The organism is Ruminococcus sp. D54t1_190329_F1, from assembly GCF_015551645.1.
In the GTDB taxonomy this organism is placed as follows: domain Bacteria; phylum Bacillota; class Clostridia; order Lachnospirales; family Lachnospiraceae; genus Blautia_A; species Blautia_A faecis.
Window position 1 is genome coordinate 1 of record NZ_JADNDC010000029.1, and the last position, 55,651, is coordinate 55,651.

A 55,651-nucleotide genomic window follows, 5' to 3' on the forward strand; every position below is an offset into this window, starting at 1 on the left:
GTTCACGACAGCTGATGCCAGAATTAAACTGGCAAAGCTATATCCAACAACACTTTAAAAACTAGATGGATGTACTACTAGATCCGGAATAATTCTGCATGCTCTTCTTTATACAGCTCTATATTTAAGTACTCTCCAAAGTGCACTTCATCCGGTCTTCCGTATTCATAAGAAACCTTCACAGATTTTCCTGGCCATGGGTTTTCCACTCTGCATGGGTGTCCTTTGTGACTGAGTATGGTAACTCGCTCTACCTCACCGTCTTTCAAAACAGCGCTTACTTCAAAGCCACCCCAGGCACGGAAATTCCGGAAAGAGGCATTGGGATGCTCTGCGCTCGGCCATACCGGGAAAATACGGATCACACCCTCGCAGCTTTGCAGCATCATCTCCTGGATGGCATCCGGGATGGTGTTCAGCTGCTCGATTCCGTGAGGATTTTCTTTCAGGAATCCATTTGGGATTCCCCTGTTAAGAATCATGTCGCGCATTTCTTTCCAGATGATTTCCGGATCGTAGCCTACACGTACTGCGGCGGTGAAAAACAGACAGCTTAAGTTGGATGCGTTAAAAGCGCCAGCTTTGTAGAAATGAGGATTTTTCACGCCTTCTGCTTCTTCAAGTGCCTTCTTATATTCCAGCTCTCCCAGCGCATTTTCCACCAGCGCATGAATCTGCACCGTATTTCGCGCCACTTCCAGCTCTTCCGGTTCACTTCCAAGCCCAATTGCATTACCCGGGTAAATCTGCATTACATTTCCCGGAAAATGGAAAGACCATTTGCCACCGATACCTTCATCATAATAAATCTCTTTGTCCAGCATTTCTTCCGGAAGCAGATCCTCCAGCTTCACATCCACCTCTTTCCAAAGAGTTGGATTCTCCTGAATCTCCCGAATTGTCCCCTTTGGATAAGGTGCCAGGTTCTCTGCGATTTCCAGCCATTTTTCCCTCTTTTTCTCATCCAGATCAAGTGCCTCACTGATTCTCGGCATCCAGGTAAAGAAGGTTTTCAGATAACCTAATGTATTCACCGGATCTTCCGGAACGCCATTGTCACGGATGTTCCCATCTGTGCGCTCGTGCATACCATCTCCAACTACATGGTAAACGCCATCCCTGCACACCAGATCCTTTTCCCAGAAATCTGCCACACCGCGAAGATAGGGGTAAACCTTCTGTGCATACGTCTCATCCTCCGTGATTCCATAACGATAGATCATATTCAAAGCACCGTGAATGGCTGGGGATTTCATATGCAAAAGTAGGGCCTCACTTACCAGGCCGTGAGGTCCCAGGCCCAGAGGATAATAAAGTCCCTCATGGTGAAGCAGCCGCTTACACATCTCATCTGAAATTTCCATCAGTTTCAGATAAGGCGCATCGTGAGGATCGGACTGCTGGAAATGTCCGGAAACCATCAGATTCAGATAGGGAGACTGATGGTTATAATTAATCTTATAATTTCCATTCCATGCCGGACGGTCAAAAGTACTGATTCCCAGAATATTGGGCGGATATTCCGGATCCCGTGATACACTTGCCAGCATATATTTTGACAGATAATATCTCTGCTCGATCACCGGATCATCCAGAGAAATTTCGGAAACACTCCAAAACTTTTTCCACCATACCAGGTGCCGTTCATGAAGAGTTTCCACATCTTCTTCCGTTATCCACCTTGCCCTGGAAAAGGCATACTCATAAGGTCTGCTGCACTTCGCCCAGGAGCGCACTGGCAGAACGAAGGTTGCCCGCTCACCGGCTTTTATTTTTCTGTGAGTGCTTCTGTCACTTAGCTTCCCTGTATTTCCAAATGCTTTAACTGCCTCAACATTCTTTAAAATACCGTTTCCCGCCGAAGGTTCTGTAAATACCGCTTTATTTGATTTATTCCCACTTTCCTCAGTGGATATAATAGATTCTTTCTTTAAAGAACCCAAACTTTCAACGCCGCCAATTACTTTCGTTTCCTTCAGAAAGCCCCCAGCAAAACCAACCTTAGTTGGAATATCCACATGATCTGAAAACTGCCGGTATCCACTTACAATCCCACCGCCGGTTTTCTTTACCTGCAGCGGACGTCCCGTCACCAGTCCAGCGAACATTCCGTTCTGGATATTCTCCAACTCACCGCTTCCCCAGACATCCACAGCTTTTTCGCAGCCTTTTCCTATTTCGTCCGGAAAATAAAAATCAAATTCCACATCCAGATCTGTCTCACTCTCAAACTCTACCACAAGAATGTTCTCATCTGCAGCCACCCAGCTTTTCAGAGAACATTTCTCTCCGGCGGAATTTGTCAATATTGTTATAGTTTCTCCCGTGGCAAACTTCTGCTCCGTATACCACCTGGCACCCTCCATAGCAGGAATATCAAACACCATACGCCCTACCGGTCTGGGGCTTCCGCCGCTTACCGCCGGATCACATTTGGCAGAACTGTTATCATGAAAGAATTCCCAGTTCGCCGCACTTTCCATTTGCCAGAAGTCATTGGTCGTAAACCAGAACTGTGGATACCTCCCATCCCCGGCCACTGCCGCCAGCAAATCTCCATTTCCCAAAATCGGCGCGTCAATCTTCGTCCCCGCATTCTGCCAGATTTTCCATCGTCCGCCCCCTGAAACATCCACATTTCCATCTGGCACAGCCGTCGGAGCCTCAGTAAATACAGCCCTATTTCTCTCTACAACCATATATCTTTCCTTCTCTCCACTTTCGCTTCCCGCACCGCAGTATCCTACTTTATAATCACCGTCTCATAAACCGCTTCCCTCATTCCCGGGAAGCTGCCCTCTCTACGCCCATTCACCAGCTGTCCTGCCGCATCCTTCCACTGGAATCTGGTCGTCGCATACGCCCCATTCTCAAAGTTATAGTTATTTCCTTCATCCTCATACAGCACAAACTCTCCGTCTGCCCCAGGATAAACGATAATCTGTACCGGCTTCTCTGGCTCCTGCTCTGCATAAACCAGCCCATCAGCCACCGGAATGATCGCACCCGTCTTCACGAAAATCGGGATCCGGTCAATAGGTGTCTCCACCTTCACATACTGGCCGCCCTCATATTTCTCATTTGTCCAGTAATCGTACCAGATCGTACCAGCCGGCAGATAACACTCCCATGTCTTTTCCCTGTTAAGCACGGTACTTTCCGGACCATAATACATAGGCTCCGTAACTGCACAGATCAGCAGGGATGGTCCAAACATAAACTCATTCTCCACCTTTCGCGCCTCCCTGTCCTCCGGGAAATCAAACAACAGGCTTCGCATAATGGTATAATCCTCAAAATGTACCGCCCCTGCCAGCGAATAAATATAAGGCATAAAATGATATCTCAGCTTGATAAATTTCTCGATAGCATCATAGAACATAGTGCCCTTTTCCCCGAAATTCCAGATTTCTCTCGGCGTATCTGTACCATGAGACCGGAACATAGGAAGAAATGTTCCCATCTGAAGCCAGCGTGTATAAAGCTCACAATATCCCTTATCTTTCACACCCTCATTATATTTTCCCTGCCAGAACCACTTGGGCTCCGGATCCGTGTTGCATCCGCATCCACGGTTCTGCCACTTATCTGCAACTGTGAAAAAGGCTCCGATATCCAAGGTCCAATAGGGATAACCGCTCAGTCCCATATTCAAACCTTCTACGATCTGGATCTTCAGATTCTTCCAGTCCGCGCAGGTATCTCCAGACCACAGCATAGCTGCATACTTCTGACCAGATGCATAACCGGAACGTGTCAAATTCAGTACACGCATATCCTCCCGATCCTTTCTCTGGTTCTCATAAATTCCCTTTGCATGCTCCAGGGCAAAAGCGTTGGCCACAGCAGGATCCAGGTATTTCTTGTGCTCGCCTCCAACCAGCTGGAAACGCTCCCAGGGCTCTCTTTTCACCGCACCGCCCCAGTCCGGACCGGAAAACGGCTCTGTGGAGTCACACCACCAGGAATCAAAGCCCTGGTCAAACAGCCCCTCCTTCGCCTGTTTCCAGTACATTTCTCTTGCTTTTTCATTAAAAGCATCATAGGTTGCATAATCATACAGAAGATATCCGGCATCAAAAAATTCCTGATGATTTTTTCCTCCGGCATTCATATTCGGCCATACAGAGACCATGCTGTGGGCATGCATCTCATGAATCCGCTCCATGCACTCCTTGTTATCCCCATAACGGGACTGATCCAGAATCTTCTCCCCCCAGTTGCCCGGATCCCAGGTATTCCAGTCCTGAACCACACAATCCAGCGGAACCCCGATTTCTCTGTAATGGCGTACAATTTCCTCTAATTCTTTGGAAGTATAATATTGCTCCTTGGACTGGATATAACCATAAGCCCACTTCGGCAGCATCTGCGCCTTGCCTGTCAAATAGCGATAAGCATGGATAATTCCATCCATGGTATTGCCGCCCATGAAATAATAATCGATCTGATCCACTGTATCCAAAAACAGGTAAGACTCCCTTCCCTCATCATTAAAAGTCATCAAAGAACAGCAGTCAAACAGCACTCCATATCCTTCTGTAGAAACAAACAGAGGCATTGGGATCCTCATATTGTGCTGGTAAAGATACTGATTGTGTCCGCGATAATTGTAAATTCCTTCCTCCGCCTGGCCAAGACCGTGAATCTCTTCCTCCTCTTTCCAGTCGAAAAATACCCTTGCACGATAACCGTCGCGCACCTTCTCCGGCTTCAGATTCTGAATAAAGTTACGCTCACCGTCAACTGTTTTTACACGGTTGATAACCGGCTTCTCACCTCCAGTTGTATAGCGTACTACGTCAATTTTTGTTAAATCTGCCTTATCCTGTATGCACCACCTGGTTCCGTCCGCGTGCTTCCACTCTATTCTTCCAGATGAAAGTTCCAGAGAGGCCAGAACTTTTCCAGTCTTTAGTTCCAGCTTTTCTTCGTTTTCCTCTGCTGCAAACTCAACTGCCGGATATTCCTTTTTTTCAATAATAAGAGAGTCGTTTCCCTTAATCTCCTCTTTTCCAATTACACAGCGGATAATTTCCTCTGTAACCGGAATCAGCCGGTATAACATTCCTGCCGCTTCCGTCTGTACATACCTGTCTGTTTTTATCATTTTCCATTCCCTCCGTTTTTCAATCCCCTTTTTTTTACGTTGTCTGTCTGAAAGAGCCTCTTGCGTGATAATAAATTCCAACGAAATTTTCCATTACATAAAAAGCTGGCACATCAGGACAAAGCTTCCTGCTTTTATCCTAACATGCCAGCCTGAAAAAGGTCTATGTCTTATCTGCTCCTGAATTTTAATTATTTTTACTCTTCTCATATCCGGGAGTTTTTCCCATATGCTTCTTATATAATCTGTAAAAATTGGAAATATTATTGAACCCACATGCCAAGGCAATCTCAGTCACATTTGCCCCATCCTCCCGAAGCAGCTCCCGGGCCCGGTTCACACGCAGACGTGTCACATAATCACTGAAGCTGATGTTGGTGAACTTACGGAAATAGGAGGAGAAATAGTTGGAGCTCATATAAACAGACGCTGCAACCTCCTCCAGCGTAATCTTCTCACAATAATGAGCGTTTATGTAAGTAAAAGCCTGCTCCAGACGTTTCATGGCATTTTTCTTTTCCCGAAGCATTTCACCGGACTTGGTCTCATCCTGATAAGCCCGGATCAGCATGGTCAGAATCCGCAGAACATTCGCCTTAATCATAAGCGGATAGCCCTCCTTGCGCTCCTGCCATTCCTGATAAATCTCCTGTATGCTGGTACGGATCTCCGTATTCACAGTTTCTTCATGGCCCACTCTGTTCTTAAAATTAGTTCCACGCTCAACGAAGGGCCGCAGATATTCCGTGTCAAAGGTACTGATCTTCTCTGCTACAAACTCCGGCGAAAAAATCATAACCAAAAGCTTCATTCTGCCTCCCAGAAGTTTCCAGCCATGCGGCTCTACATTATTGAAAATGATAATATCATTCTCTTTCATGGTATATTCCTGTCCATTAACGAAATAGTTTCCCTTTCCTTCCAGAACCCAGGTGATCTCAAAATAGCTGTGCCAGTGCCAGGTTCCCGGATGACTGTTGGAAGGGTTAAGCTCCACTTCTGATATCTGAAAAGGAAATTCTTTATCAAGAGGAATGCTGTCTCGTTCCAGTCTCATACTCTGCCCCCTGTAATAATCTCATGAGCACAGTATAGCAGACTTGTGTTCTGCATGCAATCAGCCTTAAAGATTATGTTATTGTTCATTCCGTGAACAGGAACACGGAGTAAGCAGTAACTTATTCTTTTTTTTGACCGGAATACAAAAATTCTTCTAACCTTTGCAGCTCATCCTCATGCTTCCCATGAACTGCAATTCTGAAATAATCTTTTCCCTGCACTCCCTTTATCATATAATAATCATTTTCTATTTTGAAAAAAGGCTCTTTCAGCATATCCAGATACACAAAACTTCCCAGAGGTCTCAGACTTAATATAAAAGCTTTGTCTATAGGCGCATCCAGAAGGTAATCCGTTGCGAACCAGCCTGATTCTGCACACTTTTCTCTTGACGGCTGTTTTCCAAGAATTTTCATTTAATCGGCTCCTCTCAATGATGCTGCAATCTGGCCTGCTGCCTCCAGAAATGCAAGGATTTCCTCTTCTTTCGTAAACCAGGAAACGCTCACTCTCACAGTTCCACTGTTTTTTGTTCCCATTGCCTCATGAATCAGGGGGGAACAATGAAGTCCGGCGCGCACTGTAATTTCATAACCGTTTTCCAGGATATATGCCACATCCGAAGCTTTCAGCCCCTGAAAATTCAGGCTCATAACAGGTCCCTTACATTCTGCAAAGCTGCCATATATCTGTACCCCCGGAATTTTCCCAAGCCCTTCATACAAAAGCTTCATCATTCTTTCTTCTTTTTCCTGTATCCTGTCCACGCCGGTTTCCAGCACGAATTCCACACCGGCAAGAAGTGCCCTGATCCCCGGCAGATTCTGAGTGCCGACCTCATACTCATAATCACCGTCTTCATAAGTAAGCTGTTGACTGTTCCGCCCTGTGCCGCCATACTTCAATGGCTTCAGCTCCAGCCCCTTTCTTATGAAAAAGCCCCCGGTGCCTTGTATTCCCAAAAGACTTTTATGCCCTGTAAAAATAACCCCATCTGCCCTCCAGCTGTCTGCATCCACCGGAATACAACCTGCACTTTGCGATACATCAACAAGCAGAAGCAGATTATTTTCTCTTACAAAATTTCCAATCAGCTTCATATCCTGCACATATCCGGTCACATTGGAACAGTGGTTTACAATAAGAGCTGACGGATTTTTCCCTGTGTTTTCCAGAGCTTCTTCCAAACCTTTTTCCAGTGCCTTCCGGGTAACTGCTCCATTTTCCAGGCAGGAAATGATTGTTACCGGATGCTTCTTGAATACCGGCTGATTCATAAGCGGGCGCAATACACTATTGTGCTCTGTCTGGGTTGCCAGGATCCCACGTCCCTCTTCTCCGTAATCCAGTCCACACAGCACGGTGTTCAGGCTTTCCGTAGCACCTGAGGTAAAAAAGATCCGGTCATGAGCATGGATGCCAAGCAGCTTTCCAAGCTTTTCCCTGCACCTTTCTTCTGTATCTTTTTTCAAAATTGCGCTTCCTCCCCGAAATTGCGAAGCAGGCGTGCCCATAAGACACGCCTGTACAGCTTCACACACAGAGGAAGGCTTGGGCCAGGAAGTGGCCGCATTGTTCAGATAGATCATCTAACTCATCCTTCCAGGATATTGAAATTCATAACCTTTGCAATTTTTTTGATCAGCTTGGTGTAATCACCAAAAATCAGAACCTGATGATGTCCAAAGCCAGCCAGATTGTGCATAAACTCCCTTGCATCATCCATCTGGATATAGTAATATGGGCTGCAATAGGTCTCGGCATATTCCGAACGGATTACTTTTCCCTTCTTAATGCACATGGTATCACCTGCCGGATTGAAACGGCCAAGTGTAATATAATCGTCTTCATTCTGTGTAAAATCAACCTGAAGCTTGCCGCCGAAGCCCTGTCCGGTAAATGCCCACAGCTTGTATTCCAGCGGTTTTGTTCCATATCCGTTCATACAAAGGGCCGGAACTGCATGATGGATCCTGAGCAGCTCATCTGTCTCATGATTTGGATTTCCCATAAAGGCCGGACGATTTGCAGCGTATTGCATGATCAGCATTGCCATAAGTGCATTCAGGTCTTCCTCGCATCCGCTTGGAATTCCCTCATCCTTCATAATTGAATGACACATACATGGTGTAAATTTACGGTTCTGTGGAATTTCCGTCGTACAAAGCTCATGACAGGCTGTGGAAAATGCATTGCAGTCATAAATATCCATCATTTTCTTTGCTGCAAGATAGTATTTGATATCATTGATAAACCAGTCTGTATTTACCTGGGTATCTGTGGAGCCTGCAATCAGCTTCTCAGCAATCGGCTTAGCCTCTTCATCGGTAATCTGATCCATATATTTGAAAATAGAAGTAAATGGAAGCTTGATCACCTCGAATCCATAGCGCTGACGAAGGACCTCCGGATCACGGATAAGGCTCTGGATTCCAAATGTAGGCTGTGATCCTGCTGTCAGAACAAGTGCTCTTGTATTGCGAACTGCTTTTCTTACCCAGAGAATATGTGCGATCTCGTTTACATCTTGAAGATCCATTGCCACATATGCTTCCACACCAATTGAGCGGCAATATGCTGCAAAATCAATGCCCTCATTTCCATTCTGCCAGATAATGACCGGTTTTCTGTAGCGTTCCAGCTTCGGAATTCTCCATCCCATGCAAAGGAAGCAGTCAATTTCATCTACATCTTCACCGATCTTGTCGAACATTTCTTTTTCTACAACAAAGGATTCATTATATCTTACATCCAATGCCTCTTTAAATTCAACCTCGCTGATCACGTCCTTCAGGGCCTCTACAGAGCTTTTGAAGGTTTCATCAGCAACCTTTGTCTCTGCCTCTACAGTCATATCCTCTTTTCGTCCGGCACGGCACGGGCCTTCCCAGAAATGCGTGTGTGTCAGACAACCGATCAATGGTCTTACAACAAGTTTTACATCCATAGCTTTCTGTTTCATAGTTTGAAATACCTCTTTTCCCCATTCAATTTTTGTGTTTCCCCCGCGTATTAATTTCAATTATATCTTTTAAAAAAACTTTTTCTTCTATTTTCTTCCTGTTACTTTATACTTTCTTATTGTTTTTTGTACTAATTGCACAAATATTATAATTATTCCTATTAGTTTTATATGAATTATTGCACGTTGTATATCTCATACAGACAACGCAAAGCGCCGACAGATTTACCTGCCGGCGCTTTGTGGTTTTTATTATGGAGTTAACAAAACAAACTTAATTTGAATATGGGTTGCTTCCATCAATAGGATTGCATATGTTTCAGCGTCCCAGAGACTCTACAAAAGTACCCTTCACATCGCTCCAGTTGCGGTCTGCATAATCAAGAAGATATGCAGCCTGCTCCATGGACATTTCCGGGAAAAGAAGGAAAAGACTGTGGGAGCCGTATTTCTTTACAATACGGTCTACGTTGCGGATCCAGTCTTCGAATTCTCCGGAATAAACCTTTACCCAGATAGATTTTCCTGCTGCGATAGCTTTGTCGTAGATCACATCCCAATCCGGAAGTGTTCCGTCCGGGCCGGCATCGCCGCTGGTCCACTGAAGAGCATCGATTCCATCAATTTCCATAAGGGCGTCCATATGCTTGATTGCAGCCGGTCCATCCAGATGGTAAAGTACATGGTCTACATTTTCAGACTGGGTACGTAAGGACGGCTGAATGTATTTCCGGAAGTCTTCCGGTGACATCATTGCGGAGAAGTCGCACTGGAGCTTCACAGTTCTGCCTGGTCCCCAGATCTGGAATACGGTGTATGCATTTCCGCCTTCTTCATCTTTAATGATATCATAGAAGCGGTCGTAATATTCATAGTAAATATCCGTTACCTCCTGGATTCTTTCTCCGATCATTTCCGGCTCATCCAGAAGGTCGAAGAGAATGTCCTGGGCTCCGCGAAGAGAAGCAAGAACGTCAATATTTTCCATAAGGTCAGGCATATCCACATAGAAGTCATCTCCGGCAAGTGCCTGGCAGTCTTTTGCAAGCTGAATGTGTTTCTTAAACCATTTATTCTCCGGATCAAAGGTCAGCTTCGGAACACCGTCCCAGCTGTCCAGACACTTATTGAACCATACAGTGTCTTCTTTGAATCCAATCTCAGATCCAAGATAAGAAGCAAGGGAACCTGGTCCAAAGTCGATATTCAGGTTCGGGAAGCTCTCACCAAGGAACGCATGGGTCTCACAGAAGTAACGGTAACGGTCAACGATTCTCTGAGGATTCTGGTATTTATCCTCCATGTCTTTCCATTTCAGTTCTTCCGGCATATTGTAATATTTGCCCTGGCAGATCTGATCCAGATAGCCACCCTCTACAGGAGTTCCATCGGAATACTGCTCTACCTCCGGTCTTCTTGCGATTACGCACATAAGCGGTCTTCCTGTGTTCTTATGTGCCCAGTAATTGCGGAATTTCTCTTTGGCAGCTTCCATGTTTACCTTGTAGCCTTCGCCTGGCTTCGGAAGCTGGATTTTGCTTAAATCTACTTCTTCTTTTACAAAATGCGGCTCAACCTGTATGGGCTTTCGAAGCCAGGAACCATTTTCTGTAAAAGTTTCCTCAGTTGCAATATTTTCCGCTGGTTTCGCGGTTTTTCCTGTCTCAGTAACTTCTTCACTATCCTTTGCAGGTGCCGGATCAAATTCTCCAGCCGCTGCCTTTGCACAGAAACCGGATTCTGCATATTTCTTCGCCTGCTCTGCCGCAGAGGCTGCATCCTCTGTGTATGCGTCTGCTCCGATCTCATCTGCAAACTCCTGACTGATCGGCGCACCGCCAACCATGATCTTAATCCTGCTTCTGAATGGCTGTTCCAGAAGTGCCGCCACAGTGTCACGAAGGGACGGCATTGTAGTGGTAAGAAGCGCAGAAAGTGCAACAATACTTGCTTCTTTGTGCTTATTTACCTCATCAATAAAAGTCTGGATCGGCACATCAACGCCAAGATCGATCACTTCGAAGCCGGCACTTTCAAACATCATTCCAACCAGATTTTTACCGATATCATGAAGATCTCCGGCAACAGTTCCAAGGATAATCGTTCCTGCACTTCCAGCCTCGCCAGTTGCAAGATATGGCTTCAGAACTTCCACACCAGCCTTCATAGCCCTGGCTGCTGCCAGCATCTGTGGTACGAAAATAATCTCTTTCTTAAAGTTCTCGCCAACCACTGCCATGGCGCCGATCATAGCGTCATTGAGGATTGCAGTCGGGTCGCAGCCTGCATCAAGTGCTTCCTGAACAGCCTGTCCGATTTCTTTATTTTTTCCATCCTGAGTTAATTTGAAAACCTTCTGCATTTTCTCATCAAGTGGAGAAGCAGGAACTGGCTGTGCAGCTTCTTCTGTGGCTTTATTTCCAAATTTACCAATGTAACCCAGGCAGTATTCATCACGCTCTAACAGTGCATTTGTGGCATAGATCATACCGATCATGTTCTTGTTGGTAGGATCTACGATGGCACTGTCCATACCGGCATTCATAGCGAGAACCATAAATGCCTGGTTAATATTTTTTCTCACCGGAAGTCCGAAGGAAATGTTGGAAAGTCCACTGGTGATATGGATTTCCGGATATTCGTATTTGATTCTTCTGCAGCAGTCTGCAAATACAGTCAGCGCAGTCTGGTCTGTTCCCAGGGTTACAACCAGTGGGTCAATATGTAAACGGCTTGGTGCAATGCCGTACTGTTTCGCTTTTTCCATAATTCCGAAGAAAATTTTCATACGACGCTCTACGGAATCCGGAATTCCATCATTGTCGCAGAGAAGGGCTACGCACTCCCAGTCTGTATCTGCGATCACTGGAAAAATCGTGTCAATTTTGTCTCCTTCAAGGGAAACAGAGTTAATAAGTCCCGGTCTTTTACAAAATGGAATGGCTGCAACACAGGATCTGGCACTTGGACTGTCCACACAGATTGGTGTATCTGTCACTTCCTGTACAAGGTCGATCATCCATTTCAAGGTTTCTACTTCTACAGCCTCTTCTACTGAGGCACATACGTCCAGAAATGTGGCTCCCGCTTCTGCCTGCATTCTGGCTCTTTCTCTGATCAGGTCCGCATCCTTCTCAGCGATGGCTTTTGCAACTGACGGAATGGATCCGTTCAGCTTCTCACCAATAATAATCATGGCATTTTCCCTCCAATATGAAATTGTAATTGCTACTGTTCACTCCGTGACCAGTAACTTGTAATTTTCCGTCACAATCTTCTCCGCAAGCTGTAACAGTTTCGTTCTCTCCGCTGCAAGTCCTCCGCTAAATGGACTTGCTTTTACAAATTCATTTTATATCAATTGGGGGAAATTCCTCTTCTGTTATTTTCTCATTCGATTATACTATCTTACTGTGAATAATTTCACAACTAAATGCATATGCAGGATTTCAGCGCAAAGCATCGTAAAATACTCACATATACAACTTTTCTTTGCGAAATATCTAACCACCTGCATTTCATCTTCCCAGTTTCACTTTAATAAATAACAGCTGGTATACGCAATCTTTCCAGGACCATAATAATAGTCAAGGTGGTTTGCCTGACAAACCTGCATGACCAGCATTCCATAGGCTTCCATTGAGGAAAAGGCCTGGTCCGGAAATCGGCAGGGGGCCTCCGGGCAGGTGCAGGTTTTGCATTTTGTGCAGCAGCCTGCGCCCATTGGAAGCATGTTCGGGTAAAATTTCCGCAGATCTTTTTCCAGGCTGTAAAAGGAGGCTTTGTGCGTAGCTTCTGTGCGCATCATGCCTTCCCCATCCATGGAATCCTCCAGCTGTCCCACTGTCTGTACCAGGATTCCAAGTTTATACTTTCTTACTCTTTGTTCGCATTCCTCCAGGGTTCCGCAGCCGGGCGGACAACTCCAGCATTTGTTGTATTTGTGACAGGAATCGGAGGCGCACATCTGGCGTACTTCTGGCTTTAGTTCAATGGTATCGCAGGCCAACGGAGCCACGTTGGTAAAACCGTGGGACAGGCATAGTTGTTTTAAGTCTTTGAAATTCATGTCTCTAATCCTTTTTAAATCATTATTATCCACAGATAATAATATACAAAAACATTTTATAATTCTCAGTCTTCTATTTTTATAAAATCAGCACTAAAATTTCCTGTAATAAACACGGAAATCGTTACTGTTCACTCCGTGACCAGTAACGCGCTTCGCGATGCACAGAAATCATGCATTCGCATGATTTCGCGCCGCAATTCTCGGGTTTTCTGTGAACTTTGTTCACAAAAAACACCTCGCGGAATATTACCAGTGAACAGTAACCGGAAATCTCTTTACCTTTCAAATCCCAGCTCATCTACGAAACAATCCTGAAATTCCGGGCAGGCCGCCAGTTCCAGAAATTCAATGCTCTGTACCGCTCTTTCGATCTCATGGCGCTCATTCTTATTTAGCAATGCAATCTTAGCACCTTCCCCAGCGATATTTCCCACACACTGTACTTTCTTCACAAAGCTCTCCGGGATCAGACCAATCCGGGCCGCATTTTCTGCATTCATATAATTGCCGAATCCACCAGCCAGATATACAGTCTGGATCTGGGATTCTTCTATGTTTCTTTTCTTTAATAAGAGTTGGATTCCAGCGGCAATGGCTGCTTTGGCAAGTTGAACCTCGCCAATGTCTTTCTGGGTAAGATAGACTCCGCAATCATTCTCGAAACGCGACTGCCCACTCCCATTTTTTTCGTTTCTCTGTAAACACTCCGTTTTCTCACTTTGCTCATCCTCTGACATATTCTGCCCACATTGGGAAAAACCAGTTTCTTGTGGTGGCACAAGCATAAACGTGTCTGCTCTTTCCTGCCCGCTGTGAAGAATTCCATTCTCATCCAGCAAACCAACTCGCAGAAGTTCTGCCACCAGATCAATCAGCCCGGAACCGCATAGGCCTGCAGGCTTCTCACCGCCAATTGTGGTATACTGCCATTTTCCATCTTCATATTTTACATGATCAATAGCTCCCGGAAGCCCCCGCATTCCGCACTGGATCTTCGCCCCTTCAAAGGCTGGGCCAGATGCCGCGGAGCAGGCTGCCAGGCCATATTTATTTCCAAGGATCATCTCTGTGTTAGTTCCGATATCCAGCATTAAAGTTATTTCATCCTTCAAATCCTGTCGAAGAGCCAGAAGACAGCCACTGGTGTCTGCGCCTATGTATCCGGCGATATTCGGAAGAAGGAGCAACTGGCCTTTTGGGTGGATGTGAATACCATAATCAGCTGCGCGCAAAGTAAGGGACTGACTGATTGCAGGCGTATATGGCGCATGTGCCAAAGAAGCCGGGTAAATTCCAAGAAACAGGTGGTGCATACAGGTGTTTCCAACAAGACTTACCTGATAGATATCTTCCACTCCAGGCATCCATTCAGCGCTTTTCGTCTTGCCATTGACAGTTTGATCATTCACTTTTTTCCTTCCACTTGCTATTTTGGGAGCTTTTTGAGTTTTTACAATAAGACTTTCCAGTATTTTATTTATTGTCTTCTGCACGCACTTGCTCAGCGTTTCTGTGCCATGTTCCAGCGCATAATTGGCTCTTTGAATTACGTCTCCGCCATACTGCATCTGAGGATTCATTCTACTTTCTACTGCCAAGTTTTCCCCAGTTCTACCATCCAGAAGATACCCCACAATTGTAGTCGTTCCAAGGTCGATTGCCGCAGTAAAAATCTCATCACCTTTTTCACCACTACTATTCACTCCATGGACAGAATCTTCATGGACGCCAACAATTGGTCTTAAATCAAGGATTTCTTCATCTGTATAGGCTACTTGCCACTCTGGATTGAAGCTTCGTTTTTCATAGAGACTTCCGGCAAGTTTTACATCTGTTTTTATACACCCATAATCTACATCTGACGTTCTTTTATTGTCTGAGATTCCATATACGTCTTCCACCAGCCGCTCCCACTCTGACTTTTTTTCCCCAGTCTCCGGCTTCTCCAGCCACACTGTTTTCACCTGCAATTCCGGCTGGAAATTCACCTTTCTGGAAAATCCTTCGCTCAAAATTTTACCTCTATTTTTCTTCCCGGGAATCTCCACCTGACAGTCCTTTTCCACCTTCGTCTGACACGCCAGCACCGGCTTTCCATCCACCTTCACCAGACATTTCCCGCAGGTTCCCTGCCCCCCACAAGGCGCATCCGGCGCAAGCCCCGCCCGAATCTCTGCCTCCAGCACGCTGATTCCCACCGGAACCTCTATACTAATCTCTTCCCTCACAAAATACACCTTAGCCATAACCCAAACTCCCTAAAAACAACCGACCGGGCATGCCCCGGTCGATGTATTATTCTTTCAGCAATTTTTCAACAGCCTTTTTGAAATCATATAATTTATCAATATACACATGAACAATTGTCCCGCAATGTTCTTTCACAATCACTCCATCATAGTCGTGTGCAAGCTGATTTCTTACTTTCAGCATATCCATCCACTCATCACCAGTAATCAGATTCGCCTGAAATGATTCTCTGAGAACTTCTCTTGGTGAGCCAGTGACAAATCCAGTTATTGCATAATACTGTACCAGAATATCTTTCATAACCTTCCACGCCAAGTCAAATGTAATACTGAATTTAGCACTGGTTCCACTAAGTACAAAAGAATCTGACAAATCACGCTGTTTCGCCTCCGCCAGAGAGTCCAGTGAATTTCTAAACGACTCAAATCTTCTTATAAATTTCTCGTCCATATTGTTTTATATCCTCCAACAACAGCTGATTCTGACAAGTATCAAGATCAACCAGATCAATTGTGTACAATGTTGGAATCTCTTCTAAATTCTCCTGCAAATCAAGAATTTCGTGTGAAGCGACTCCAGACACTGCAATGTCAATATCGCTCCGCTCTGTCGCAGTTCCCTTTGCCCGGGATCCATACAGAATTATCTTCTGTGCCCCATACAATCTGCACCGTTGTATAATTTCTGTCATGACCTCATCAACGCGCATAGTTTCCCCCATTTCACTCATAAAACTAATTTCATTATAGGTTAAATCCCACGCAACGTCAATTTGCAAAATCTATCTAATTTATTGCCATCAACATCCAGTATCAAATTATCTCTATCATTTTTTCCATTTTCTCACTCATTTCCTAACTGCTTATCACTGATATTTTTTCAAGTTTTTAAAATGTATTTTTAAAACTTTTGTATTTTACATTTTTTTAATTTTATGTGCTGTAGCAGATTATTTTATACACACATAAAAAGAATCCGGCACAAAGCATTTTTATACACTTTGTACCGGATTTCTCTTATTTTTCTTGTACAAATTTTCTCACAAACTCTTCATACCCACAAGGCTTCCCCCAGAAATATCCCTGTGTGAATTCCGGGCACAGCTTTCGGATTTTGAGCCATTCCTGGGCACTTTCTATACCTTCGATACAAATCTTCATATCCAGATTATGAATCATGGTGCAAAACTGATTCAGAAGATAATATTCCTGCTCATCTGCAACTGCTTTCGCAGTGAAAGAACGGTCGATCTTAATGATCTCTGGTTTCAGCTCGCTGAGATAATGGAAGTTCGAGTAGCCGGTTCCAAAGTCATCCAGCGCCAGACTGATTCCCATTCGCTTCAGTTCTGTGAGAAAATGCTTCTCATTTATATTTTGTTCCAGAAGATCGCTCTCTGTCAATTCCACGATCACCGCTTCCAGCGGCAGCCCTGTCCTTTTCATTTCTGCACTGATATCCTGAATCACATCAGACTTAGAGGCCTGTACCTGGGAAATATTAATACTCATCCGGAACCCTGAAAGTATCTTCCTGATCTCACTGCATTTTCCCATAGCCTCTTTCATCATCCAGCGGCCAGCAGGAATAATCAGACCTGTTTCTTCCAGAATGGGAATGAACTCCGCCGGTGAAATCATTCCGAATTTTTCAGAGGTAAAACGCATTAAAGCTTCTGCTCCATAAGGCACTTTTTTGTCTTCAGCAAATACAGGCTGGTAAAAAGCTGTAAAGCCCTGAAATCCATTGATCACAGCTTCCCGCAGTTCCTGGGTGATCTCCCTTTTCCGAAGAAATTTTCTGTAGGTTTCCCCATTAAATATATAACAACGGTTTCTTCCCAGCTTCTTCGCCTCATTCAGGGCAAAATCCGTCAGCTTCAATGCTTCTGAACACTGATTTCCCTTTAATGCCGCAAATGGTACAATTCCTCCTGAAACCGTATACATGACTTTAAATTCATTGGTTTCAATAAATCTGTCTATTGCCTCTCTCACTTTATCATAAAGCTTATCCGCATCCTTCGCTTCGTCAGAAGCAACATCCAGAATCAGAAATTCATCTGCCACAAGCTTGTACACCTTCTGTCCTTCTGATGTACAGCCTGAAATACACTCCGCCGTTTTCTTAAGTACAAAGTCACCGTACTCCTGTCCGAAGTTATCATTGATTTCCTTAAAATGATCGATTCCTATACGAAGCAGATATCCTGTCTCCAAAGGAGTATCCAGCTGGTTCATATACTCCCGGAAACCAGACTCTCCCAATAGTCCGCTTACATTATCTGCCTTCTGTCTCTTTCCAATTTCGTTCACACAACCAATCATATAAAGAGGTTTCATGTTATCGTCACGGACCAGATACCCTTTGCAATGAATCCAGATCGGCTTTTTTTTCAGATCCAGCCAACGATATTCCATGCTATGGGTGCAGCGGTCTGTTTCCAGAAGATCATCAAATTCCGCTTTCAGTTTTTCATAATCCGGTGCATATACAAATTCCTTATGCTTCGAAATTACATTATGAAAACCATTTTTGGGAATACAGAAGCGTTCAAGAGCCTGATTTGCTATGTAATAAAAATCCGACCGAAAGTCAACCACATATGGGTAATTATCTGTAGTCGGACTAAGAAGATCGATCACACTGCAAAGCTCATCCACAGACATGCTCTGAAACTTTTTCTCCTGCAGGATCACCTCATCTGTGATCTCCTCTGTCGACTGCTTACTCATACGGGAGAGCAGATTGTCCAGACCTGCTGACCGTGCCACCTTCTTTCTGCGCTTCTGACGGTACAGCATGGTATCACTTCGTCTTACAATATCCTTAAAGTCAAAATCTATATCAGGCTGATAATAAGCATATCCGGCTGACATGCTGAGTGGATACTCCAGCTTGTTCGTTTCCGCTGTTTTTTTCAAAATCAGCTCCAGCGCCTTCAGCCGTTCCGGAATCATATCCTTCTCATCGCTATGATATACATATGCAAACTCATCGCCGCCAATCCGAAAACAGTTCTTTACATTCTGAAATGCCTGACTGATACACTGATAGCATAGCTTCAGCGCTTCGTCTCCCTTTTCATGCCCAAAATTGTCATTGATCACTTTCAGATTATCCAGATCAAACAGAACTACACCTGTTGTACGAAGTTTAATATCACTTTCCTCCAGATATTTCACCATGTCCTCGTAAGCGTTTCGGTTCATGGCCTCTGTGAGCATATCCATGTTGGCTATTTTCTGCAGATAGATCACCTTTTGTTTCTGGATGTATTGATCGTAATATTGGGAAACCTGGATCCAGATCAGCATAATGATAAACAGCAGGGTTCCTATGGGAAGCAAAATGGATGTCTGTTGAAATTTTCTCAAATAATAAAGGAACATTTCTACCATTCCGAATACTATGAGCACACACATAGGATACTGGAATTTCTTGGCTTCATCGTTGCCTTCTTTTCTGGCCTCGTAAAGAATGAGGGCAACTGTGTAAACTGCATTGGCAACCATAATAACATGGGTTGCGGGAAGCAGCCGGAATATATCAATAATTCCCGTACACTGAAGCAGAACGTCAGCTGCCATATTCGCAAGATAAAGAATGGGAAAAATCAATGCACCTTTGTGGTATCTGCTTTTGCAGATATCATATAGCAGAAAATTAAAGGGTACCGGGAAAAGGAAGAATGAAAAATAATCTACAAAATACAAAGTTCTTCCATCCGGAATCAAAAACTGCAGGAATCCACATTGTGCCAGTGTCCATACTGCAATCAGCAATGAGAAAAATCCAAGGTTTAAAAAGACCTCTATCTTCGTTTCTGTCTTGTCTCTTCTTTTTCTTCGCACTGCTCCCAAATAAAGCAGCAGGCAGATGATGCTTGCAAACAGGATCCCGCAGCTGAGCAACAGGGTTTTAAAGCTGTCCATTAAAATTTTCAGAACGCAATTGCCCCGTGTTCCGTATACAATGCTGACTTCATTTCCATAATAGTTGTCATATACTGGAATAATTCTGACCTCAAGACTTTTACCAGCGCTGTCTTCCGGAATATTCACAATGTGCCAGCAGCTTCCCGGTGACTTCATAAAGCTGGGAGCATCTTCTTCATTTCCGTATTCGTATATTTTTTCTCCGTCCAGCCACACTTCTGCAATGGTGTGTGTGGTTTTAAATAAGATTGATCTGGGATCATCGAAGTCTTCGGGCAGAGCAATATTCTCTGATTTGATTTCTCCATCTGTCAGTTTTTTTGTTTCAAACCTAATCGTATTATCCCAGAGCAATTTTTCCCTGGCTGTACTCTGACTGAATATCCAACCTGAAAAACCAATTGCAAACAATCCAAATACGAACAGAGTGATCCATAGTTTTTTTTCTATTTTCATAGTTTCTCCCTACTATATAAAATAGCACTGCTCACTAAGTGCACAATGATCACCTTGTGCTGCAATTCTGTGCAAAATTTACCCGCACAGAATATTACCTGTAAACAATGACTTACAACTCATCAAAAGATATATATAGACAGCATATCAAACCCATTTAGCTTTTTCAAGGTTTTGACAGATTTTGTTAAAACCTTTTTATTTGAGGGCAAAAAAATATCTGACGGGGCAATTCTGCCCTGTGCCAGATATTTTCTTCGTTTCTGTCAGCTTATGTGTCTGCCGATTCTCCGGTAATCACGCTCATATTAATGTATGCGACTTCCCTTATGCAAATTTCTCATCCAGATATTCTTTCAGGATTCCCAGATTTTCATCACTGTACAGCTGATCTGCCGCATGCTTATAATTATGAAAAAGCTTAAATTCCACCTTATCTGTCCCAACAATTCTTGTAAGCAGTGCATTCAGTCTCTCAGACTGCAGATACGGAACATCTAAATCCGCATCACCATGCCAGATCAATATATCCGGGCTGTTTTTCTCCGTAAGATTTTTCTCAATATAATATAATGGACTATAATTGTTTTTCTCATCCTCAGTAAGAGTTTTTACATCCTTGCGCATCCAATAAGATTCTACATCTTCGTAGCCGGTATCTTTAATTGCTCCCTGAAGCCACAGGCTGGCCGCCCAGCGGACAATTTTTGGAATCCTCAGCTCCCTGTAATCATCTTCCATAGTTCCGAATTCCATACAGCCGTAATAGTCCAGAATCACCTGAACTTCACTGGAAACAGGATGGTTCTTATCTTCTCCGATAAATGGAACACTATTAAATTCCTCATCATTAGAAGCGCCACAGATCACTGATAAATACCCCCCAGCTGACTCTCCCCAGATTGCAAAACGCTCCGGATCATATCCATATTTCTCTGCATTTGCACGAAGAAAACGGATTGCCGATTTCACATCTTCCACTCCGGCCGGAAAGGCTGCTTCCTGGGCAAGACGATAGTTAACGGATGCACATGCATATCCATGATCGCGGAAATAGCGGTACATCAGCTGCGCCTGACGGGACTGGCTGTCATTGTATACGAAGCCGCCCCCATGTACCAATATGATCAACGGCATAGGTTCTTCACTGTCCGGCACATACAGATCCAGATAATCATTTTCGGAAGTCTCAGAATATGGCAGCTTCTCATAAGCTTTTCCACCATTCCATTTGGAAGAATCATCCAATTTCACTGATGGAGAGTATACATTATGAAAAACCACACGAACAGCTTCATGATTGTAACCTAGAATACCAACTATAGCAGCAAGACAGATTCCACCTATGATAAAACCTTTTTTCTTCATTTGTTCAACCTCTTTTCCACCTTAAATCATAAGTCTTTCACTTCATTCACATGGAATTTCCACCACATAAAACCGTTCTTCATCTGCCACGGTAACCTTCACCGGTCCGTTTCCATCTGCCTGTACAACTGCCATTGCCTCACCATAATAAGTCGCCACAGTATGGTCAGTATAATTCCCTTTTACATAAGGAGCCGGGCTTCCGAGTCCCTTCAGGACACCATTTTCTACTGTTACTTTTATGTTATGTTTCTCCATTGGTTTCCAGATTCCCTTGCTATCTGTGTATTGCAGTTGAATAAATGCAAGGCCCTCCGGTTTTACGGTTTTCTCCTCTGGGCGCACCTGAAGAACCGTTTCTTTTCCTGCTGTATGTAATGAATAACGGTTGATTTCTCTTCCGTTTTCATCGTAAGAAACCGCCGTTATCTCCCCATTCTGATAGGTGATATTAAAGTTTGCACGGCATTTTTTCACTTTCTTTTTACCAGCACTTTTGCCATTGATAAACAGCTCAACCTGTGCAGCCCTTGCATAAACTTCTACCTTCGCCGGTTCTCCGTTACAGCCATCCCATGCCCAGCTTTCCAGAGCCTTTGTCAGCTGCCAGCCGGTAAGACGAAGCTTTTCTTTCTGGTAAACAGGATCAACTGCAATAAACGGACCTGTCTCTCTTTCAAAAGCAACTCGAGTATATGCAGCCTCTGCACGCGGCTTTCCATTCAGGTCAATTCGACCATTTCCACCTGTCATTCTCGTGGCTGGATCTTCAAATTTATAGTCAGAATACTCTGCTGCACCATCACCGACTTCTCCGATATAATCCCATCCTGCCCACACAAAATCACCGATAATTCTTTTATTTTTTTTGGCAATTTCCCAGAAACTATATGCATCCTTACAGAAGGTTTCACTTCCCAGAATCAGACGGTTCGGGTACTTTTTCAGGTCATGTTTGTAGCGGAAAATACCGTAATTATAACCTGCGATATCCATGTTTGCGTAGGCATCCTTCGTCCTTAAATCGCATGGATAAAGGGTGGCACCGCACTTCATAAAGTAGTCTCCGACCAGACAGGCAAGAGTATTATAGAACTCGCTTCCTACCGGCTTTTTCTTCTTTTCCGGCTTGGTGCTGCCTAATCCTTTTTTTCCATTTTCTGTGGCTTTATTTACTGTCTTTTCACCACTTTTAACTACTTTTTTCTCATTCTTTCCAGCTGCCTGAGCGGCATTTTTCTCTGCATTTCCAGCGCTCTTTTCTGCCTTGTCATCACTGTAAACGCCAAGTCCTATGGAGCTTAAGAAATTGAAGAAAATATTGATTCCGCAGGTAACAGGACGGGTGGAATCCAGGCTGTGAAGATAGTTTGTCATATCACCGGTAAGGGCAATTCCCTTCTTCTGGGCAGTCTCTGCAACCTCATTTCCTGTGGAGTACATAATCACACTTGGATGGTTGTAATCCTTATCAACCATGTCTTTTAAATCCTGTTTCCACCAGTCCGCAAGCTGTCCGGCATAATCATATTTAGTCTTATGAATGTACCATACATCTACATATTCATCCATCATCAGCATTCCCACACGGTCACAGGCGTCCAGAAGTGCCTTGGAACATGGATAGTGTGCGGAACGGACTGCATTATATCCATTCTCCTTAAAAATTCGCATTTTACGTTCTTCTGCTTCCGGATAAGTACATGCTCCAAGCACACCATTGTCATGATGGAAGCAGGCTCCGCGAAGGATCACACGCTCTCCGTTAATAGTCATTCCTACCTGCGGATTCCAGATCAGCTCACGGATTCCGAAGGTTTCGGTTACTTCGTCTTCGCCGAAAACTGCTTTACAGGTATAGAGATTCGGGTGCTCTGTATCCCAGAGTTTTGCGTTTGGAACATCCAGTTGAAAGATGGCCTGGTATGCTGCTGCCTGATTATTTTTTTCCGCTTCCACCTGCGCCAATTCACTCTTCTGACCATTTTTTCCAGTCTGTACTGATTCATTTGGCTGCATGTTTTTATTATCTGATGATATTATTTTGTCATTGTTTACATTTCCTATTTTTGTACTTTCACCAATTACTCTAAGTACTTTAGAGCCCTCAAACTCAATCTTCAGGGAAACCTCTCCCGGCTCAGAAGTTTTCACAACAACCTCAATTCTCGCAGGATCATAGCTTAAAGTACGGATTTTCACACCGTTTACCGGAATATGTTTCTCTTCCCCAACATACAGATAAGCCGGACGGTAAATACCGGTTCCTGAATACCAGCGGCTGTTTGGCTGGTCAGCATTGCGCGCAATGACTTTGATCTCATTCTCTTTTCCATACTGGAAAAAGCCCTCTGTATCCACATAAAAATTGGTATAACCATAAGGACGGTAAGCCGCCTTTTTCCCATTTATGTAAACTTCACCATTGTGGTAAATACCCTCAAATTCAATGAGGACTTTCTTACCTTTATACTCCTCTGGCACAAAGAAATTCTTGGTATATTCGTAATCCCCACCAATATACCATCCAATATTTCCCTCGCCGGTACTCTCCTGAGTACGCGGCTCACTCAACATGGCGTCATGTGGCAAAGTCACCGGATAAGCTTCCTCATCCCTGGTAAGACACCTGCACATCCAATCCTTGTTAAAATCAATTTTCTGCATACAGTAAACTGCTCCTTTCTGAAATCTCTGTCCTTAAACCAACTACCTTTTCGGCATTCTCGTTCTGTTGACAGTTTACTGCTTTTTCCTATCTCTGTGGAAGAATTAGCGTGAACAGTCCTTTTTTTTACGCTAATAACAGCCCACAGAACTTTATAAATCAAGTCTGTGAGCTGTCTTCTCTACCTTCAGCTCGTTCCCATCCCACACAATATGTACCTGTCCCTCAGCAACAGGCAATGTACAATCAAAGCTGTCGAAAAACTCAGTATGCGGTTCTACCACAAATTCTTTTCCGCCGACTCCAGTAAATTTCAGCCCCATGAAATACTTCGCCAGGAAATAGATCGGGCTTGCAGCCCAGGCATGGCAGAGACTTTTTCCAAAGCGGTCGCCGTACATATCGTACTGAGTTTCTACTGGTGCCTCCGGGTCAAACTCTTCCCAGAAGGTAACTGCACCGCGGTCCAGCATACCGCCCCAGTAATTGCGAATCTTATTTAGTACAAATTCCAGATTTCCGGTCTGGCAGAGCATATCCAGTTCAAAGAAGTTGAAATACGGAGTTGTAATTGCCGGAATTGCATCATTCTTAATTACATTTGCCAGAATTTTCTCCTGCTCTTCTTGTGTTGCAATGTGAAAAAGAATTGCAAAAATATTGGCATGACGGGTCACATTTCTCTTACCGGATTCAAAGGAATCAATAAATGCGCCTTTCTCCTGATCCCAGTATAATTTACGGATCTGCCCGATCAGTTTCTCATATTTCTCCATGTATTCCGGATTTTCTTCTCCAAGAGCCGCACTCACTTTCGCCATGGTCTGCCAGCATGCTGCGAACAGCATCTGCTCTGCACAAAGGGCACCAGTCTTATCCATGTCAGCCCAGTCAATGTAGATCCAGTCATTTTCACGACCTACAAGAAATCCGTTTTCATCCAGCTGACCCTCACAGAACTCCATAAGGGAGCACATTTTCGGATAAACCTGGCGGACAAATTCCAGGTCACCATATGCCTCATAATGATAAAGCACGCCCAGGATCCAGAACAGGGAATAGTCCATGATGGTATTGATATGTCTTGTCATAGGATCATTTCCACGTAGTGCTAAAAGAGTTCTCTGGTCAATATCAGGATCTGCCAGCAGATACTGATTTACAAAAAAGCTCTGGTAGGCGTCTCCAGACCAGATCCATTTGTCACGTTTCACCCCATCCAGGAAAAAGATACCGCTGCAAAGACGGAAGGTATGCTCCGCCACCTCCCAGATTTTATTTAGTTTCTCATCATTACACTTAAAGGAAGCGCGTTTCGGGAAATCTACATACTGATAGAATGCTGTGATTTCCACATCTTCGGCTTTGCAATTCGGAATGAATGCAAAACGGACTGCACAGCATGGGCATCGATTTGTAACCGGATTCGGCTGCCAGCTGTAGTAGCAGTGCTCAAGGTCAAGAGCTTCGTCCTCAGATTCACCGCAAAAAACCTCTAAATCCTCATCTTCGCTTGTACTGTCAACACAATTACTGCGTTTACTTTTCACATAAACCGCCGCCGTCAGTTCCGTCTCAAACTCTGCCAGCACGCCACCGTTTATCTCGCTGATTTTCACCGGCTTGCACTCTTTTTCTGTATATTCCCACACAGTAGGATTCTGTCCCGGCTTGGTAAAATACTTACACACTCCAACCGGCACTAATGGCTGGGAATAATCCTCTGCCTTCCATGTTTTATCAGAATGGATCACCTCACCCTGCACATAAGCGCAAGGAAATGCCTCCACACAGCCTGCATGAATAGAGATCCGCACCTTTCCAGGTGCTACTGTAATCTTCTTTCCAAATGGATATTTCTTCTCCCCATTCTCCCTGGTTACAAGCACATGACCAATCGCATTGGAAAATACAGTAAAACTGGTCTCCTGCTCCAATTCATAAGTCCGGCGGAAAGCCACACGGTTGCGGAAGCCCTCACTCTTCCAAAATGCCGGCCATCCAAAACCTCTCTCCACACGGCTGAAATTCTGCTTCATGGCATGATATAATTCAAAATCTCCCGGATACCAGATCCAAAATGTATGTTCCATTTCTGTTTTCCTCCCGTAAATTATTGCTGTTCACAATCTTTGAACAATAACCAATTCTCATTTCTTGTAAATCTACTCATAATTTAACTATAGTATAAAATGAATTTCTCCAGGAGTCCACAACATCCCACGTTTAAAAAGCTACAGATTACGCTTTCGTATCTGGTTACGGCTGGTGAATTAAACAAAGAAGGCGCAGCTTAAAAACAAACTTTTAAGTCGCACCTCTTTTGTTTACATCATTACATAAAAAATGAAAACCATATATTGCCAGAAACATGGGATTACCATAACCAGCGTCATCGATGGAACCCTTTTCAAATTCATGAATACCGTGGATGTCAGCGCCAGTGACCACTGGTTTCATCTGAAAATATTGATTCCAATACCAGATTCGTCCACTGCTACCGATTCAAATAACAATAAAAAAAACAGCAGGAGTTCATTCTAACAAACGAACGCCTGCTGTCTTCTTGTTAAAATTAATTTCTGTAATGCTTCTACCCAACAGTTCCTACAACACAAACCCAGTTGTATTCTTCCCCTGCGCCTGAATATCCAGACAGCAGTCTGCCACATGCTCCTGATTCAGGTCCAGAGAATAGTTCACTTTCATGGCAATTTGACCGTCACTTTCTTCCAATTCCAGATTCGTCGCTGAAATTCCCATTTCAAGAGTTCCGAACGGGGTGGTATAAAATGCCATATTACGCTTCCCCTGCTCAAAAACCATATGTGTATTTACCTGTCCTTTTTTTCGGACTTCCATTCCCCGGGAAGATATCTTGATATAATTTATAGTAGGATCTCCCTGCTCGTCCAGCATTTCTTCATAGCGAAGATAATGGCTTCCATTACGGAAATAATACTCTCCCGGAACCACAATCTCGATTGGCTCATCACCTTCTGGTGTGTCCATCATATGTAAACCTTTTACGTGAATTAAAACTTCTTTTTCCATTATTGTTCCATTTCTTTCTCTTTTTCAATATTTCTCAATATCAATCTTCTGCGTTTTCTCCACATCAAATGGCAGAATCGAATTGGCAAAGCCCTTGAATTTCTCTGCCAGATCGCTCACATAGAAACGATATGGGAAATCAGACTGTCCCTGTCCGGTGCTCTGCATATTCTGCTCTTTCAGAAGTCTGCCAAGCTCCAGTGCCGTCTCGTACGCCGGGTTCACCAAAGTAACACCCTCTCCCATGATCTGTCCGATGGTAGAACGGAGCAGTGGATAATGGGTACAGCCAAGGATCAGTGTATCAATATCTTTTTCCTGTAGTTCCTTCAGATATCGGCTTGCAACTTCCACTGTCACCGGATCATGAGTCCAGCCTTCCTCTACCAACGGTACAAATAAGGGACATGACTTTCCGATCACTGTAATCTCCGGATCGATCTTTTTCAGAACCTCCGCGTGGATTCCACTTCCAACAGTACCTTCTGTACCGATGATTCCCACCCGTTTATTTCTGGTAACCTGCGCAGCTACCTTGGCACCGGCTTCAATCACTCCAAGAATGGGAATGTCAAATTCTTCCTGAACTGCCTCCAGGGCAAACGCACTGGCTGTATTACAGGCCACCACAATCGCCTTCACCTTCTGCTCTTTCAGGAAACGGATTATCTGACGGGAATATCCTATAATAGTCTCTCTGGATTTGCTTCCATATGGAACTCTGGCAGTATCGCCGAAATACACGATTTTCTCTGCTGGAAGATTCCGCATGATCTCCCTTGCCACAGTAAGTCCGCCAATACCGGAATCAAACACACCAACAGGCGCATCTCTGTCTATTTTCATTCATCTATCTCCAAATTCATAGTCAAGCGATATTCGCAATCTGTATTTCATTTTAACACCAAAGGAGCGGCGGTGCAAGTGCTTGTACTACATCAAAGCGTTAAGTGTCTCCACAATCCAGAAATGAAATCTTGGCTCTGCTTTCTGACCGTTCTCCGTCCTCGGTGCTTCCATAAAACAGAACTGGGGATAAATGGTTCCCCACCACGCAAGAAGGTTAGAATTTTTATTAAAATTTTCACTGCCCGGGCAAAGTAATACTGCTGTCAGAAGTGCTGCCGCTATATGATATTTGTTTTTTCTCAGACAAAGCATAAAAGTACCTCCCATATTTTTCTTAACAAAAGTATTCCCTGTCCCGGCCCGGAATAATCACATTTATTCCCACTGCTTATTGCTTTTCGCAGCTTCCCTGGAGCGTGTCTGAAAAAGGCTTTCTGCAAGATGTGCGTCACAATTTGTGGGAGATTCGGCTAAAATTTCACTTCCAATTCCTTTCCATAAATTTTCAGTTCTGGCAATTCAGACAAAGCACCACGTTCATAAAACTCATGATAAACCTCACGAAGCGTTACTGCCTGTCCCGGGCTTCCATTTGGATTATTTTCCAGCAGCCCAAGAAGATACTCTCCCAGAGAAACGTCCTGAGGGCTTACCCAGGCTACTGCTTCAGATGCCGCAGCACAGCGAAACACATAAACATTTTCACCTATAGTCGGCTCCTGCTTCAGATACTCGAGAACCTGCTCCCAACGCCCTCCATCCAACAGACTCTCTCCAAGAACCAGAATTTCCAGATGTCCCATATCCAGATATTTTTCCTGTGTCCGGCTGTATATATTTTCAATCTCACGGAAAGTTTCTCCCTGAATCGACGGAGCAGCATTCCCCTGGTCTTCCCCGTCTTTTTCCTGTCCTGTAGATTTTGGAAGATCCGGAATTCCGTAAGTCAGCAGATATTTCCCCTCTGTAATATCGGCTCCAAGTGCAAGCGGATACATGCGTTTCTCCGGTTCCACACCACCACAGCCGGCTAACAGAAACAATGCACTGACACACGCTACGGCAAGCTTCTTTTTCCACTTCTTTTTGCCTGTCATAAAAAACATAATCTGAAGCACCAGCATTCCGGGCACAAAAATATATTTCAAATATAATGGAAAACTATTCCGGATTCCCCATCTTTCAATATCCCACACAGCTCCGGCAAAAACCAGAATGGATATCCACAGCTTTCCAGTTCCCATATCTGCTTTTTCCACAATTAAATGACCATAATGCAGAAAACTTCCAATAGAAAATAAAAGGCTGTATAAAAGAAATCCCATCCAGAGGACATCAAATCTTGCCAATACATTCCCTGGAAGCTCCGCACCTGACAGAAGCGGCAAAATCGGACAGCTTTCATATTTCAGCCGCCCCCATCCAAATACAGAAGGAAGCAGCAATTCCGTCAGAATAAGCAAAATTCCCAGGGTAAAAACGGCAAGGCTTACAGTTTTCCCTGTATCTTTACTGTTTCCTACACAGTTCAGTGCAAAGGGAAGCAGCCCCAATCCGGAAAATGCACATATCACATCATATCCACTTTCCAGAATTTTTCTTCCTGAGAAAGAGGAATTCCATACCATTTCCTGAAAATACTCCCATTTTCCCTGTCCCACAGCCAGGACTAACATAAGCATAACCGCTGCAAGTACCACGCCTCCTGACACTTCTCCCATTCTGCCTCGCCTCTGAATCCCCTTTTGCGTGCCCAGACTGCAAACCAGCAATGTGATCAGACATAGCCATTTTTTTCCTATACCTGTTCCCAGACTAACTGCAACAATTTCTCCCAGAAGGTTCAAAAGAAATGCGGCTCCAAAAATACAGTATATAAGAAAAAACAACGCTGTCAGCCGTCCCCACACCACACCGGCTGTTTTGCAGGGCCTGGCAAAAGCATAACGAAGACGGATGAGGAAAATCACATAAAACAGCACAGCTGCAAGGGCTGCTGCAGTCCCTGCCAGCCCGCCAAGCCCCAGAGTTTTTCTGTTTCCGAAAAGGCACAATATTAATGGTGCAATAAACGCAATCACGATCTGCCTGTAGAGCTGCCGCTGGGAGATTCGATTATTTTCTGCAAATTTCATTTATTCCTGCTACCTATCCTTCCTGTTTTTATTGCGGATTTTTTGCAGTCTCACTCGCTCATTTTGTCTGACATATGAAGGACGCCTCCATCTCTTTTTAAATGGCACTCTCACAATTTTGTTTCCAGTCCCATTATCCATACTTTGTTTGACAAAGGGCGTCAGATATGGGACTCCAAAGCTGAGAAGTCCTGCCAGATGTGATACTGTCAGATATACTCCGATCACAATTCCAAAAATCCCCAGATATCCTCCCAAAAACAAAAAGAAGTATTTAAGCATCCGAAATGCTGAGGCAAATTCTTCATTTGGGATTGCCAGAGAACCAAGTGCAGTTATTGCCACAACCATGACCACGATCGGGCTAACAAGATTCGCTTCCACAGCAGCGGATCCCACGATCAGTCCTCCCACAATTCCCATAGCATTCCCCAGTGCTCCCGGAATCCGCACACCTGCCTCCCGAATCAGTTCAAAAGATAATTCCAGCAGAACAAGCTCCGCAATGCTGGAAAATGGTACACCTTCTCTTGCCTGGGCAAAGGACAGAAGCATGTTCGTGGGAAGAATCTGCGTATGAAACCGGATCACCGCAAGATAAAGCCCCGGCAGCAACGTAGCTGCTGCCATTGCCACATAGCGCAGTATTCGAAGAAACGATGCCATTTCAAATCGGTTATACCAGTCCTCACTACTTTCCATAAAACTGTGAAAAACACCTGGTAAAATAAGCGCTGACGGAGAATTATCACAAAGAAGCACTGCTTTTCCATTTAAAATTTCCTGCGCCGCCCGATCCGGTCTTTCCGTAGTCTGATACTGTGGAAATGGGGAAAACCAGGAATCCTCCGTCAGCTGTTCCAGCATTCCGCTGTCCAGAATTCCATCAATTCGAAACTCTCCAAGCCGCTCTTTCACCTGCTCCAGAAATTCCTCCTGCACCAGATCTTTCATGTACACCATCTGTACCAGTGTATGTGATCTCTCCCCAATATAAAATTCCACTACCTTTAATCTGGTATCCCGTAGCCGCTTCCGGATCAGTGCCGAATTTATTTTCACAGAATCAGAGAAGCCTTCCCTGGAACCTCGCAGAACCTTCTCCATCTCCACTTCTGTTACCCCCATGCTTGGATAACCGGCACTGGAAATTTTCATAGCCTGGTCAAATCCGTCCATAAAGAAAACCGCGTTTCCGGCAAGCAGCCCTGCAAACACCTGCTCCATGTCAGTCAGCTTCTTTACATCCGCAATTCCCAGACTGTTATACTCCACAAATTCCTGCATCTCCCCAGGCGAAATCTCCCAGAAATGCACAACCATTTTTCCAATGGCAGAGTCCTCCAGCATCATATTGGAAGTCGCTACCTCAATATAGACCATCAGACAGTCAACCTTCCGCTCATCCCCCAGCCGCATCTTCCGGATCTGAATATCTCCACAATCTGCCAGACGTTCTCTTATATACCGTTCATTTGCTCGAATATCCTTTGAAATCATAACAATATTATCATTTTTATCCAACGCTGCTCCTCTTTTCCATTTTCAGGCAACAAAAAAAAGACACTGGTTATCTCTCCCAGTATCTCCCATAAAAACAATTATATTCATTTTCTCTCAACTTCCCCAAAAGAGGAACGCGGGCAGGATGTGCCCGCTCCGCTCCCAGAAAACCACTCAGTTTACTCTTCTGCCCGAATCGCCTGAATAATTCCCATCCGCTGATTTTCCAGATGTTCAAAAGACAGCTCCTGTGCCGCTTTCACGTCCCGTTCCTTAATCGCCCTGGTAATTTTCTCATGCTCTTTCACCAGACGGTTTCTGGACTCATCCTCTTTCAAATATTCTACACGATATCTGTAGATCTGCTCGCGAAGATTATTCAGAACCTGCATCAGTCTTTTATTATCAGCAGCTTCATAAATTACCTCATGGAAATTCACATCCGCCTCAGCCATCTTTACCAGGTCTCCTTCCGCCGTACTGGTCTGGAAAACCTCAGCCGCCTGCTCCAGTTTCCGGATATCCGCATCTGTCATATTGGCACAGGCCTTCTCAATAGCCATATTTTCCAGAGTGATCCTGACCTCCAGAACGTCATTCAGATCCTTCTCTGTAATATTGGCAACCTGGGCTCCACGTCTCGGGATCATCACAACCAGCCCTTCCAGTTCCAGCTTACGCATGGCCTCCCGGATAGGAGTTCTGCTCACCCCAAGCTTCTCCGCAAGGGCAATCTCCATAAGTCTTTCGCCCGGCTTCAGTTCTCCCTTCAGGATTGCCTGACGCAATGTGTTAAAAACGACCTCCCTAAGTGGAAGATACTCATCCATATGCACTGTAAAATCACTTGTCATTTGTATTTTCCTCCGCTAAAAAACATCTGTGGCAAAAACAGTCTTCGCAAGTCTGCTCTCCCTGAGAACAGCTGCTGCCCGATCCATTTTCTCCTTATCATCAAAAATGCCAAATACAGTAGGACCACTTCCGCTCATCATGGCCTTACGTGCTCCGTTGCTCTCCATCAAATCTTTGATTTCCTGGATCACAGGATATTTGCTGATAATTCCCGGTTCAAATACATTTCCCATTCTGGAAATCATTCCATCAAGATCACCATTTCTGACAGCTGTCACCATACCATCGATATCCGGATGAACCACAGCAGGATCGTCCAGTTTCAGGTTCTCATAAGCAGTCTTGGTTGAAACATTTACTCCTGGTTTTCCCACCAGAACATAGCAGTAAGGTACTCTGGGAAGTCTGGTCAGCTTCTCCCCGATTCCCTCTGCAAGAGCAGTTCCGCGCATCACACAATAAGGAACATCAGCTCCAACCTTCACAGCACGCTTCATCAGCTCTTCCTCAGAAAGTCCCAGTCCAAACAGGCGGTTCACTCCAACAAAAGCAGCTGCCGCATCAGAGCTTCCACCAGCCATGCCGGCTGCTACCGGGATAAACTTCTCCAGATTCATGGTAAGCCCCTCTTTTATATCAAACTCATCCATTAACATTTTCGCCGCTTTATATACAAGATTCCGCTCGTCAGTAGGAACGTAAGGAATGTTCGTGGTAAGGACAATTCCCGGCTCCTTTTTTTTCTCAATTTCAAGCACGTCATACATCTGTATGGTCTGCATGATCATACGGACTTCGTGATATCCGTCATCACGTTTTCCAACCACGTCAAGTCCCAGATTTATCTTTGCAAGTGCACGTAAACGCATAATTTCCTCCGCTTGTAGCTGCCGCTCACATAAAACCTCTGGCAGGCTCTAAGGGCAGCAGTTTCTTTGTACTTTGTATACAATTTTATCAATGCTTTTATTGTAAAATATTTTTGTATTTTTTTCAATACATTTATGCGAGGAAATTTCTCATTCTATATATATCGTTACTGTCCACAACGTGACCAGAGCATGTTTGAAAAGGTTTTCTCCAAATATATGCAGTAAACAGAAAGCCGCCTTACCCTTCCACCTTCTTCACCAACAGCAGCGGCATTCCAGGCACAACTCTGTCCTCTTCCAGTTCATTCAGCTCACAGATTTCCTCCACTGTAGTATAAAATCTTTTCGCAATATCCCACATAGAATCCCCATTTTTCACCACATACACCGTGATTCCCGGCATTGCCTGGATTTTCTCCATATCAAGGGGACGCTCCTCCACTTTGCTTATGATCATCCGGTTTTCACACTGAAGCACCAGCACATTGAGACTGATCACAGCCTTCACCTCAATCTCATTGCTGTCGATCATAGACGTTGACAGCTGTTCCAGATCTGCCTGTAGAAAAAAGATACTGTCCTCATTGATCCCGTTTGCCTCAATTATATGGGAAAAAGGGATCATCCCATCAACGGAATAGAATGGCATTTCATCATTTCCTGTAATATACAGGATTTTCATAAATACAATTCCATCGGCCTGGATTCCATTTTCTACAATTTTCGTTTTCTCAACCTTTACACGTCCCTGGCTGTGACAGATCTGCAGGATTTTCCCCTGGCTTTCCTTCAGTTCAATACGGTCAGATACGCGGCATTTGGAGTCATTCCGTACCAGGAGGCTTTCCAGACACATCTCTTTTCCCTGAGGAATGCATTCTTTCAAAGGCGAGTACACATCCAGAATCAGGTCATGCTCTTCTTCGCGGTAAAGCTTCATGTCCAGTTCCAGCACCGTGTCTACACTCATTACCCGTTCTTCCCCATCGGAATCCGGTTTTACTTCAATGCTCTGATGCATAACGGAAAAGCCAATATTTGGAATCATCTCTCCCATACAACCAGTACACTCCACTTCCGTATTAAACGGAAGCACATACTCTGCCCACTGAAGCGGATTTTCCTCATCTTCTCCCGAATACAGGACAAAAACTGACAGCTCCCCTCTTGCCTTCACCACATTATCCTCTGGACGCAGATCCATTCCACGGACATCGATGGTATACCACAAAAGCTGTTCAATGTTCGGTTTATTGGACACTAAAGTCACTTCATCCTTAATCCGCATAGTGTCCTTTTTATGTACCATAAGACTCATTAAACGGACTTTCTTCCTTTTTACTGAAATTCCCTCCTCACTGATTTCCACCGGAAGCTGAATCCCTGCCATTTCATCTACCACTGCATAAAAGGTGACAATTGCTTTTATGTTTAGTTTTCGGGAATGAATCATGTGCACGCTGAGATCCTCAATCTCCCACTTCAGGCACATTTTATCCCCACTTGCAATCCCTTCCAGGTTCAAAGTCTCATCAAAAGGCAGTTTTGCCCCCAGACTGCTCACCTTCTGGTTTTCTTCCCCCACATAGAGAATATCCACGTTCAGGTTTCCGCTGATAAATGCCTTTCCTTCGCTAAGACGCACTTCATCCATGGAAACGTCACCCTTGTTCTGGATCAGTCGGCCCACATCCGGCTTTGCATCTGGTACATTATAATCTGTATCAAACGTTACCTGGCTGGCTGCACGGCTTTTTATCTGAAGCATCTGCACACTTTCTTTTCTTAATTCCACGATTTTCCACTCCTTTTTTCACCAGACTGCTATATTGCATCATTTTCGCTTTTTTCAGTAAAGCGTTCAAAAATCACAGGTTCTTTTCGGTATTCCGTCTTCACCACGATGTACGGATAGGAAGGCGGACTGATCGTTATTTTCTCGTCTGATGGCCCCAGCAGCATTGTCCGGAAAAAAACAGCCTGGGAAGTCCACCCCAGTTCTTCCACGGAAATACTGTAACCTCCGCTCATTTGCTCCCCGTATCCTTTTACAAGAAACAGGTCTTTTTCACATTGATAGGTCAGCTGAAATTCATTCTTCTTTTTCTCCTGTATCAGGGCAGCCAGTTCTGCCGGTATCTCTTCATTTTTTACAATGGAATACTCCAGAGGCTTCCGCGGCTCTTCCTCAATGCGGATAAAATTGCATCCACTGATCAAAAGCAGTGACCACAAAATTACTCCCAGAAGAACTGCTTTTGTTTTTTTCATTCTGCCACCTCAGATGTCTCGTTGCTGTTCATCTGATGCTCAGCCTTTAAACACAGCAAACAGCAATCTCCATTTATTTTATTGTATGAGGAATAAAAAAGATTTATTGCAAGAATTTTTCAAATTACATATAATAGACATAAACAATATGCCAAAACATGCTTCCTACGCATGAGGCACAGATCAAAGAAAGGAAAATCATATGATTCGTTTTATTTTATGCGTGATCGTAGTGGTTGGATTCCTGATTTTATCCATTCCCATTCTCTTTGTAGAATGGATCATCGGCAAATTCAATCCTATGGCAAAGGAAATCAGCTCTCTTCGGATCGTTCAGGCAGTATTTCGTTTTATCCTGTGGATATCCGGTGTGAAGCTGACTGTTATCGGAGAGGAAAATGTACCAACTGATGTGCCGGTTCTTTATATCGGAAATCACAGAAGCTTTTTTGATGTACCGATCACTTATCCACGCTGCCCCATCCGTACCGGCTATATCGCAAAAAAAGAGATGGAAAAGGTTCCTCTGCTTTCTACCTGGATGAAACGTCTTCACTGCCTGTTTCTTGACCGTAATGACCTTAAGCAGGGACTGAAAACCATTCTCACTGCTATTGAGAAAGTGAAATCCGGCATTTCCATCTGCATTTTTCCAGAGGGTACACGAAACAAAAATGAAGATGAACTGGACATGCTTCCATTCCATGAGGGCAGCTTCAAAATTGCCGCAAAGACAAACTGTCCGATCATCCCGATGGCGATCAGCGGCTCCGCTGATATCTGGGAAAACCATTTTCCAAGAGTTAAGAAAACCCACGTTATCCTGGAATATGGCAAACCAATCTACATAGACCAGCTGGAAAAAGAGGACAAAAAACATCTGGGTGCTTATACACAGAATATCATTCATGAAATGCTGGTAAAAAATAAAGCGCAGTTATAATGCGTCAGCTTCCAACTGGCAGGACAGACCTTTACATAAAGAATTTAAGGCTGTCCTGCTTTTTTCATTTTCAACGGGTTTAAAAGCATGAATTTCTAATATTTCAGTTTTTTCTTCTCCTTACTTCCTTCGGCGATTCCCCATAAGCTTCCTTAAATTTTCGCAAAAAACCTTTGTAATTGGTAATCCCGTTTTTATCCAGAAGAAATGTTATATTTTTATCTGTCTCCAGAAGATCTGTGTGGAAATGCTCCATGCGGATCTGATTTACATAAGCCAGGAAGGTCTGTCCTGTATATTTGCGAAAAAGGCGACAGAAATGCTCTGGTGTAATGGCCAAAAGCCCTGCAGCATCGGCAAGGGAAATTCTTTCCCCATAATGTTCCCGGACAAATTCCATGCATAACTTCATCCGCTCCAAGTCTCGCAGAGTGCCGTGAGCGGTTTCTGTATCTTCCTCACTCCTGATTCCTTCTGTATAAAGAAAATAAAGTAAACGGTAAACAGCAGAAAGCACCAGAAGATGATAGCCTTCTTTTTTTTCTTCATAAAAGCCTGCAATTTTCCGAAATACGTCTCTCAACTGATCATACAGATCATCAGCCCGATTTGTAGACTTTCGATTCTCCCTCATCTCCACAAGTCCCTTTCCCTGCACATTCTCCAGTTGTTCTCCCTGAACACATGCGTCAGCTGATTTCGACCTTATAAACTCCTGAAATTTCAGTCCCTCCCACTTTGCAGAAATTCTTTCCAGATGAACCGGCGGGATCTGTAAAAGATAATACCTGGCATCCTCATGCGTATGGGTATAATGGATATCATTGGAATTTACCAGAAAAATATCCCCTTTTTTCAACTCATAACTCACATCATTAATAGATGCTGTAATCTCGCCGCCAAGCACATAAATAATTTCCAAATGCTCATGCCAGTGTGCTGGTAACAGTTCATCCCAGGTATTTACATATGTAAAATGAATTTGTCCCAAATGATCATCCAGCACGTTTTCATATTCCGCTCTCATAGTATGCCTCACCTTCTTTTTTCACTCAAATTTCCCGACTTCCATCCTCATCCAAAATACACAACACTTATATCACAGGTTTAAAATCAAAATACACCATCTATTCTTTATGATAATATATAATATTTCATCTGTAATATCAAGAAAGACCTATAAAAGAAGCAATAAACCATCTAGTACACCACCGCTTTTTCCAGTACAATAGCAACATCAAGACAACTACACGAAAAAAATTTCTAATTATAAATTTATCTACAGGAGGACATCCCACAATGAACAAATGGACCAGAGTTAAATTCCAGCCAAACCTTCCCCTTAGGGAAAGCGGCCGTGTTACCGCAAGCAAAGAACATATCCTTCTTTCCAAAGAAGCCGCCAAAGAAGGTATGGTTCTTCTAAAAAATGAGAAAAACCTGCTTCCTCTTACTGAGGGCACACGCATCGCCCTTTTTGGCAAGGGCAGCTTCGACTATGTAAAAGGCGGCGGCGGAAGCGGTGATGTTATGGTTTCTTATGTACACAACCTTTACGATGGGCTGAAAATGCAGGAAAACGCCGTTCAGATCTACGAACCGTTATCCGATTTTTACCGCACCGATATCCGACATCAGTATGAAAAAGGTGCCGCACCAGGAATGACGGTAGAGCCAGAGCTTTCCCAGGAGCTTGCTGACGGCGCAAAAGCATTTGCTGACGTTGCAGTTGTTGTGATCAGCCGTTTCTCCGGCGAGGGCTGGGACCGTTCCAGCATTGAATGCAACAACGAATTTAATCCATGGGATACAGAAACCACCATGCCGAAAATTTCCGGCGAAGTTTTCCCAGATGGCGACTTCTATCTCACTACCAGGGAGAAAGCAATGCTTTCCATGGTAAAAGAGCGCTTTGATGATATCGTAGTCGTTCTCAATATCGGCGGAATCATGGACCTTTCCTGGGTAAAAAATGATGACCGGATTTCCTCCGCTCTTCTTGGATGGCAGGGTGGCATGGAAGGCGGGCTTGCCATGGCGGAGCTTCTCACCGGCAAAGGGAATCCATCCGGTAAGCTGGCTGACACTTTTGCTGCAGACGTAAATGATTATCCATCCACTGCTAACTTCCATGAGTCTTTTGATTATGTAAACTATACAGAAGATATTTATGTAGGCTACCGTTATTTTGAAACCCTTCCAGGAGCACAGGAAAAAGTAATCTATCCATTTGGATACGGACTTTCCTACACCACCTTTTGCCTGAACACCACCGCTATGTGGGAAACAGAGGATCAGATTTTCGCTGAAGTTCAGGTGACCAACACCGGTAACCTGGCTGGAAAAGAAGTTGTCCAGATTTATTTCGAAGCTCCACAGGGACTTCTGAAGAAACCAGCCCGCCAGCTTGCTGCTTTTGCAAAAACCCGTCTTCTTCAGCCAGGTGAGACACAGCAGATCCGCCTTTCCTTTGCAAAGGCTGACATGGCTTCCTACGATGACCTTGGAAAAATCAAGAAATCCGCATATATTCTGGAAAAAGGTACTTATAAGTTCTATATTGGAACTTCTGTGCGCGACACTAAGGAGAGCCTCCTGACAATGGAACTGTATGAAAATATGATCACAAAGCAGCTGACAGCTCATCTTGTTCCAACCAGCCTGAAAGAGCGTATGCTCTCTGACGGCAGTTTTGAGGAGCTTCCACAGTCTGCATGCAATGACATGAACGAATGCGTATTTGAGAAAATGGAGCCGGGCACTGAGGAAGGTATTACCCCTGCAGTCCGCTGCTGTACACGTGGCACACTTTTCGACAACTTTGGCAGAAAACAGTTTATTGATGTAGCAGAAGGCAGGCTTTCCCTGGATGATTTTATGGAACAGTTAAGCGATGACGATCTGATTCATCTTCTTGGAGGACAGCCAAACGTAGGTGTTTCCAATACCTTCGGCTTTGGAAATCTTCCGGATTATGGTGTTCCATCCATTATGACAGCAGACGGTCCTGCCGGTCTTCGTATCAGCGGGGAATGCAGCATGAACACAACAGCATGGCCTTGTGCAACCCTTCTTGCCTGCACCTGGAATCCGGCTCTTGTTCAGCAGGTTGGACAGGCTGGCGCCGAAGAAGTGAAGGAGAACAATCTTGCTGTATGGCTTACCCCTGCAGTAAATATCCACAGAAATCCGCTTTGTGGAAGAAACTTCGAGTACTATTCCGAGGATCCGCTGATTGCCGGAAAAATGGGCGCAGCTATGGTAAAAGGTATCCAGTCCCAGCACATTGCAGCTTCTGTAAAGCATTTCGCAGCAAATAACAAAGAGACCAACAGAAAGCACAGCGATTCCCGTGTTTCCGAGCGTGCACTTCGCGAGATCTATCTGAAAGGTTTCGAGATCATTGTAAAAGAAGCACAGCCATGGACGATCATGTCCTCCTACAATGCAATCAATGGTCACCGCGCTTCTGAGAACCGTGAGCTTCTGGAAGATGTTCTCCGCGGCGAGTGGGGCTTCAAGGGAATGGTCACCACTGACTGGTGGACAAGAGCAGAGCATTACAAAGAAATCAAGGCCGGAAATGACGTAAAAATGGGAACTGGTTTCCCAGAACGTGTGAAAAAGGCCATGGAAATGGGACAGCTTGGCCGCCCGGAATTAGAGCACTGTGCAAGACGGGTGCTGGAACTGATTCTGAAGATTGACTGAAATTGAATTTTAGTTATAAAGAAACCCATGGCAATTTTATTTCTGTTGCCATGGGCTTCTTATTTAGGCTCTGGAGCGTGTTTGAAAATACAATCCGAATTATTAGTATTATGTTTTATACATTTTATTTTCTCTCTGACGGATACCTATGCAGCCAGGGCACCGACGAGGTAATCTTATGGAAATTTTCTCTTACAATTTCCTTCTTTTTCCCATTTTCCCCAAGAATCAACAGGCGATCTGCCATAGCCAGGGAATCCGATAAATTCAAAGATAAGATCACCACCGAAATCCCCTTATCCAGGAACTTTTCCAACATACTCCAGATAAACATCCTGTGAGCAAGATCAGCGCCGCAGAAAGGCTGAATACAAAACAGAATCTCCGGTTTCTGCAAAAATACTCTTGTATACACCAGCTGATACTTCTGCTTTTCACTCAGTTCCTCCACCGGCATTTCAAAAACATCTGTCCCTAATATGGGACTGTATTCATTCCGAATACTTTTCTGAAGACGTTTGTTGTGCCAGATTGAAGGAACTTTTTCTGCCAGACAAATACAGAGATTATTCATATAATCCAGTTTCGGAAAAATCATGGTTTTTGTAGTACGTTCCTGGATTACTGCAATCCTGCCATTTCCCGGAATCTCTGTCTGCTTCCCATTCAACAGGATTTCTCCACTTTCCGGTAAAATATCTCCGGTCAGAATCTTCCGTAGCTCCTCCATTCCCCTGGCATCCATAATCTGTACGGCCAGGCATTCTCCTTTATGCACATCAAAGGAAAAATTGCAGGCTGCATCCTCTCCGTAGCCCTTCCATTGAAAAACAACCGGTGCAGCCTGCTGCCCTTCCCTTTTTTCCGTATGATAACGGACCATGTCGTTATATTCCGTCATGTAAGTTACGGGCGGATCATTGAACAGCTCCTCTCTTTCCAGAATCTTCTGGATTCTTCCATTGGTAAACAGCGCACATCTGTCACAGATACTGGAAATCTCTTCCAGATGAGAACAGATATAAAGAAAAGAAAACCCTTTTTTCACATAACGACGGATAATTCCATGGAGCTTTTTCAACTCATCATCACTGACAAGGGCTCCAACTTCGTCCAGCACGATCAGATGATATCCCATAATCACAGCCCGGAGCAATTCTACAATGATCCGTTCAAAAGTAGAAAGCTTCTCCACATCTTTATTAAGGGGAATGTCCATTCCGATATCTTCTAAAAAAGGTTCCATCTGCCGGTTCAGGATCTTTGTGCGGATCACCCACTGGCGAAAGCCCGGACGCAGGACAAAAATATTATCTGCAATGTTCAGATTTCCTGCCAGAGAACTTTTCTCCTGGATAATGCTGATCCTGTTTGCTGCCTTGTAATTCTCTTTCCAGGTGTTTACCTTTTCCCCTCCATAATAAATATAACCGTCATAGAGGGGAAGATTCCGTTCCAGAAGCTTCAGAAGAGCTGTTTTTCCATGACTGTTAACAGGCATAAATCCCATAATCTCTCCCTGAAAAATCTGAAGATTGAAGTCCTCCAGCTTCACAACCTCATCCTCTTTATACGTCACACGCTCCATTCTGAGAACTTCGTTTCTCATACCAACACGCTCCTGTTTTTCACCTGTCTGTCGTCAGTAAGTATAGGGATGGTGATCTCCACATCTGTTCCTTCTCCTGGTACAGAATAAACATGCATGCCATATTCATCCCCAAAGATCAAATGGATTCTGTTATTCACATTCACCAGAGCAATTCCGCCCTGTTTTTCTTCATTGTCGTGAATGGCCTTGGTTGACTTGCCCAGCTTCTGGTTCAGCTTTGCTAAAGTCATCTCGTCCATTCCCACCCCATCGTCTGAAATACGGATGAGCAGGCGATCCTTTGTACACTGAAAACGGATATAAAGATTTCCACCGCCAACCTTCAGCTCCACGCCATGGATAATGCTGTTTTCCAGAATCGGCTGCAACGTCAGTTTGGGGATTCTGCAGTTCATGATCTTTTCATACTCTGCAATATCATAATCAATATGAAGCTGCAGCCGGTCCCCGAAACGATATTTCTGAATTCCAAAATAAGTCTCACAGTTATCCAGTTCTTCCTCCACAGAAACCAGATTCTCCACCTTGGTAATGGTGTAACGGAAAAATCTTGCCAGGGCTTCTGTCATATCTGCAACGCTGTCCAGACCTGCAATAATAGCTTCTCCACGGATGCTTTCCAGTGTATTGTAAAGAAAGTGGGGATTGATCTGATTCTGCAAAGCCAGGTACTGAGCCTGTCTTTTGTTCAGATCCATATACTGGGGAGAACGCACAATGCGGTCTACCATTTTCATCTGCTTCTGGATGCTTGGAGTCAGGTTCAAGAGTTCCATATCTTCTTTTTCGGAAAAAATATAACCATCCAGAAAACGATCCGTCATTTTTTCACAGCGCATGTAAGGGCGGTGAATCCACAGCCAGAATACAATCGGAAACAAAATTGCAAATATTGTTATAATTATGGCCATCCACCAGGGTGTTTCGCCTTTATATGCCAATAACAGCTGAATTACCGCCAGAATAATAAAACTCCCGAAGACTACCGTTCCCAGGACAAGAGCCCGGTTGGATATGTATTTCAGTTTTTCTTTAAATTTCATTTTTGATTTATCCATACAATTTTCTATATGTAGAGGGTTTCACCCCTGCCGCTTTCTCAAAGGTATGTGTGAAATGTTTCGGATCGTTATATCCTACCCTCCTGCAGATTTCTGTTACTGGAAGATTGGATTCCCGAAGGAGTAGCTTGGCCTGTTCCATTCTCACGTTGATCAGATATTTTGCAAAACCTTCTCCTTCTGTCTTCTTGAATAAGGCACTGAAATAAGCAGTGCTAAGTCCCACTATCTCGCTGACTTCCTCTAAAGTCAGCGGATCACTGAAATGGTTCTGGATATATTCCTTTGCCTTGCGAACCGGGCGGATAGTATCAGTTTCATAGCGTTCAGCCTGCTCCTGGATATATTTTTTCTGGAAATCCCCAAGACAGGAAAAAATTTCCTCTATTTTTCCACATTTATCACACTGTTTACGGAATTCCTCCACAGTAGCAGTACGCTCTGGAATCCGAATACTTGCCGCAAAAATATCAGCTGCTGCATACACCAGTTCAAAAATCTCGCTGCCACGAATTTCTTTCGCCTTATTTACCGTATCCTGCAAATCCTCTACTGCTTCTGCTGCATTCTGAATGCTGGAAATTTCTACGGCATGAGTAATCTCACGAAGATACTTTTTCAGCAACTCGCTCTCCTGGATTTCTGAAGCTTTTCCCAGACAGTCAAGAACCCGTCCGTCCCCTTTTACCAGCCTTTCCTGGATCAGTTTTCGGGCTTCCTGCATAGAGTCAGCCAAATGCTCTGCCTCTTTGTATGCAGCTCCAACTGCCATGGAAAAGCTTACATGCTGAAACATATTTTTCTGGATTTCCATCTGGGTAAGGCTGCTCTTCATGCTCCGGCGGATGGATTCCTTCTCACTTTCCGGATAGTTAAGAATACCGTAGCAATAGTCATCACGAATCAGAAGAACTAATTCGCGGCTGTCTTTTTTCAGATTTCGTTCCAGGACCTCACGTACTTTTTCCATAAGGATTTCACTGGAAGTGGAGCTGATCTCTCGTGCGCCAGCCAGACCTGTTGTTCCATCCATTCTGCCGCCAGAAATGATCTTTCTTCCATAATCCACTTTTACACAAAACGCCTGGTACACTCCCTGTCTTGCTTTCAGATGATAAATGCTCGTCAATGTGTCCTGTGAAACCGGCATATCCGGCTGATCCAGCAGCCGGTCGATCAGATTTGCCCGTAAATGGTCATCATCCCTTTTCGCCTTATTTACAAGCTCCTGATGATTCAGTTCCGACTCCTTGCGCTCCCCGATCTTTTTCTGCAATTTCTGCAGGGTAGCAGTCAGTTCCCCCTTGTTTACCGGCTTCAGAAGATAATGTCCCACACCGTAACTGATAGCCTGCTGTGCATACTCGAAATGGGCGTAACCGCTGATTATGATTACTTCCAGAGCGGAATCCAGCTCCTTCACCCTTTTTACCAGCTCCAGGCCACTGCAGCCTGGCATGCGGATATCTGTGATCAGAATATCCGGCTGTGTCTGCCGTACCATTTCGCAGGCTTCCTCTCCGTTGTGGGCGATTCCCACCACCTTCATTCCCATAGAATCCCAGTCGATCAGTGCCTGGATCAGCTGGCAGATCCGCACCTCATCATCTGCAATTACTACCTTTAAAATCTCCATGTTCTCCGTCCCCATTACATGATTACTGTGAAGAAATTTCCCCATTTTTTTAGAAACTCTCTCCACTTTTTCTTACTTCTAATAATAATCCATTTCAGCATTTTAAGCAAGAAAACCGCCGGAAAAACCGACGGTTTCTTGCTCCTTATAATTACTGCCCCAGCCGTCATCATATCCATGACGTTCCATGAACAATATTCCTTTTATTTCAGATTATTTATCAGAATCCTTTGTGATCACAGATACACCTGTATCTGTAACTTCTCCGCCGAGTTCCTCGCCGTTGATTGCTTTTACAGCTGCTTTTACGCCTTCAGATCCCATAACATCTGGGTTCTGAGCCATTGTGCAAAGAAGATATCCGTCGTCGATCAGGTTCAGAATCGCGTCAGATTTATCAAAACCAACACCGATGATGTCAGCGTTTCCAGCTGCTTTGATGGCATTTCCGGCACCAGTTGTGGAGCCTTCATTACATCCGAAGATACCAACAACACCCTGTGTAATGTAGTTCTCTGCGATACTCTGGGATTTTGCAGCATCACCTTCGCCGTACTGGGTTTCCATGATCTCGAAGTCTGTGCCGTCAAATGCTGCGCGGAAGCCTTCCTCACGGTTTACGCAGGAATCAGTAGCTGCGTTTACATTAATGATACCGATTTTACCAGATGTAATACCAGCATCCTCAAGCGCCTTCTTCATCTCTTCTCCTGCTGTTGTTCCAGCTGCCTCATTGTCTGTGGAGAAAGTAGCTTCTGCCTCTACATTTGCAGGGGAATCAACATATACGATCTTAATTCCCTGATCTTTTGCTTCCTGAAGTGCGGAAGAAATAGCGTCTGGTCCGTTTGCAGCAACCATGATTGCATCATAACCGCCTGCTACTGCATTGTTTACACACTCGATCTGCTGAGCGTCATCTTTTGTATTCGGGGACATGAAGTCAACTGTTACACCAAGCTCTTTTGCTTCTTCCTGAGCGCCTTCGTTCAGGGTGATCCAGTGCTGGTCGATAGAGTCCATTGTGATCAGCGCAATTTTCTCATCGCCTGTAGCCTTAACATCATCTGATGCATAAACAGTAGCTGCTCCAAGGGAAGCGATCATAGATACTGCACATACCATAGCTAAAAGTTTTCTTTTCATTGTAAAAATCCTCCTAAAAATTATTTTTTATAACTACCCGCCTTCTCCATTTGCGGTTTAGTTTCATGAAATTATTTTACATCTCCCATATTCAGTTGTCGATTTCATTTTCCTGTGAAAAATACTGTTTTCTTGCGGTTATTTTTTTCTGTGTTTGCCAAACTGTCCGTTTCTTACAACTACATCCAGCAATACGGCTGCAACTACGATCACGCCGATTACAACTCGCTGGATACCAACTTGTGCACCGATCATGTTCAGACCATTTTCCAGAGTCTGCCAGACAGCTGCACCTGCGAAGGTTCCAAGAAGGATTCCAGTTCCTCCAAGTGGGGAAACGCCACCGATTACGCCGGCTGCTACGCCATACATCTCGTACATGTTTCCAGCTTCCATATTTCCCATACCAGCCTGTGCGCAAAGGATAAGACCAACTACACAGGAGCATACGGAGCTTACCAGATAAGTCTTTACTGTGGTGGAAACTACGTTTACACCAGAAAGCTTTGCCGCGTCCACGTTAGAACCGATTGCGTAAATATGACGGCCTGTACGTGTCTTGGATAAGATAAAGAAAAATATAACAAAAATAACAAGTGCGATCCAGAATGTGTTATAAATGCCAAGCGTTTTACCGTAATAAAAACAATTTTGGAATGCATCAGCCGTTTCTTTTCCAACACCTGTTGCAATGGCATCTGTATTTCTGTTTCCGTTTACCATGTAGGCAATTCCTCGTGCTACGAACATGGTTCCCAGAGTTGCAATAAATGGAGGGAGTTTAAATTTTCCAACCAGATATCCATTTACCACACCAACTACCAGACAGGCAATAAGTGCGATCACAATTGCAAGGAATGGTACCATTCCTGTTGTCATTAAGGTAGCTGCGATCATGGCGCTCATTCCGACCATGGATCCGATTGACAGGTCAATGTTTCCAGTGATCAGTACGTAACTTTGTGCAATACCGATCAACAGGTACTTGGACATGGAACGCAGCAGGTTCAACATATTCTGTCCTGAAAAAACCGCCGGGTTAATGATACCAAATGCGATATAAATAATGATCAGCCCCACGAATGCGGTAAGTGCTGCCCCCATTCCCCTGATTCCCAATAATTTCTTTAAAGGGCGTTGCTGTTTACTATTCATTTTTACTTCCTCCCTCAGTTTCCTTAATACTCTTGTTTTCAAAGGATGTTGCCATTGTAAGGATCTCGTCCTGGGTGGCTTCCCTTGCTGAAACCTCACCGGTGATACGTCCGTCACACATTACGATGATACGGTCTGCAATTCCCATGACCTCCGGCATTTCAGAGGATACAAACATAACTGCAATTCCCTGTTTTTTCAGCTCATTCATCAGATTGTAAATTTCTACCTTTGCGCCAACATCAATTCCTCTTGTGGGCTCATCAAAGATAACAACCCTTGAATCTCTTGCGAGCCATTTTCCAACAACTACTTTCTGCTGGTTTCCACCAGAAAGATTGCCGGAATCAATTTCCACATTCGGTGTTTTAATCTGGAGATCCTTCACTGCTTTTTCGCAAAGAGCATCTTCTTTTCCTGAGTTTATCACACCCATCTTATTGCATACAAGGTCAAGATTTGGCAGTGCCAGGTTCTGACGGATGCTCAGTTTCGTACAGAGACCGTCTTTTTTACGATCCTCAGGAGCAAGCACAACACCGTTTCGAATGGCATCCATTGGACAGTTGACTTCGATTTTTTTACCATCCACATAAAACTCTCCGCTGTCTTTCGGATCAACACCGAAGATGGCTCTTGTAGTCTCCGTTCTTCCGGCTCCCATCAGTCCCGCAAATCCTACGATCTCGCCTTCATATAAAGAGAAGTTGATATCTCGGACCATTTTTCCGGCATTGAGATTTTTCACTTCAAAAATCTTCTTGCCTTTCCTGCATTCCACTCTCGGGAATTTTTCTTTGATTTCACGGCCTACCATATTTTTGATAATGTAGTCCATGTCCATGTCTTTGAAATTACCGTCTGTTATGTATTGTCCATCTCGCATGATGGTAACTCTGTCCACGATATGGGACAGTTCTTCCAGTCTGTGTGAAATGTATACGATTCCTCTTCCTTCGTCCCTCAGCTTTCGGATGATACGGAAAAGATCATCAATTTCTTTTGCTGTCAGAGAGGATGTAGGCTCGTCCATGATCAGGATCCTTGCATCGATGGAAAGTGCTTTTGCAATTTCAACCATCTGCTGTTTGGATACTGGCAGATCTCCTACGATCTGATCCGGACTGATGTCGATTCGAAGATCGTCCAGAACCCTCTTGGCTTCTTTCCGCATCTTCGCATTATTTAAGGATAAACCACCTTTTACTTCTCTTCCAAGGAACATGTTCTCCGTTACTGTTAAGTGCCTGCACATGTTCAATTCCTGATGGATAATGGCTACTCCTGCTTCCTGGGCCTGCTTTGGTGTTAGGTCGTCATAGGATTTTCCGAAGATTTCCATCGTTCCTTCGTCTCTGGTATATACACCGCTGAGGATTTTCATCAGGGTCGATTTTCCGGCTCCATTTTCTCCCAGCAGCGCCATGACTTCTCCAGAACGCAGCTCAAATTTTACATGATCCAGAGCCTTAACACCCGGGAAACTTTTGCTGATATTGTTCATGGAGACAATGACCTCATTCATTCCATTCCCTCCTTATTTATTTGTTTTTGTTTTCCTTTGTTGATATTATCTTAACTCATACGATGGGGTTGGGATAGAGGGGGAGAGTTTGGGTTTATAGGGGTTTTTTTATTGTATGAAGGGTATGTGTGTAAAAAACAGGACCCTGTTTTCATGCAGGATCCTGTTTTTTGTGAATATGAATATGTGTAATACCTCCGATTATTTTCGGATGGAAGCAACCAGTTTTCGTGCTTCTGCTGTCAGGTCTCTGATCTTGTCAAATTCTCCGTTTTTTACAAGCTCTCCTTTTACCATCCAGCTTCCGCCGCAGCATATAATTTTGTCGAAAGAAAGATAATCTTCCAGATTTTTTGCATTGATACCGCCAGTGGGCATAAACTTAATTCCCACATAAGGTGCAGCCATAGCCTTGATCATGGCAACTCCGCCTGCCGGTTCTGCCGGAAAGAATTTTACCACCTTAAGGCCTCTTTTTACTGCCTGCGCAACCTCAGACGGTGTGACGCAGCCTGGGAAAACAGGAATTTCTTTTTCCAGACAGTAATCTACGATCTCCGGATCAAATCCAGGGCTTACAATGAACTTCGCACCAGCTGCAACAGCTGCATCCACCTGCTCTCTGGTAAGAACAGTTCCTGCTCCTACAAGCATCTCCGGAAACTGTTCTGTCATCAGACGGATTGATTCTTCTGCTACTTCTGTACGAAATGTAACTTCTGCACATGGAAGTCCACCTTCAACAAGTGCCTTTGCAAGGGGTACTGCATCTTTTGTATCTTCCAGCACAACTACCGGAACAACACCAAGCTTCTGAAACTTCTCTGCTATATCCATCATTTGAATTTCCTTTCACTCAAAAACATGTTATCTTTTTATATCAAAATTCATTTCCATCACATGTCTGATCAGGGAAACATCATCTGTAATATTTCCGTCACCATGAATGGTATGCTTCACTGCACTGGCTGCAACACCAAAGTTCACAATATCTTCCGGTGTATATTCATTCATCAGAGCATAAATAATACCACTTACAAATGCATCTCCACCCCCAACACGGTCAAGAATATGGAAGGTAAGCCGTTTGCTTTCATAAATCTTTCCGTTTATCCAGAGATAGGCCATAAGGCTGTTCTCACTGCAGCTGTGTGCAAAACGCACATGTCTTGCAACGCATTTGATATTCGGATATCTCTCTACAAAAGCCTTGAATACTTTTTCCTGCTGTTCACGGTCCGGCTGGAATGGAACACCATCCTTCACATCACCTGCGGTATGATCTTCTTCATTTTTCCAGATGTGGTAAGGCTCGATTCCAAAAAGAACATCTACATATGGAAGGCAGAGGGTACAGAAATCTCTTGCTTCCTCCCAGCTCCACAATGTACTTCTGAAATTTCCGTCAAAGCTGACGGTCATGCCGTTTTCCTTTGCTGTTTTCAGGCAGGTCAGGATCAGTTCACCGCAGCTTTTTCCAAGTGCAGGTGTAATGCCGCTCAGATGAAGCCAGGTGTAACCTTCCAGAAGTTTTTTCACATCTGTTTTGCTGAAATCATATTCGGAAAAGGCACTGTGCTTTCTGTCATACACCACTTTACTTGGACGGATTCCGTAACCAGTCTCAAGATAATAGGTTCCAAGCCGATGTGTCGGTGTCTCTTCTTCTGTTGAATAAACTACGCTGTCGCAATTTACATCATTGCTTCGCAGCATACGTACAGCACTTTTTCCAAGACTATTTCCCGGAACTACTGTAAAGAATGAGGCATCTACTCCAAGATTTGCAAGGGAGAGGGCCACATTGGCCTCACTTCCCCCATATCTTGCCTCAAAAGATGTTGCGGTTCTGATTTTTTCATAATCTGGCGGAGTCAGCCGAAGCATGATCTCGCCGATGGTAATAAATTTATGCTTCATAATCAATACTCCAGATAAGCTCCCTTCATTGGACTTGCAGCATGCTGGCTGAAAAGTCTCAGGACACCTTTTTTGTATTTCATTTCACGTGGTTTCCAGTTTTTACGTCTTTCTGCAAGAATCTGGTCGATTTCCTCCATAGACTTGCGTTCTCCTGCGATTCCGATGATGTTCAGTTTCCTTTCCATAACATCAATTTCGATAAGGTCTCCCTCTTCCACAAGAGCGATCGGACCTCCGTCAACAGCCTCCGGGCTGCAGTGTCCAATAACCGGGCCGGTAGATGCTCCTGAGAAACGTCCGTCTGTGATCAGGGCAATGCTCTTTCCAAGTTCCTTATCACTGCTGATTGCCTCAGAAGTGTAGAACATTTCCGGCATTCCGCTTCCCTTTGGTCCCTCGTAACGGATGAAGACTGCATCACCCTTCTGAACCTTATGCTTCAGAACTGCATCCAGACATTCTTCTTCGCTGTCAAATGGTCTTGCGCGGAGAACGGATTTGAACATTTCCTTCGGGCATGCAGTGTGTTTGATCACGGCACCTTCCGGAGCAAGGTTTCCACGAAGAACTGCGATACTTCCATCTGTTCCGATTGCTTTGTCATATGGACGGATGATGTCTTCCTTCGTAACATTTACATTGTAACGTTTGTTAAATTCCTGAAGCCATTTATCACATTTTTCATAGAATCCGTTGTTCTTCAGTTCTTCCAGGTTTTCTCCTAATGTCTTTCCGGTAACTGTCATGACATCCAGGTGGAGATGCTCTTTAATCTCCTCCATGATTGCCGGTACACCACCTGCATAGTAGAAGCACTCTGCTGGCCATCGGCCTGCCGGACGTACATCCAGAAGATATCTTGCATTTCTGTGCAGCTTATCAAAGGTATCACCTGTGATCTCAATGCCAAACTCATGGGCAATTGCCGGAAGATGAAGCAGACAGTTGGTGCTTCCTGAAATTGCAGCATGAACAAGAATTGCATTCTCAAAGCTGTCCATAGTTACAATGTCAGAAGGACGCATATTTTCCATCTGGGCAATTCTCACTGCCTGTCTTCCAGCTTCTCTTGCAAAGTCAAGAAGGTCAGGGCTGGTTGCCGGCATCAGGGCTGTGCCTGGAAGTGCAAGTCCAAGTGCCTCTGCCATAATCTGCATGGTAGATGCAGTTCCGATAAAGGAACATGCGCCACAGCTTGGGCATGCATTGCATTTTGCCCAGTCAAGCTTCTCTTCATCAATTTCGCCACGCTCGAATTTTGCGCTGTACATTCCAAGCTGCTCCAGTGTCAGCATTTCCGGTCCGGCATTCATGGTTCCACCTGGAACAAATACGGAAGGAATGTTTACTCTGGCAAGTCCCATCAGATTTCCCGGAACACCTTTGTCACAGCTTGAAAGGTATACACCTGCGTCAAAAGGAGTAGCATTTGCATGGATTTCGATCATATTGGCGATCATCTCACGGCTGGCCAGACTGTAGTTGATTCCATCTGTTCCCTGGCTTTCACCGTCGCAGATATCGGTACAGTTATAACGTGCTCCGAAACCGCCTTCTTCTGCGATTCCTTTGCGGACTTCTTCTACAAGGATATTCAGATGTCCGCTTCCCGGATGGCTGTCACCATAGGTGCTTTCAACCATAACCTGGACTTTTCCAAGATCTTCTTTTGTCCATCCTGTTCCAATACGCAGCGGATCAAGCTCCGGTGCAAGCTTTCTCATTTCCTGACTTTTTAACTGCATGATTTTTTCCTCCATTTTTTATTCTCTGATAAGCTTCAAACTTTCCAGTGTTTTCCTGAGTTTCTCTTCGTCCTCTTCTTCTACTCCAAGTTCTACATCATCAAATGTTGGCAGACTGAACACACCCAGCATTGATTTCGCATCTACAATATATCTTCCGCAGATCAGATCTACATTTTTCTCACATCCTGATGCTGCCTGCACCAGATGCTTGGCATCACACATATCTCTTAAATAAACCGGTATCTTTATCATTGCGTCCTGCCTCCTATGCAAAGATTGAAACAATAAAGCTTACAATAAGTGCCGTAACACCGATCAGTGTCTCCATGATCGTCCAGGATTTCAGGGTTGTCTTTTCGTCGATCTCAAGGAATGAGGTTACCAGCCAGAAGCCTGCATCATTCACATGGCTCAGTGCAGTTGCGCCGCCACAGATTGCACAGCACATAGCAGCTCTGTAAAGCATGCTGGTACCCATTACAGCCGGCATGGTTGCCATAATTCCGGATGCCATTGTCATCGCTACAATTGAACTTCCTACAGAAGCTCTGACCAGAAGTGCAATGAGAAATGCGATCAGGATCAATGGAAGCCCACTCTTCTCCAGCACCGGTCCAATAATGTTTCCAAGGCCGGAATCCTGAAGCATCCATCGGATCACTCCGCCGCTGGCAATTACCAGAAGGATCATGCCTACCGGTCTGAGTGAATGATCCAGGATTTTCTTTAACTGCGCCCCGGTAAATCCTCGTTTGATTCCCAGGAAGTACATAGATGCCAATGTCGCAATGGTCAGTGCAAGGAATGGTTTTCCTATGAATCCCAGAACATCCTTTACTCCTTCTGGAAGCGGCATATACTTGGATAATGTGCTGAGAAGGATCAGAACAAGCGGAATCAGGATCACACCTAATACCAGGCCAAAAGGCGGAAGGTCTTTTCCATCATCTTTAATCTCTTCCACATTTGCCGGAAGCTCTGTATGAATCTTGTTACCAATGAAGCTTCCCCAGAAGATTCCGGAAACCATCATACAGATCAGTGCGGTTGGAACTCCTACCATGATCATGGTTCCCAGGTTCACGCCAAGGGCATTTGCCACAAGTACCGAGCCTGCTGAAGGTGGAACAAAAGCATATCCACTGGCCAGACCGGAAAGAAGGGGAATCGCATAATACAGGGTGGATTTTCTGGTCTGTTTCGCAACACTGAATACCAATGGGATCAGTACCACAACACCAGCTTCAAAAAATACGGTAGTACCAATTACAAGTCCTGTAAGTCCAAGTGCCCATCCGGCTTTTTTCTGACCAAATTTACCGATCAATGTCTCTGCTATTCTCTGGGCTCCTCCGCTTACCTCCAGGATTCCGCCAAACATGGAACCCAGGCCTACCAGAAGCGCAATTCCCTGTAGTGTCTTTCCAACACCTTTTTCTACCGTATCCGAGATCATCGTAAGCGGCATTCCAGCTCCCGCTCCAATGATGATTGCGGAAATCATCATTGACAGAACCGGATGAAGCTTAAATTTGATGATCAGTACCAGCAGAACCACAATTCCCACCGCCGCCGCGATCATCAGTCTCATTGGATCCGCCGCAAAAGTTGTTTCTTCCATTTTTCTTTTTACCTCCTTGATTCATCTGATGTCTTACAATCTTTCGATAAATTCATCTGACCTTTTCTGTGGCTTTTACGTAATTTTCCCTTTAGTTGCTGTCTTTTTCCTTTGAATTCATCTGATGTATTTATGGTATATTCTATTCTCCAAAAACGCAATACGGAATTTTATCTAAAATTTTGTATTTATTTTTGTGCAATTTAGCATTTTGACATTGATTTCAAAAAACATTATCATAAGATACAGGAATTATCACATCAGAAATGGAGCAAATCATATGACGAATTTGTTATCAGAAGAAAAAAGTCTTCCTCAAAAAATATCAGAGGACATTATTGCACTTATTTTAGAAGAAAACTTACAGCCAGGAGATAAATTACCGAATGAAACTATTCTCTCAGAACGTCTGAATGCAGGAAGAAGTTCTGTCCGGGAAGCCATGAAGCTTCTCGCATCCCGAAATATTGTTACGATCCGACAGGGTTCTGGTACCTATATTGCTTCTTCCCCCGGAATGGTGGATGACCCACTAGGCTTTACCTTTATCGGCAATAAGCAAAAGCTGATCAATGACCTTCTGGAAGTGCGCTTCCTCCTTGAGCCCCCTATTGCTGCAATGGCAGCCACACGTGCCGATAAAAAAGACATAAAAAAAATCACCGCGCTTTGCGATGAAGTAGAAGACTTATTAAAAAAACATGAAGACCATACACAAAAGGATATAGATTTTCATGCAGCCATTGCTTTGAGCAGCAAAAACGTTGTGGTTCCAAGACTGGTTCCTGTGATTAACAGCTCAATCCCTCTGTTTGTAGAGACCACCAGAGGTACACTGCTGGAAGAAACCATCGAGACCCACCGTGAGATTGCGGATGCCATTGCCGCACATGACCCGCTCCGCGCACAGGATGCTATGTATCTGCATCTGGTTTATAACCGTAAGAGGATTCAGATGATTGGAAAGTGAAACCAGAGAGCCAGAGCGTGTTTGAAAAAGGCTTTCTGCAAGATGTGCGTCACAATTTGTGGGCGATTCGCCCGGATGCAATTACACGTTTATATTGCCAGGTAGCCTTTATTACAAGGCTACCTGGCAATATCTCTCTAAAAACACAGCTGCACCATCTTCATCGCAGTCTGATGTTATCTCATCTGCTGCACACTTTACACTTTCTTTCGCATTTCCCATTGCAACTGCCATATGAACCTGTTCGAACATTTCCAGATCGTTCTCAGATCATTATAATTTACATATTTGAAAGAATTGCGTAGCATATGGATCACACATCTCTGCCTGCGGATAAACTGCCTGAATAGCTTCTTTAAAACCCGGAAGACCATCCACGCAGAAGAAAAGGACATCTTTTACTCCGCGGTTCTTAAGATCATTAAGCATCCCAAGCCAGAACTTGCTGGTTTCATTTGCGCCTACTGTGATGCTGAGGATATCTTTGTATCCCTCCACTGTAACGCCAAGAACTACATACGCAGCACGACTCAGGATCCTGCCATCCTCACGTACTTTATAATGAATACAGTCCATAAAGACAAACGGATAAACCGGGTTCAGAGGACGGGACTGCCATTCCTTAACCTGAGGAAGTATTTTGTCTGTGATCTTGCTGACCATTTCAGCTGATAGCTCAATTCCATAAAGATCCTGGAGCTGGTCGTGGATGTCACGTGTACTCATACCACGGGCATATAAAGATATCACTTTTTCCTCAATCCTGGAAATATCTCTCTGGTATTTAGGGATGAGTTTTGGTTCAAACTCACCGTTACGGTATCTTGGTACGTCGATTTGAAATTCACCGTATTGACTCTTTAAGTTTTTTGTAGAATGACCATTTCTTTTATTGTCTGTCTGTAGATCTCCCTTATGGTTTTTCTCGTAGCCAAGAGTTGCATCCAGTTCTGCCTCCATCAGCTCCTGCAGGATATCCTTGAAACGGTCTTTCAGAAGCGTGTATATATCTGCAACGCTATTAATGTTGTTTTCTGAGATGATCTGTCGAATTTGTTCTTTTGCAACTGCCATAAAAAATACAAACTATTTTACACTACCTGATATGCTCCCTTCTAGGTAGACAAGTGAAATAATAAAAACTTGTCACTTAGGAGGGAGCATATTTTATGTCTAAA

Annotated in this window: 40 protein-coding genes and 2 pseudogenes; 3 read left to right on the forward strand and 39 right to left on the reverse strand. The window is 44.2% G+C overall.

Annotation, left to right across the window (positions count from 1 at the left end):
- Window positions 1-77 precede the first annotated feature (77 nt).
- The 25 genes and pseudogenes from I2D69_RS13645 to I2D69_RS13775 all read right to left on the reverse strand — a co-directional run bounded on the left by I2D69_RS13645 (window position 78) and on the right by I2D69_RS13775 (window position 35,422).
- A complete protein-coding gene (locus tag I2D69_RS13645; RefSeq protein ID WP_195380066.1) occupies window positions 78-2,699 on the reverse strand; it encodes a glycoside hydrolase family 95-like protein in 2,622 nt (873 codons plus the stop codon).
- Window positions 2,700-2,743: 44 nt separating this feature from the next.
- Entirely contained in the window at window positions 2,744-5,110 is a 2,367-nt protein-coding gene (locus I2D69_RS13650; protein ID WP_195380067.1) for a TIM-barrel domain-containing protein, read from the reverse strand.
- Window positions 5,111-5,297: 187 nt separating this feature from the next.
- Window positions 5,298-6,167 (reverse strand): AraC family transcriptional regulator, encoded by an 870-nt coding sequence (locus tag I2D69_RS13655; RefSeq protein WP_173770767.1) that lies wholly within the window; start codon window positions 6,165-6,167, stop codon window positions 5,298-5,300.
- A 121-nt stretch (window positions 6,168-6,288) separates the two neighbouring features.
- The gene (locus I2D69_RS13660) at window positions 6,289-6,585 is read right to left on the reverse strand and encodes a hypothetical protein (protein ID WP_173773195.1); all 297 of its coding nucleotides are present in this window, start codon (window positions 6,583-6,585) and stop codon (window positions 6,289-6,291) included.
- Complete coding sequence (locus I2D69_RS13665) at window positions 6,586-7,758, reverse strand: aminotransferase class V-fold PLP-dependent enzyme (protein ID WP_195380068.1); 1,173 nt, start codon at window positions 7,756-7,758, stop codon at window positions 6,586-6,588.
- A 5-nt stretch (window positions 7,759-7,763) separates the two neighbouring features.
- Window positions 7,764-9,131, reverse strand: coding sequence for a hypothetical protein (locus I2D69_RS13670; protein ID WP_195380069.1), 1,368 nt, complete (start codon window positions 9,129-9,131; stop codon window positions 7,764-7,766).
- Between the two features lie 319 nt (window positions 9,132-9,450).
- A complete protein-coding gene (locus I2D69_RS20225) occupies window positions 9,451-11,493 on the reverse strand; it encodes a cobalamin-dependent protein (RefSeq protein WP_227200844.1) in 2,043 nt (680 codons plus the stop codon).
- A 54-nt stretch (window positions 11,494-11,547) separates the two neighbouring features.
- Window positions 11,548-12,327 (reverse strand): annotated as a pseudogene (locus I2D69_RS13685) (methyltetrahydrofolate cobalamin methyltransferase); the annotation flags it as partial.
- A gap of 336 nt (window positions 12,328-12,663) precedes the next feature.
- Entirely contained in the window at window positions 12,664-13,200 is a 537-nt protein-coding gene (locus tag I2D69_RS13690; protein ID WP_195380070.1) for a DUF2284 domain-containing protein, read from the reverse strand.
- A gap of 278 nt (window positions 13,201-13,478) precedes the next feature.
- Window positions 13,479-15,449: an ASKHA domain-containing protein gene (locus I2D69_RS13695; protein WP_195380071.1), complete on the reverse strand. Its 1,971-nt coding sequence runs from the start codon at window positions 15,447-15,449 to the stop codon at window positions 13,479-13,481.
- 49 nt (window positions 15,450-15,498) lie between these two features.
- Window positions 15,499-15,903, reverse strand: a complete 405-nt coding sequence (locus tag I2D69_RS13700; protein ID WP_118577587.1) for an HI0074 family nucleotidyltransferase substrate-binding subunit — start codon at window positions 15,901-15,903, stop codon at window positions 15,499-15,501.
- On the reverse strand, window positions 15,875-16,183 hold the full coding sequence (locus I2D69_RS13705) for a nucleotidyltransferase domain-containing protein (RefSeq protein WP_226814871.1): 309 nt from the start codon (window positions 16,181-16,183) through the stop codon (window positions 15,875-15,877). Before I2D69_RS13705 ends, I2D69_RS13700 begins: the two co-directional genes overlap by 29 nt.
- A gap of 286 nt (window positions 16,184-16,469) precedes the next feature.
- Entirely contained in the window at window positions 16,470-19,847 is a 3,378-nt protein-coding gene (locus I2D69_RS13710; protein ID WP_173715757.1) for an EAL domain-containing protein, read from the reverse strand.
- 327 nt (window positions 19,848-20,174) lie between these two features.
- Window positions 20,175-21,215, reverse strand: a complete 1,041-nt coding sequence (locus I2D69_RS13715; RefSeq protein WP_173715756.1) for an alpha/beta hydrolase — start codon at window positions 21,213-21,215, stop codon at window positions 20,175-20,177.
- Window positions 21,216-21,257: 42 nt separating this feature from the next.
- Window positions 21,258-23,882 carry a glycoside hydrolase family 2 TIM barrel-domain containing protein gene (locus tag I2D69_RS13720; RefSeq protein WP_243243829.1) on the reverse strand — a complete coding sequence of 875 codons (2,625 nt, stop codon included), beginning with the start codon at window positions 23,880-23,882 and terminating at the stop codon, window positions 21,258-21,260.
- A gap of 153 nt (window positions 23,883-24,035) precedes the next feature.
- Entirely contained in the window at window positions 24,036-25,976 is a 1,941-nt protein-coding gene (locus I2D69_RS13730; protein ID WP_173715755.1) for an amylo-alpha-1,6-glucosidase, read from the reverse strand.
- Between the two features lie 514 nt (window positions 25,977-26,490).
- Complete coding sequence (locus I2D69_RS13735; protein WP_173715754.1) at window positions 26,491-26,937, reverse strand: DUF1934 domain-containing protein; 447 nt, start codon at window positions 26,935-26,937, stop codon at window positions 26,491-26,493.
- A 24-nt stretch (window positions 26,938-26,961) separates the two neighbouring features.
- On the reverse strand, window positions 26,962-27,783 hold the full coding sequence (gene murI / locus I2D69_RS13740; protein WP_173715753.1) for a glutamate racemase: 822 nt from the start codon (window positions 27,781-27,783) through the stop codon (window positions 26,962-26,964).
- A gap of 87 nt (window positions 27,784-27,870) precedes the next feature.
- Window positions 27,871-28,098, reverse strand: a complete 228-nt coding sequence (locus I2D69_RS13745) for a hypothetical protein (RefSeq protein WP_173715752.1) — start codon at window positions 28,096-28,098, stop codon at window positions 27,871-27,873.
- A gap of 158 nt (window positions 28,099-28,256) precedes the next feature.
- Window positions 28,257-29,921, reverse strand: a complete 1,665-nt coding sequence (locus tag I2D69_RS13750; protein ID WP_173715751.1) for a GerAB/ArcD/ProY family transporter — start codon at window positions 29,919-29,921, stop codon at window positions 28,257-28,259.
- A 9-nt stretch (window positions 29,922-29,930) separates the two neighbouring features.
- On the reverse strand, window positions 29,931-31,445 hold the full coding sequence (locus tag I2D69_RS13755) for a spore germination protein (RefSeq protein ID WP_347708397.1): 1,515 nt from the start codon (window positions 31,443-31,445) through the stop codon (window positions 29,931-29,933).
- Window positions 31,446-31,603: 158 nt separating this feature from the next.
- Window positions 31,604-32,278, reverse strand: a complete 675-nt coding sequence (locus I2D69_RS13760) for a GntR family transcriptional regulator (RefSeq protein WP_118577596.1) — start codon at window positions 32,276-32,278, stop codon at window positions 31,604-31,606.
- A 15-nt stretch (window positions 32,279-32,293) separates the two neighbouring features.
- Window positions 32,294-33,148, reverse strand: a complete 855-nt coding sequence (gene ispE / locus I2D69_RS13765) for a 4-(cytidine 5'-diphospho)-2-C-methyl-D-erythritol kinase (protein ID WP_173715750.1) — start codon at window positions 33,146-33,148, stop codon at window positions 32,294-32,296.
- A 241-nt stretch (window positions 33,149-33,389) separates the two neighbouring features.
- On the reverse strand, window positions 33,390-34,946 hold the full coding sequence (locus tag I2D69_RS13770; protein WP_173734781.1) for an SPOCS domain-containing protein: 1,557 nt from the start codon (window positions 34,944-34,946) through the stop codon (window positions 33,390-33,392).
- Between the two features lie 29 nt (window positions 34,947-34,975).
- On the reverse strand, window positions 34,976-35,422 hold the full coding sequence (locus I2D69_RS13775) for a protease complex subunit PrcB family protein (RefSeq protein WP_118577599.1): 447 nt from the start codon (window positions 35,420-35,422) through the stop codon (window positions 34,976-34,978).
- Between the two features lie 202 nt (window positions 35,423-35,624).
- Between I2D69_RS13775 and I2D69_RS13780 the strand changes: the two genes are divergently transcribed.
- Window positions 35,625-36,365 (forward strand): lysophospholipid acyltransferase family protein, encoded by a 741-nt coding sequence (locus I2D69_RS13780; RefSeq protein WP_118577600.1) that lies wholly within the window; start codon window positions 35,625-35,627, stop codon window positions 36,363-36,365.
- A gap of 103 nt (window positions 36,366-36,468) precedes the next feature.
- On the opposite strand, the gene I2D69_RS13785 is transcribed toward I2D69_RS13780, so the two are convergent.
- The gene (locus I2D69_RS13785; protein WP_195380072.1) at window positions 36,469-37,392 is read right to left on the reverse strand and encodes an AraC family transcriptional regulator; all 924 of its coding nucleotides are present in this window, start codon (window positions 37,390-37,392) and stop codon (window positions 36,469-36,471) included.
- Window positions 37,393-37,664: 272 nt separating this feature from the next.
- Between I2D69_RS13785 and I2D69_RS13790 the strand changes: the two genes are divergently transcribed.
- Window positions 37,665-40,076 (forward strand): glycoside hydrolase family 3 protein, encoded by a 2,412-nt coding sequence (locus I2D69_RS13790; RefSeq protein WP_148461528.1) that lies wholly within the window; start codon window positions 37,665-37,667, stop codon window positions 40,074-40,076.
- A 124-nt stretch (window positions 40,077-40,200) separates the two neighbouring features.
- On the opposite strand, the gene I2D69_RS13795 is transcribed toward I2D69_RS13790, so the two are convergent.
- From I2D69_RS13795 to I2D69_RS13845, 11 genes are all read right to left on the reverse strand, one after another.
- Window positions 40,201-41,685: an ATP-binding cassette domain-containing protein gene (locus I2D69_RS13795; RefSeq protein ID WP_173715746.1), complete on the reverse strand. Its 1,485-nt coding sequence runs from the start codon at window positions 41,683-41,685 to the stop codon at window positions 40,201-40,203.
- Complete coding sequence (locus tag I2D69_RS13800) at window positions 41,682-42,731, reverse strand: sensor histidine kinase (RefSeq protein WP_148461526.1); 1,050 nt, start codon at window positions 42,729-42,731, stop codon at window positions 41,682-41,684. The genes I2D69_RS13795 and I2D69_RS13800 overlap by 4 nt, the downstream gene beginning before the upstream one ends.
- 7 nt (window positions 42,732-42,738) lie before the next feature.
- Complete coding sequence (locus I2D69_RS13805; protein ID WP_173715745.1) at window positions 42,739-44,385, reverse strand: response regulator; 1,647 nt, start codon at window positions 44,383-44,385, stop codon at window positions 42,739-42,741.
- A gap of 213 nt (window positions 44,386-44,598) precedes the next feature.
- Window positions 44,599-45,531, reverse strand: a complete 933-nt coding sequence (locus I2D69_RS13810) for an ABC transporter substrate-binding protein (protein WP_148461524.1) — start codon at window positions 45,529-45,531, stop codon at window positions 44,599-44,601.
- 138 nt (window positions 45,532-45,669) lie between these two features.
- Entirely contained in the window at window positions 45,670-46,686 is a 1,017-nt protein-coding gene (locus tag I2D69_RS13815) for an ABC transporter permease (RefSeq protein WP_148461523.1), read from the reverse strand.
- Entirely contained in the window at window positions 46,679-48,211 is a 1,533-nt protein-coding gene (locus tag I2D69_RS13820) for a sugar ABC transporter ATP-binding protein (RefSeq protein WP_148461522.1), read from the reverse strand. Before I2D69_RS13820 ends, I2D69_RS13815 begins: the two co-directional genes overlap by 8 nt.
- Before the next feature lie 201 nt (window positions 48,212-48,412).
- Complete coding sequence (locus I2D69_RS13825; RefSeq protein WP_195380073.1) at window positions 48,413-49,051, reverse strand: bifunctional 4-hydroxy-2-oxoglutarate aldolase/2-dehydro-3-deoxy-phosphogluconate aldolase; 639 nt, start codon at window positions 49,049-49,051, stop codon at window positions 48,413-48,415.
- Window positions 49,052-49,078: 27 nt separating this feature from the next.
- Window positions 49,079-50,131: a sugar kinase gene (locus tag I2D69_RS13830; RefSeq protein WP_187565238.1), complete on the reverse strand. Its 1,053-nt coding sequence runs from the start codon at window positions 50,129-50,131 to the stop codon at window positions 49,079-49,081.
- Between the two features lie 2 nt (window positions 50,132-50,133).
- Window positions 50,134-51,879: a dihydroxy-acid dehydratase gene (ilvD, locus tag I2D69_RS13835; RefSeq protein WP_195380074.1), complete on the reverse strand. Its 1,746-nt coding sequence runs from the start codon at window positions 51,877-51,879 to the stop codon at window positions 50,134-50,136.
- An 18-nt stretch (window positions 51,880-51,897) separates the two neighbouring features.
- On the reverse strand, window positions 51,898-52,134 hold the full coding sequence (locus I2D69_RS13840; protein ID WP_173715741.1) for an HPr family phosphocarrier protein: 237 nt from the start codon (window positions 52,132-52,134) through the stop codon (window positions 51,898-51,900).
- Window positions 52,135-52,147: 13 nt separating this feature from the next.
- Window positions 52,148-53,503 carry a gluconate:H+ symporter gene (locus I2D69_RS13845; RefSeq protein WP_148461517.1) on the reverse strand — a complete coding sequence of 452 codons (1,356 nt, stop codon included), beginning with the start codon at window positions 53,501-53,503 and terminating at the stop codon, window positions 52,148-52,150.
- Window positions 53,504-53,783: 280 nt separating this feature from the next.
- On the opposite strand from I2D69_RS13845, the gene I2D69_RS13850 reads away from it, so the two are divergent.
- Complete coding sequence (locus tag I2D69_RS13850) at window positions 53,784-54,473, forward strand: FadR/GntR family transcriptional regulator (RefSeq protein WP_195380075.1); 690 nt, start codon at window positions 53,784-53,786, stop codon at window positions 54,471-54,473.
- A gap of 111 nt (window positions 54,474-54,584) precedes the next feature.
- Here the strand turns inward: I2D69_RS13850 and I2D69_RS13855 are convergent, their stop codons facing one another.
- Both I2D69_RS13855 and I2D69_RS13860 read right to left on the reverse strand, forming a co-directional pair.
- Complete coding sequence (locus I2D69_RS13855) at window positions 54,585-54,725, reverse strand: HAD hydrolase family protein (RefSeq protein ID WP_243243830.1); 141 nt, start codon at window positions 54,723-54,725, stop codon at window positions 54,585-54,587.
- Between the two features lie 11 nt (window positions 54,726-54,736).
- A pseudogene (locus I2D69_RS13860) lies at window positions 54,737-55,547 on the reverse strand (IS256 family transposase); the annotation flags it as partial.
- Between the last annotated feature and the right edge of the window lie 104 nt (window positions 55,548-55,651).

Excerpts from the sequence above, each read along its gene's own strand:
- I2D69_RS13645 (WP_195380066.1), bottom strand. The coding sequence starts at position 2,699 with ATGGTTGTAGAGAGAAATAGGGCTGTATTTACTGAGGCTCCGACGGCT.
- I2D69_RS13650 (WP_195380067.1), bottom strand. The coding sequence starts at position 5,110 with ATGATAAAAACAGACAGGTATGTACAGACGGAAGCGGCAGGAATGTTA.
- I2D69_RS13655 (WP_173770767.1), bottom strand. The coding sequence starts at position 6,167 with ATGAGACTGGAACGAGACAGCATTCCTCTTGATAAAGAATTTCCTTTT.
- I2D69_RS13660 (WP_173773195.1), bottom strand. The coding sequence starts at position 6,585 with ATGAAAATTCTTGGAAAACAGCCGTCAAGAGAAAAGTGTGCAGAATCA.
- I2D69_RS13665 (WP_195380068.1), bottom strand. The coding sequence starts at position 7,758 with ATGATCTATCTGAACAATGCGGCCACTTCCTGGCCCAAGCCTTCCTCT.
- I2D69_RS13670 (WP_195380069.1), bottom strand. The coding sequence starts at position 9,131 with ATGAAACAGAAAGCTATGGATGTAAAACTTGTTGTAAGACCATTGATC.
- I2D69_RS20225 (WP_227200844.1), bottom strand. The coding sequence starts at position 11,493 with ATGCAGAAGGTTTTCAAATTAACTCAGGATGGAAAAAATAAAGAAATC.
- I2D69_RS13690 (WP_195380070.1), bottom strand. The coding sequence starts at position 13,200 with ATGAATTTCAAAGACTTAAAACAACTATGCCTGTCCCACGGTTTTACC.
- I2D69_RS13695 (WP_195380071.1), bottom strand. The coding sequence starts at position 15,449 with ATGGCTAAGGTGTATTTTGTGAGGGAAGAGATTAGTATAGAGGTTCCG.
- I2D69_RS13700 (WP_118577587.1), bottom strand. The coding sequence starts at position 15,903 with ATGGACGAGAAATTTATAAGAAGATTTGAGTCGTTTAGAAATTCACTG.
- I2D69_RS13705 (WP_226814871.1), bottom strand. The coding sequence starts at position 16,183 with ATGAGTGAAATGGGGGAAACTATGCGCGTTGATGAGGTCATGACAGAA.
- I2D69_RS13710 (WP_173715757.1), bottom strand. The coding sequence starts at position 19,847 with ATGAAAATAGAAAAAAAACTATGGATCACTCTGTTCGTATTTGGATTG.
- I2D69_RS13715 (WP_173715756.1), bottom strand. The coding sequence starts at position 21,215 with ATGAAGAAAAAAGGTTTTATCATAGGTGGAATCTGTCTTGCTGCTATA.
- I2D69_RS13720 (WP_243243829.1), bottom strand. The coding sequence starts at position 23,882 with ATGCAGAAAATTGATTTTAACAAGGATTGGATGTGCAGGTGTCTTACC.
- I2D69_RS13730 (WP_173715755.1), bottom strand. The coding sequence starts at position 25,976 with ATGGAACATACATTTTGGATCTGGTATCCGGGAGATTTTGAATTATAT.
- I2D69_RS13735 (WP_173715754.1), bottom strand. The coding sequence starts at position 26,937 with ATGGAAAAAGAAGTTTTAATTCACGTAAAAGGTTTACATATGATGGAC.
- murI (WP_173715753.1), bottom strand. The coding sequence starts at position 27,783 with ATGAAAATAGACAGAGATGCGCCTGTTGGTGTGTTTGATTCCGGTATT.
- I2D69_RS13745 (WP_173715752.1), bottom strand. The coding sequence starts at position 28,098 with ATGCTTTGTCTGAGAAAAAACAAATATCATATAGCGGCAGCACTTCTG.
- I2D69_RS13750 (WP_173715751.1), bottom strand. The coding sequence starts at position 29,921 with ATGAAATTTGCAGAAAATAATCGAATCTCCCAGCGGCAGCTCTACAGG.
- I2D69_RS13760 (WP_118577596.1), bottom strand. The coding sequence starts at position 32,278 with ATGACAAGTGATTTTACAGTGCATATGGATGAGTATCTTCCACTTAGG.
- ispE (WP_173715750.1), bottom strand. The coding sequence starts at position 33,148 with ATGCGTTTACGTGCACTTGCAAAGATAAATCTGGGACTTGACGTGGTT.
- I2D69_RS13775 (WP_118577599.1), bottom strand. The coding sequence starts at position 35,422 with ATGAAAAAAACAAAAGCAGTTCTTCTGGGAGTAATTTTGTGGTCACTG.
- I2D69_RS13780 (WP_118577600.1), top strand. The coding sequence starts at position 35,625 with ATGATTCGTTTTATTTTATGCGTGATCGTAGTGGTTGGATTCCTGATT.
- I2D69_RS13785 (WP_195380072.1), bottom strand. The coding sequence starts at position 37,392 with ATGAGAGCGGAATATGAAAACGTGCTGGATGATCATTTGGGACAAATT.
- I2D69_RS13790 (WP_148461528.1), top strand. The coding sequence starts at position 37,665 with ATGAACAAATGGACCAGAGTTAAATTCCAGCCAAACCTTCCCCTTAGG.
- I2D69_RS13795 (WP_173715746.1), bottom strand. The coding sequence starts at position 41,685 with ATGAGAAACGAAGTTCTCAGAATGGAGCGTGTGACGTATAAAGAGGAT.
- I2D69_RS13800 (WP_148461526.1), bottom strand. The coding sequence starts at position 42,731 with ATGAAATTTAAAGAAAAACTGAAATACATATCCAACCGGGCTCTTGTC.
- I2D69_RS13805 (WP_173715745.1), bottom strand. The coding sequence starts at position 44,385 with ATGGAGATTTTAAAGGTAGTAATTGCAGATGATGAGGTGCGGATCTGC.
- I2D69_RS13810 (WP_148461524.1), bottom strand. The coding sequence starts at position 45,531 with ATGAAAAGAAAACTTTTAGCTATGGTATGTGCAGTATCTATGATCGCT.
- I2D69_RS13815 (WP_148461523.1), bottom strand. The coding sequence starts at position 46,686 with ATGAATAGTAAACAGCAACGCCCTTTAAAGAAATTATTGGGAATCAGG.
- I2D69_RS13820 (WP_148461522.1), bottom strand. The coding sequence starts at position 48,211 with ATGAATGAGGTCATTGTCTCCATGAACAATATCAGCAAAAGTTTCCCG.
- I2D69_RS13825 (WP_195380073.1), bottom strand. The coding sequence starts at position 49,051 with ATGATGGATATAGCAGAGAAGTTTCAGAAGCTTGGTGTTGTTCCGGTA.
- I2D69_RS13830 (WP_187565238.1), bottom strand. The coding sequence starts at position 50,131 with ATGAAGCATAAATTTATTACCATCGGCGAGATCATGCTTCGGCTGACT.
- ilvD (WP_195380074.1), bottom strand. The coding sequence starts at position 51,879 with ATGCAGTTAAAAAGTCAGGAAATGAGAAAGCTTGCACCGGAGCTTGAT.
- I2D69_RS13840 (WP_173715741.1), bottom strand. The coding sequence starts at position 52,134 with ATGATAAAGATACCGGTTTATTTAAGAGATATGTGTGATGCCAAGCAT.
- I2D69_RS13845 (WP_148461517.1), bottom strand. The coding sequence starts at position 53,503 with ATGGAAGAAACAACTTTTGCGGCGGATCCAATGAGACTGATGATCGCG.
- I2D69_RS13850 (WP_195380075.1), top strand. The coding sequence starts at position 53,784 with ATGACGAATTTGTTATCAGAAGAAAAAAGTCTTCCTCAAAAAATATCA.
- I2D69_RS13855 (WP_243243830.1), bottom strand. The coding sequence starts at position 54,725 with ATGTTCGAACAGGTTCATATGGCAGTTGCAATGGGAAATGCGAAAGAA.